The organism is Streptomyces sp. NPDC043952 (assembly GCF_056435325.1).
Window position 1 is genome coordinate 113,860 of the sequence record NZ_JBWKES010000017.1, and the last position, 44,792, is coordinate 158,651.

35 protein-coding genes, 1 tRNA gene and 4 pseudogenes (1 of these 40 running past the window's edge) are annotated in these 44,792 nt (G+C 72.5%); 19 read left to right on the top strand and 21 right to left on the bottom strand.

Translation table 11 applies throughout. The features are described from left to right. Window positions 1–479: the 3' portion of an MFS transporter gene (locus AC069R_RS20775; protein ID WP_478768297.1), read on the top strand. Its footprint begins 736 nt before the window's first position; the window shows 479 of its 1,215 coding nt (coding positions 737–1,215); the start codon falls outside the window, past its left edge; it ends in the stop codon at window positions 477–479. On the opposite strand, the gene AC069R_RS20780 is transcribed toward AC069R_RS20775, so the two are convergent. After that, complete coding sequence (locus tag AC069R_RS20780) at window positions 433–2,976, bottom strand: amino acid permease (RefSeq protein WP_478768298.1); 2,544 nt, start codon at window positions 2,974–2,976, stop codon at window positions 433–435. The two genes, AC069R_RS20775 and AC069R_RS20780, sit on opposite strands and share 47 nt — an antisense overlap. A gap of 686 nt (window positions 2,977–3,662) precedes the next feature. Here AC069R_RS20780 and AC069R_RS20785 point away from each other — a divergent pair. Together AC069R_RS20785 and AC069R_RS20790 are read left to right on the top strand one after the other, a co-directional pair. After that, a complete protein-coding gene (locus tag AC069R_RS20785; protein ID WP_478768299.1) occupies window positions 3,663–4,244 on the top strand; it encodes a hypothetical protein in 582 nt (193 codons plus the stop codon). Window positions 4,245–4,275: 31 nt separating this feature from the next. Further along, window positions 4,276–4,848: a GNAT family N-acetyltransferase gene (locus AC069R_RS20790; protein ID WP_478768300.1), complete on the top strand. Its 573-nt coding sequence runs from the start codon at window positions 4,276–4,278 to the stop codon at window positions 4,846–4,848. A 41-nt stretch (window positions 4,849–4,889) separates the two neighbouring features. Here AC069R_RS20790 and AC069R_RS20795 read toward each other — a convergent pair whose 3' ends face one another. Then, window positions 4,890–5,153 (bottom strand): hypothetical protein, encoded by a 264-nt coding sequence (locus AC069R_RS20795; protein ID WP_478768301.1) that lies wholly within the window; start codon window positions 5,151–5,153, stop codon window positions 4,890–4,892. Between the two features lie 159 nt (window positions 5,154–5,312). Here AC069R_RS20795 and AC069R_RS20800 point away from each other — a divergent pair. Further along, window positions 5,313–5,866, top strand: a pseudogene (locus AC069R_RS20800) (flavoprotein). Window positions 5,867–6,030: 164 nt separating this feature from the next. Here the strand turns inward: AC069R_RS20800 and AC069R_RS20805 are convergent. Continuing rightward, a tRNA-Arg gene (locus AC069R_RS20805) sits at window positions 6,031–6,103 on the bottom strand. A gap of 163 nt (window positions 6,104–6,266) precedes the next feature. After that, entirely contained in the window at window positions 6,267–6,896 is a 630-nt protein-coding gene (locus AC069R_RS20810; RefSeq protein ID WP_478768302.1) for a TetR/AcrR family transcriptional regulator, read from the bottom strand. A 42-nt stretch (window positions 6,897–6,938) separates the two neighbouring features. Here AC069R_RS20810 and AC069R_RS20815 point away from each other — a divergent pair, with 42 nt between their 5' ends. The 6 genes from AC069R_RS20815 (at window position 6,939) to AC069R_RS20840 (ending at window position 16,562) form a co-directional block, all read left to right on the top strand. Next, on the top strand, window positions 6,939–8,114 hold the full coding sequence (locus AC069R_RS20815) for a LysR family transcriptional regulator (protein ID WP_478768303.1): 1,176 nt from the start codon (window positions 6,939–6,941) through the stop codon (window positions 8,112–8,114). Between the two features lie 47 nt (window positions 8,115–8,161). Further along, window positions 8,162–9,070, top strand: a complete 909-nt coding sequence (locus tag AC069R_RS20820; RefSeq protein ID WP_478768304.1) for an EamA family transporter — start codon at window positions 8,162–8,164, stop codon at window positions 9,068–9,070. Between the two features lie 205 nt (window positions 9,071–9,275). After that, a complete protein-coding gene (locus tag AC069R_RS20825; RefSeq protein WP_478768305.1) occupies window positions 9,276–9,737 on the top strand; it encodes a cobalamin B12-binding domain-containing protein in 462 nt (153 codons plus the stop codon). Next, window positions 9,734–13,072 carry an FAD/NAD(P)-binding protein gene (locus AC069R_RS20830; RefSeq protein WP_478768306.1) on the top strand — a complete coding sequence of 1,113 codons (3,339 nt, stop codon included), beginning with the start codon at window positions 9,734–9,736 and terminating at the stop codon, window positions 13,070–13,072. Before AC069R_RS20825 ends, AC069R_RS20830 begins: the two co-directional genes overlap by 4 nt. Continuing rightward, on the top strand, window positions 13,069–15,237 hold the full coding sequence (locus AC069R_RS20835; protein ID WP_478768307.1) for an AMP-binding protein: 2,169 nt from the start codon (window positions 13,069–13,071) through the stop codon (window positions 15,235–15,237). Before AC069R_RS20830 ends, AC069R_RS20835 begins: the two co-directional genes overlap by 4 nt. Window positions 15,238–15,299: 62 nt before the next feature. Beyond that, the gene (locus tag AC069R_RS20840) at window positions 15,300–16,562 is read left to right on the top strand and encodes an MFS transporter (RefSeq protein ID WP_478768308.1); all 1,263 of its coding nucleotides are present in this window, start codon (window positions 15,300–15,302) and stop codon (window positions 16,560–16,562) included. Window positions 16,563–16,640: 78 nt separating this feature from the next. On the opposite strand, the gene AC069R_RS20845 is transcribed toward AC069R_RS20840, so the two are convergent. Both AC069R_RS20845 and AC069R_RS20850 read right to left on the bottom strand, forming a co-directional pair. Further along, entirely contained in the window at window positions 16,641–17,801 is a 1,161-nt protein-coding gene (locus AC069R_RS20845; protein WP_478768309.1) for an alpha-hydroxy-acid oxidizing protein, read from the bottom strand. A 378-nt stretch (window positions 17,802–18,179) separates the two neighbouring features. Then, window positions 18,180–19,514: a M6 family metalloprotease domain-containing protein gene (locus tag AC069R_RS20850; RefSeq protein ID WP_478768310.1), complete on the bottom strand. Its 1,335-nt coding sequence runs from the start codon at window positions 19,512–19,514 to the stop codon at window positions 18,180–18,182. A 326-nt stretch (window positions 19,515–19,840) separates the two neighbouring features. Between AC069R_RS20850 and AC069R_RS20855 the strand changes: the two genes are divergently transcribed. Beyond that, window positions 19,841–20,500: a TetR/AcrR family transcriptional regulator gene (locus AC069R_RS20855; RefSeq protein WP_478768311.1), complete on the top strand. Its 660-nt coding sequence runs from the start codon at window positions 19,841–19,843 to the stop codon at window positions 20,498–20,500. Window positions 20,501–20,683: 183 nt separating this feature from the next. After that, entirely contained in the window at window positions 20,684–22,219 is a 1,536-nt protein-coding gene (locus AC069R_RS20860) for an MFS transporter (RefSeq protein ID WP_397985485.1), read from the top strand. Between the two features lie 19 nt (window positions 22,220–22,238). Here AC069R_RS20860 and AC069R_RS20865 read toward each other — a convergent pair whose 3' ends face one another. After that, entirely contained in the window at window positions 22,239–22,748 is a 510-nt protein-coding gene (locus AC069R_RS20865; RefSeq protein ID WP_478768312.1) for a MarR family winged helix-turn-helix transcriptional regulator, read from the bottom strand. A gap of 121 nt (window positions 22,749–22,869) precedes the next feature. On the opposite strand from AC069R_RS20865, the gene AC069R_RS20870 reads away from it, so the two are divergent. Beyond that, window positions 22,870–23,670, top strand: a complete 801-nt coding sequence (locus tag AC069R_RS20870) for a dioxygenase family protein (protein ID WP_478768313.1) — start codon at window positions 22,870–22,872, stop codon at window positions 23,668–23,670. Window positions 23,671–23,772: 102 nt separating this feature from the next. Here the strand turns inward: AC069R_RS20870 and AC069R_RS20875 are convergent. Beyond that, a pseudogene (locus tag AC069R_RS20875) lies at window positions 23,773–24,078 on the bottom strand (N-acetyltransferase family protein); the annotation flags it as partial. Window positions 24,079–24,272: 194 nt separating this feature from the next. Here AC069R_RS20875 and AC069R_RS20880 point away from each other — a divergent pair. After that, a complete protein-coding gene (locus tag AC069R_RS20880) occupies window positions 24,273–25,271 on the top strand; it encodes a sigma-70 family RNA polymerase sigma factor (protein ID WP_478768314.1) in 999 nt (332 codons plus the stop codon). A gap of 453 nt (window positions 25,272–25,724) precedes the next feature. Here the strand turns inward: AC069R_RS20880 and AC069R_RS20885 are convergent. Further along, window positions 25,725–26,359: pseudogene (locus AC069R_RS20885) on the bottom strand (GNAT family N-acetyltransferase). Between the two features lie 266 nt (window positions 26,360–26,625). Here AC069R_RS20885 and AC069R_RS20890 point away from each other — a divergent pair. Beyond that, window positions 26,626–27,024 (top strand): annotated as a pseudogene (locus AC069R_RS20890) (TetR/AcrR family transcriptional regulator); the annotation flags it as partial. A gap of 959 nt (window positions 27,025–27,983) precedes the next feature. On the opposite strand, the gene AC069R_RS20895 reads toward AC069R_RS20890, so the two are convergent. Then, window positions 27,984–28,982, bottom strand: a complete 999-nt coding sequence (locus AC069R_RS20895) for a helix-turn-helix transcriptional regulator (protein WP_478768315.1) — start codon at window positions 28,980–28,982, stop codon at window positions 27,984–27,986. A 186-nt stretch (window positions 28,983–29,168) separates the two neighbouring features. Between AC069R_RS20895 and AC069R_RS20900 the strand changes: the two genes are divergently transcribed. Next, on the top strand, window positions 29,169–29,417 hold the full coding sequence (locus AC069R_RS20900; protein WP_478768316.1) for a hypothetical protein: 249 nt from the start codon (window positions 29,169–29,171) through the stop codon (window positions 29,415–29,417). Between the two features lie 41 nt (window positions 29,418–29,458). Here AC069R_RS20900 and AC069R_RS20905 read toward each other — a convergent pair whose 3' ends face one another. The 4 genes from AC069R_RS20905 to AC069R_RS20920 all read right to left on the bottom strand — a co-directional run bounded on the left by AC069R_RS20905 (window position 29,459) and on the right by AC069R_RS20920 (window position 34,175). After that, window positions 29,459–30,205, bottom strand: coding sequence for a DUF6227 family protein (locus AC069R_RS20905; protein ID WP_478768317.1), 747 nt, complete (start codon window positions 30,203–30,205; stop codon window positions 29,459–29,461). A 157-nt stretch (window positions 30,206–30,362) separates the two neighbouring features. Continuing rightward, a complete protein-coding gene (locus tag AC069R_RS20910) occupies window positions 30,363–31,577 on the bottom strand; it encodes a L,D-transpeptidase (protein WP_478768318.1) in 1,215 nt (404 codons plus the stop codon). Between the two features lie 150 nt (window positions 31,578–31,727). Then, on the bottom strand, window positions 31,728–32,753 hold the full coding sequence (locus tag AC069R_RS20915) for a P1 family peptidase (RefSeq protein WP_478768319.1): 1,026 nt from the start codon (window positions 32,751–32,753) through the stop codon (window positions 31,728–31,730). A gap of 183 nt (window positions 32,754–32,936) precedes the next feature. Next, window positions 32,937–34,175 (bottom strand): low temperature requirement protein A, encoded by a 1,239-nt coding sequence (locus AC069R_RS20920; protein WP_478768320.1) that lies wholly within the window; start codon window positions 34,173–34,175, stop codon window positions 32,937–32,939. Window positions 34,176–34,269: 94 nt separating this feature from the next. Between AC069R_RS20920 and AC069R_RS20925 the strand changes: the two genes are divergently transcribed. Continuing rightward, window positions 34,270–34,446, top strand: a complete 177-nt coding sequence (locus AC069R_RS20925; protein WP_478768321.1) for a hypothetical protein — start codon at window positions 34,270–34,272, stop codon at window positions 34,444–34,446. Between the two features lie 4 nt (window positions 34,447–34,450). Here AC069R_RS20925 and mscL read toward each other — a convergent pair whose 3' ends face one another. The 6 genes from mscL to AC069R_RS20955 all read right to left on the bottom strand — a co-directional run bounded on the left by mscL (window position 34,451) and on the right by AC069R_RS20955 (window position 40,669). Continuing rightward, window positions 34,451–34,909, bottom strand: a complete 459-nt coding sequence (gene mscL, locus AC069R_RS20930; protein ID WP_397985497.1) for a large conductance mechanosensitive channel protein MscL — start codon at window positions 34,907–34,909, stop codon at window positions 34,451–34,453. A gap of 138 nt (window positions 34,910–35,047) precedes the next feature. Beyond that, window positions 35,048–35,686, bottom strand: coding sequence for a hypothetical protein (locus AC069R_RS20935; RefSeq protein ID WP_478768322.1), 639 nt, complete (start codon window positions 35,684–35,686; stop codon window positions 35,048–35,050). Between the two features lie 385 nt (window positions 35,687–36,071). Beyond that, window positions 36,072–36,905, bottom strand: coding sequence for an S-methyl-5'-thioadenosine phosphorylase (locus AC069R_RS20940; protein WP_478768323.1), 834 nt, complete (start codon window positions 36,903–36,905; stop codon window positions 36,072–36,074). A 114-nt stretch (window positions 36,906–37,019) separates the two neighbouring features. Next, window positions 37,020–37,325: an FmdB family zinc ribbon protein gene (locus AC069R_RS20945; protein ID WP_478768324.1), complete on the bottom strand. Its 306-nt coding sequence runs from the start codon at window positions 37,323–37,325 to the stop codon at window positions 37,020–37,022. A 67-nt stretch (window positions 37,326–37,392) separates the two neighbouring features. Then, complete coding sequence (locus AC069R_RS20950) at window positions 37,393–38,688, bottom strand: MFS transporter (RefSeq protein WP_478768325.1); 1,296 nt, start codon at window positions 38,686–38,688, stop codon at window positions 37,393–37,395. A gap of 337 nt (window positions 38,689–39,025) precedes the next feature. Beyond that, window positions 39,026–40,669 carry a potassium/proton antiporter gene (locus AC069R_RS20955; protein ID WP_478768331.1) on the bottom strand — a complete coding sequence of 548 codons (1,644 nt, stop codon included), beginning with the start codon at window positions 40,667–40,669 and terminating at the stop codon, window positions 39,026–39,028. 266 nt (window positions 40,670–40,935) lie between these two features. Between AC069R_RS20955 and AC069R_RS20960 the strand changes: the two genes are divergently transcribed. Further along, entirely contained in the window at window positions 40,936–43,815 is a 2,880-nt protein-coding gene (locus tag AC069R_RS20960; RefSeq protein ID WP_478768326.1) for a penicillin acylase family protein, read from the top strand. An 83-nt stretch (window positions 43,816–43,898) separates the two neighbouring features. On the opposite strand, the gene AC069R_RS20965 is transcribed toward AC069R_RS20960, so the two are convergent. Beyond that, the gene (locus tag AC069R_RS20965) at window positions 43,899–44,495 is read right to left on the bottom strand and encodes a 5-formyltetrahydrofolate cyclo-ligase (RefSeq protein ID WP_478768327.1); all 597 of its coding nucleotides are present in this window, start codon (window positions 44,493–44,495) and stop codon (window positions 43,899–43,901) included. A gap of 139 nt (window positions 44,496–44,634) precedes the next feature. Between AC069R_RS20965 and AC069R_RS20970 the strand changes: the two genes are divergently transcribed. Then, window positions 44,635–44,792: sugar phosphate nucleotidyltransferase (locus tag AC069R_RS20970; protein WP_478768332.1), on the top strand; the 158-nt coding region annotated here is incomplete at its 3' end.

Here is a 44,792-nt window from a genome sequence, read left to right on the forward strand (position 1 = left end):
GCACCCTCTTCGCCTGCGGGGCGCTCGGCATGTTCGCCGGGGACGTCACGGTGGGCCGGCTGCTGCCGCCCACCGTGCGCCGGAAACTGGCGACCCCCCTGCTGCTCCTGCTCGCCACGCCCTACCTGGTGTTCGCCGCGCACCCGCCGCTGCCGCTCGCCGCGCTCTGCGTCACGCTCGCCTCCACCGGCTTCGGCGCGAGCCTCGTCCAGCAGGAGCGGCTGATGGACCTCACCCCCGGCGAACTCGCGGGCCAGGCCCTCGGGTTGCACTCGTCCGGCATGCTGACCATGCAGGGCGTGAGCGCGGCGGCCGCGGGCGCGGTGGCCCAACTGACCACCCCGGCGGCCGGGATGGCCCTGATGGCGGCGGGCTCCGTCGCCGTGACCCTCCTCCTGGCCGCCGCCGGCCGCCGTACCACCCACCCGCCGGTCACCCCGGAACCGGTGGCGGCGGAAGGAGCTGCTCGGCCCAGATGACCTTGCCGGTGGCGGTGTAGCGGGTGCCCCAGCGGTGGGTCATCTGGGCGATGATGTACAGCCCCCGGCCGCCCTCGTCGTCGCTCGCCGCGTGCCGCAGATTCGGGGTGGTGTGCCCGGTGTCGGAGACCTCGCAGGTCAGGGTGCGGTCGCGGATCAGGCGCACCTGGATGGGGCCGCCGACGTACCGGATCGCGTTGGTGACGAGCTCGCTGACGATGACCTCGGTGGTGAAGGCCAGCTCGTCCAGCCCCCAGTCGTCGAGCTGCTTGCTGACGCCGCTGCGCAGGGCGGCGACCGCGGCCGGGTCGGCGGCTGGCTCCCACTGCGCGAGCCGGGTCCGGTCGAGCAGCCGGGTGCGGGCCAGCAGCAGCGTCGCGTCCTCGTCCACCGCCCCGGACAGCATCGCGGTCACCGTCTGCTCGCACTGCTCGCTCAGGGAGCCGCCCCGGTGCCCGGTGAGGGAGTCGGCGAGCCGGCGCAGCCCCGCGTCCGGCCGCTCGGCCGCCTGGAGCAGACCGGCGGTGAACAGGGCGAGGACGCTGCCCGGCGCGAGCCGCAGCTCGGTGCTCTGATACGGCAGGCCGCCGACTCCCAGGGGCGGCCCCGGCGGCACGTCGAGGCTCCGGGCGACACCCGTGTCCCCGGCCACCAGCACCGGCGGCGGACCGCCCGCGCGCGCCATGCTGCACCATCCGGTGACGGGGTCGTACACCGCGTACAGACAGGTCACCATCGCCTCGTCGGCGGGGGGCGGCGCGCAGCCCGGTGCGGGGGCGCGCTCCTGGGCGGTCTGCTCGGCGAGGTCGTCGAGCCGGGTGAGGACCTCGTCCGGGGCGAGGTCGAGCCGGGCGAGGACCCGCAGCCCGGTGCGCAGCCGGCCCATGGTCGCGGCGGCGGGCAGCCCGTGCCCCAGCACGTCCCCGACGACCAGGCCCACCCGTGCGCCGGACAGCGGGATCACGTCGTACCAGTCGCCGCCCACCCCGGACCCGTTGTCGGCCGGCAGATAGCGGCACGCCGTCTCGCACGCGGTCTGCGGGGGCAGCCGGCCCGGCAGCAGGCTGCGCTGGAGCTTGAGCGCCGTGCTGTGCCCGCGGGTGACGACCGGCAGCAGCAGGAAGCCGATCGCGAGCGTGCCGAGCCCCAGCACGGTCACCCCGCCGACCCGCCCCACCACCGGGAGGTCGACGATGCTGGCGCCGTACCCCGGTTCGGCGTAGACGACGAAGGCGGCGTACCCGAACAGCAGCGCCATCAGCAGCCCGCCGAGCCCCGGCATCACCCCCTTGCAGATCAGGTCGCGGGGGCTGCGGGTGAGGACCTTGCGGTGGTACCAGAGGCAGGCGAAGCCGGTCAGGCCGTACTGGAAGGCGATCGCGAGGCCGACGGAGTCGACCGAGTCGGCCAGCACGTTGCGGCTGAACGACGTCAGCAGGACCAGCAGCGCGACGGAGGCCACGCCCATGCCGAGCGTGGCCCAGGTCGGGGTGAGGAACCTGCGGTGCACCCGTGCGAACCGGGCGGGCACCGCCTTGTGCACCGCCATCGAGAAGACGGTCCTGGCCAGCGGCAGGATGGTGGTCTGGGCGGAGGCCAGCGCCGAGGTCAGCACCATCAGGATCAGCAGCCGGGACAGGAACAGCCCGGTGCCGCCGCTGCCGAACACCGCTTCCCCGAGGCCGGAGAACACGTCGTCGTGGTGCGCGGTGTTGCCGAGCCCGATGCCGCTGGTGCCGACGCCCGCGAAGGACTGCGCCGCGGTGGCGACCAGCCCGTACATGACCAGCAGCAGCACGGGGGAGAGCACGGCGGCCCGGCCGGGGGTGCGGGTGCTGTCCACCGTCTCCTCGTTGACGGACACGGCGGTGTCCCAGCCCCAGTAGATGAAAACGCCCGCGAGCAGGCCCGAGGTCAGGGCCCGTACGGAGGACACCTCGAAGGGGTTGAACCAGGACGTGGAGACGTGGATCGCGGTAGGCGGCGGGTCGGTGTAGACGCGGACCAGCGCGGCGACGGCGAACAGCAGCAGGACGGTGACCTCCAGGCACAGCAGCCAGCGCTGTACGGCCGCGGACACCGTGATGCCGACGTAGCAGATCGCGGTGAGCAGCCCGATCCAGACGATCCCGGCGACGGTCACCCAGAACCGGCTCTCGCCGAGCCCGTCCAGACCCACCAGCCGGAACCCGTAGGCGCCGGCGATGGTGGCGAGGTTCGCCATGACGATGATGTTGGCGACGATCAGCCCCCAGCCGCCCATCCAGCCGGTCCGCGGCCCGAACGCCCGCGTCGCCCAGGTGAAGGTCGTCCCGCAGTCCGCGTCGCTCGCGTTCAGCTCCCGGAAGGCGTAGGCGATCAGCAGCATCGGCACGAACGCCAGCATGGTCACGATCGGCGACTGGAGCCCGACGCCCGCCACGATGATCCCCAGCGTGGCGGCCAGGCTGTACGCCGGACCGGTCGACGCCAGCGCCATGACGACCGAGGAGAACATCCCCAGCGCGTCCCCGCGAAGCCCCTTCCGCCCCACCCCCGACCCCGGAGCGGGCCGCCCCGCGGACACACCCCTGCTCCCGAAAAGCGTCACATTCGATTCCAACGCGGGGCTGGCCGCCGTGCAAATACAACGCGGACGTCCGGGGCTCGCCGCGGGCTCGCGCTGCATATGCCGCGCTGGCGTCCGGGGCTGCTCGCGGTTTTGCCGTGCGTATGCCGGGCTGGTGTCCGACGTGGATATACAGCGCCGGTGTCCGAGTTCCGTCCACTGGTCTGGCGTGCGGCCGAGACGCCGACCTCAGGGCCTCGGCCACGGGCCGCCGGGCATATGCGGTGCCGGTACCCGAGTCCGGCCCGCTGGGCCGGTGCGGGGTGTCGGCCTGTGGGGCGCGTCTCCTGGTCTGGGGGTGTGACGTGGGGCAACGGGTCCCGCCCCTTCCCTCCCCTTTCGTGCCGACCCTTTCCTCTGCTCGCCTCCGCCCTCCTCCTGCCCTCCGCCCCCCTTCCCGCCGTCCCCCGCTCCCCACGCCCCGGTCGCGGGCGCGTCCCCCGTGGGGCAGCATGAGGCCGTAACCGGGCGATCACGGATCAACCGGACATCGACGGGTCGGCCGGAAGGGAACGGATGCCATGGGTAGCGGCGTGTCGAGGGGCGGACGACGGCTGCGGTACCGGAGCGCGAGCGTGGCCGCGGTAGTGATCACCACCGGCACCCTGACCCTCGCGGCCTGCGGCGGCGGCAACAACAACGGCGGCGGTACGACCGTCAGCCCCCGCCCCACACCCCCCGCCACGGAGTCCTTCACGGGCACCCCGCCCTCCCCCCTCTCCTCGGCCGCCTCCTCCGCCATCGCCTCGGCCCGTGCCTCCGCCTCCGCCGCGTCCGCCTCCGCATCGGCACGGGCCGACGAGTTCGAGGCCTCGGTCGCGGCGTCGGCCGAACAGGCGAACCAGGAAGCCCACAAACGGCTGGCGAACGTGAAGGGCCGGGGCAACGCCGCCTCCGACGTCTCCCTCAGCGGCATCCCCCGCGCCCAGGTGAACGACCTCCAGGCCGCCCACGTCAACATCCACAACTCATCGGACAAGACGGCCGACTTCGCGGTCCAGGTCGACTTCCGCGACCCGAACGGCAAGGTCGTAGAGACCCGCTACGTCGGCGCGGAGAACGTCCGCCCCGGCCAGACGGTCCACCCCTACGCCATCAGCCATCAGCCCCCGCAGCCGATCCTGAAGCCGGAGGTGGCGAAGGCGGAGCGGTACTGAGAAGCGTCACCGCGGGGGCAGGATCACCACCATGGACTACCGACGTGCCGGCGCGGCCGACGCCCCTGCCATGGCCGAACTCTTCGCGGCCAACCACTACGACGCGCTCACGGAGCGGCAACGCGCGGAACAGGGCTTCGTACAGGGCGCCCTCGATACCGACGCGCTGCGCTCGATGGCCGAGGACGGAAGCCTGCTCGTCGCGTACGACGACGGCCACCTGGCCGGCCTGCTCGGCCTGGCCTCCCCGGCCGACATCCCCAGCCCGCCCCCACCGGTCCGGGCCCTGCTCGCCGCCCAGGACTCCCTCTCCTGGCAGGGCCGCCCCCTCCGCACCGTCCCCTTCCTCCTCTACGGCCCCGTGGTGGTCGCCCCCGCCTACCGCGGAAGAGGAGTGGCCCGCGCCCTGTTCACGACCGCCCTACAAGTGGGCGCACCACAAGCCGAACTGCTGCTCGCCTTCATCGAACTGTCCAACCAGGCCTCCTGGCGCGTCCACGTGCACGCCTTCGGCATGACCCCCTTGGGCAACTTCACCCTCGCCAACCGCACGTACGGCGTCGTCGCCACCCCCACCCACCCGACCCCGAGCCCCGGCACCTGAGCCGACCGGTCACCCGGCACGGGTACGAGCACCGAGACCGATCACATGCGCCCCGCGCCTCCGCGGGCCACCAGTTCGGCAGCAGCCCCCGCGAGCAGGGCGAGGCTCAGACCGAGTACGACCATGTCGATGAACGACGCCCCCTGCACCCAGGCCCCCGCACAACCGCTCACAAAGCCCCCAACCACGGCCCCCCGCCCGGCCGCCACCAGCAAAGCCCGACCGGCCATGCGCCGCCGGTACTTCACCATGAGAACCACCGCGGCGACCAACAGCAGACTGCCCGGTCCGGCAAAGGTGTCCATGGCCTATGTATAGCCTTTCCGCCTCTCCGCGAGTGCGGCGGACCTCATGTGAGGCAGCTCCCAGGACACCCGCCACCTGGTCGCCGACATGGCCGCCCGCGACCGCCGACGTACCCTGCCGGAACTTCACCACTTCAGCCGCCAACTGGGAGTCCCCGCGTGACCGAACCGACCGCCCCGGACAAGAAGCCCTTCCTGTACGTCGTCGTTTGCGCGGCAGGCGTTGCCCGCGACGTCGGCAAGCTGATCACGGCCGCCCAGGAGGCGAACTGGGACGTCGGCGTCATCGCCACGCCGCAGGGCCTCGGCTTCATCGACACCACGGCGATCGAGGCACAGACCGGCTACCCGATCTGCTCCGCCTGGCGTTCACCGGAGACCCGCGCCCACTGCCCCCGGCGGACGCGATCGCCGTGGCTCCCGCCACCTTCAACACGATCAACAAGTAGGCCGCCGGGATCTCCGACACCCTCGCCCTGGGCATCCTGTGCGAGGCGTACGGCATGGGCATCCCGACCGTGACCCTGCCCTACCTGAACTCCGCCCAGGCTGCCCACCCCGCTTACCAGCAGAGCCTGGACCGGCTGCGGGGGATGGGTGTCCTGATCGGTTCCTGCGCACCGCACCGACCGAGGGCCGGCGGCGCGGCGGACAGCTTCCGCTGGGAGGAAGCACTGGATCTGCTGAAGCCTCTGGTCGGCCCGGAGCGGTGACTCGGTCCGTGACTTGATAAGAGGGGCGTGTGTCCCTACGGCTGGCGGCCTCAAGGCATAGCTCCCAACCTTTGCCCGCAGCCCGTGTGTGCCATATGTGTGCTGCGCGCGCGAAGGCCCTTCCGCCCATCGGACGGAAGGGCCTCTGACCAGGTGTTGCTCTGTGCCCCCGGCAGGATTCGAACCTGCGACACCCGCTTTAGGAGAGCGGTGCTCTATCCCCTGAGCTACGAAGGCGGGGCTCGACCCACAGGGTACCGGATCGATGGTCGGACGGATGCCGGGATTGGCCGGTCGGGAAGAGGGTCGCGGGGGAACCGTACCGCCGCGGCGCATCTGGTGGCCCAGGAGTGCACCGGTCGTGATCGCATCACCCGGTCTCGCAGGCCCCCCCGTCCCCTCAAGAGCGCGTCACGATTCCGTTCAGCAGGAGTTCGGAGGCCTGGGTCAGTTCTTGTTGCAGGCGGCCGTCCGGCTCGTTCTCCGCCTCGCGGAACCAGCGGTACAGGGTGCCCAGGTAGATGTCCCGCAGGACGTTGCCCACCTGCTGGGGGATGACGTCCTCGCGGAGTTCGCCGGTCTTGCGGCCGTCCTCGACGATCTCGGCGAAGAGTTCGGCGACGTAGGGCTCCTCGCGGAGGGGGCGGCCGGCCTTGACCCAGGCGACCAGCATCGCGGCCGTACGGTCGTGTTCCTCCTCGTTGATGCGGCCCAGGACGGCCATGCAGCGGCGCAGCCGGTCCGCGGCGCCGGTCTGGTCGGGGAAGGCGTCCTGCATGACGCCGACCAGGCGTTCCCGGCGGCGTTCGCCCCAGGTGCCGATGAGGTCTTCCTTGCGCGGGAAGTGGTTGAAGAACGTGCCGCGGGCGACGTCGGCGCGTTCGGCGATCTCGTCGACGGACGTCTGGTCGTAGCCCTGCTCGGCGAAGAGTTCCAGCGCCGCCGTGTACAGGCGCTCTTTTATCTTGATCTTGTTCCGCCCGCGACGCCCCAGGGGCTGGGCCTCGCTCTCGGGTGGGGACGTGTTCATCTCTTCCTCCCGTACGCGCGCTGTCGGTAACAGGACAGAGACATGCGCCGCAGCCGAGTGCGACGCCCGCTCGGGCGCCCCGCCCCCACCCATTCTTATACCACAGTACATGGTTGGTTCACAGTCGATGCATGGCGGGCCGGCCGAAGGGGCGGATCGGCAAAGGGAGTTGGGGAATCGGTTGTAGATGGACCACGGAGCAGAGATGTATCGTGGTCCAAAGTTGACTCAAGGTCGTCCTCGTGCCGAGTCGGATGGCAGGCAGCACGCCCTGCGAAAGCCGGGCCGGAAGGAGACTGCAAGGTGGATGTTCAAAGGCTCGAGACATTCGTGGCCGTAGCGCAGAGCAACACCCTCGCCGAGGCCGCGGAGCGGCTCGGTTACGCGCGTTCGACGGTCACCAGCCACCTCCAGGCGCTCGAACGCGCCCTGGGGGCCTCCCTGTTGGAGCGCGGGGCGTCGGTGAACCGGCTCACCAGGGCCGGTACCCGCTTCCTCGAATACGCGACGGATATCCTCGACAAACTGGCCCAGGCGCAGGCCGCGGTGGCCGCCGCCGCGGAGGACCGGCCGGGCACCCTGAGCATCGGCGCGACGGCCTCCCTGTGCACGTACCGGCTGCCGGGCTTCCTGCGCACGCTGCGCCGGCTCATGCCGAACCTGGAGACCCAGATCTTCGTCGGCTCGGTCGCCCAGCTGCGCGACCAGGTCGGCCGGGGCGAGCTGGCCGCCGCGCTCGTCAACTCTTCCACCGTCTCCGCGGCGGCGGTCCGGCAGGCCGGGGGCGACGACCGCCGGCACCTGTGGACCGACCGGGCCGTGCTGGTGGGCGCGCCCGAGTCGGCGGCGCGCCCCCAGCGGCTGCTGGTCACCGCGCCGGGCTGCGTCTACCGGGACATCGCCGAGCGGGAGGTGCTGCCCCGCCTCGGGCAGGTCCCGGTCCAACAGGTGGGCAGCGTGGACGGCGTGAAGTCCTCCGTGCTGGGCGGCATGGGCGTGGGCGTGGTGCCGGCCATCGCGGTCGGACCCCAGCTGGAATCGGGGCAGTTGGTGGAGATGCAGCCCTCGGGGCTGTCCCCGGTGATGTCCGAACTCATCTGGAACGCCGGGGTCACCCCCGCCCATGTCGTCCCGCACTTCCAGCTCCTGCGCCCGCCGGGCAACCCCCAGCCCGCCCGGTCCGGCGCCTCGTGTGTCACGAGCGGCATAGCGAGTTGAGCCCGCCACCGGAGAGGCGAGGCGGCGCGGGTGCGTCCGGCTGTCTCATGGTCGTCGGCGCCTGCGCGCTGTTCGGGCTGAGCGGTACGGCCTCGCGCGTGCTCATCGATCACGGGACCAGTGCACTGACGGTCACTCAGTTCCGGATGGGCGCGGGGTTCTTGAGCCTGTTCGGGGTCCTGGTCCTCACCCGGCGGCAGCTGCTGCGGCTGCCGTGGCGGTGGCTGCCGCGGGTGGTCCTCTTCGGGCTGGCGCTGGCCGCGCTCATCTACTGCTACTCGATGGCGATAGCCCGGCTGCCGCTGGCCGTCGCGCTGGTGCTCCAGTACAGCGCCGCCGCCTGGCTGACCGCCGCCGATGCCGTGCGGCGGCGCCGGCGCCCGGCTGCGAGCGTCCTGGTGGCGCTGCCGCTCACGCTCGGCGGTGTCGTCCTGATGGTCGGCATCGGCGGTGCTCGGCTGAGCCGTCTCGACCCCCTCGGGCTCGTCTTCGGGCTGGCCACCGCCGCCGCGTACATCCTGTACCTCGTGTGCGGCCGGGGCATCGGGGGTGCCGTGCACAGTGCCACCTCCACCATGTACGGATCGCTGGTCGCGGCCGTCGCGTGGACCTGTGTGCAGCCGCCGTGGCGCATCGAGAGCGGCGCGTGGGAGCCTCGCGCGCTCGTGCCGCTCGTGCTGATCGGGGTCCTCGGGATGGCCGCTCCGTTCGCGCTCGTGCTCACCGCCGTACGGTCCCTCGGACCGACGCGGGTGAGCATGCTGGGCACCTTCGAGATCGTCGCCACCAGTGTCATCGCCTACGTCTGGCTCGGTCAGGCGCTGACCCTCCTCCAGTGCTTCGGCGGGCTGCTGGTGGTCGCCGGGGTGGTCGTCTGCGGACGTCGAGTCCCGGAGGAGGAACGGCAGTCCGGGGACCGGGCTCCGGACGAAGCGCCGGTCGCCGGAGCCGGCTGAACGTATCGCCGGGCCCAACTGAACGCATTGCCGGTCTCAACTGAACGTACTCACACAGTAGTTGCCCCTCACGTCAGAGCTTCGAGCCGTGCGGCATCCGTGAACAGCGGTTCAGGACCTCCGAATCGGTCTGGGCCGGGGACCCGGAAACCGGGATCTTCGATGTGTCGCGGCAGCCGCGGCACATCGACAGGAGGTCTCTCCCGTGTCACCCATCCAGTCCAGAGCCACCCGCGTACTGCTCTCGACGGTCTCCTCCGACTCCCACACCTGGAACCTGGTCTTCCTCCAGCTGCTGCTCGAAGAACGGGGTTACGAGGTGCAAAACCTCGGCCCGTGCGTGCCCGACGCCGAGATCATCGAGGAGGTCCGCGCACAGCGTCCCGACGCCGTGGTCATCTCCTCGGTGAACGGCCACGGCCACATCGACGGCCGCCGGCTGATCAGGAAGCTGCGCGAAGACGGTGACGCGGCCCTGTCCGCCGTCCCCGTCATGATCGGCGGCAAGCTCGGCATCCAGGGAGCCGACCAGCCGCACCTCGCCGACGAGTTGGTCGCCGAGGGCTTCGACGCGGTGTTCACGGACGGCGCGGACCCGGCCGAGTTCGGCAGCGCGCTCCAGCGGATGACGGGGCACCGCCCCGAGATCGCGGGGGCGGCCGGATGAGCCGGATCCGCCGTCAGGGCAGCCCCGACATGCAGAGCTACGTGGAACACGCTGCGCGCGCCGGGCAGTTGGTCGTACAGCCCCGGATGGGCATGTCGGACCCCAAGGCCATGGCCGAGGGTCTGGCGGCCGTCACCGCGGCCCGCGCCCGGACCCTCGCCACGCTCACCATCGACTCCTACACCCGCGTCGAGGACATGGCCGGCGCGCAGGCGGCCCTCGACGCCGGCCGCGCGCTGAACGGCTTCCCCCTCGTCAACCACGGACCGCGGGTCACCGCGCAAGTCGCCCGTGCCGCCGACGGCATCCCCGTCCAGGTCCGGCACGGCTCGGCACGGCCCGCCCATATCTTCGAGGCGATGATCGGGGCGGGGCTCTCCGCCTCCGAGGGCGGACCGGTCTCCTACTGCCTGCCCTACTCCCGGCTCCCGCTGGCCGAGGCGGTGCCCGCCTGGACCGACGCGACCCAGCAACTCGCCGAGCAGGCGGACGAGCGGGGGCTGCGGGCCCACCTGGAGACCTTCGGCGGCTGCATGCTCGGGCAGATGTGCCCGCCGTCGCTGCTCGTGGCGATCAGCGTCCTGGAGGCGATGTTCTTCGCCCGCAACGGGGTGACCTCGGTGTCGCTGTCGTACGCCCAGCAGACCAACGCGGTGCAGGACATCGAGGCGCTGGCGGCCCTGCACCACCTCGCGGAACTCTTCCTGCCCGCCAGCGTCGCGCGGCACGTGGTGCTCTACACCTACATGGGCGTCTACCCCGCCACCGAGGCCGGCGCCGAGCTGCTGCTGGACTCGTCGGCGCAGATCGCCGTACGCGGCGGCGCCCAGCGGCTGATCGTCAAGACCGTCGCCGAGGCGCACCGGATCCCCACCGTGCCCGAGAACATCGCGGCCCTGGAACGGGCGGCCCGCGTGTCCCGGCAGGCCCTCCAGGACGACTGCCCGCTGCCGTGGGCCCGCCAGGTGGACTACGAGACGGTCTACACCGAGGCGCTACGGCTGATCACCGCGGTCCTCGACCACGGCACCGACATCGGCGCGGGCCTGCGCGCCGCCTTCGCGGCCGGCGTCCTCGACGTGCCGTTCTGCCTGCACCGGGACAACGCGGGTGTGGCCCGCGGGGCGATCGGCGACGACGGCCGGCTCGTCTGGGCCGGTACGGGCGCCATGCCGCTGCCGGTCACCGGCGGCACCCGGCACGCCGTCACGTCGAGCCGGCTCCTGGGCATGCTGCGCTACACCGCGGACGCCCACGACCGGGCGGCGGCCGCCCTGACCCGCAAGCGCGCGGAGGCCGTCACCGCACGCCGCGAGGAGTCCATCGCCGCCCCCCGCAAGGAAGACGGAGCCGGCCGCCGCGAGGAAGCCGGGGCAGGCCGGCGCGCGGAAGCCGGAGCAGTCCGCCGCGCGGAGGCCACCGAGGCGGCCGCCGTCCACCGCATCGCGGTCGTCGGCTCCGGTCCGCGCGGACTCGCCGTCGTCGAACGCCTCGTGGCCCGGCTGCGCGAACAGCCGCCGCAGCGGGCCGTCGAGATCACGCTGATCGACAAGGACCAGGTCGGCGCGGGCCGCATCTGGCGCACCGACCAGAACCCGGCCTTCCTGATGAACACCGCCTGCGGCGAGGTGACCATGTTCTCCGGCCCCCCGGACGGCGGCCCCGCCCGAGCGGGCGCCGGACCCTCGCTCGGCCAGTGGTGGGCCGGCGCGGAAGACCTCGTCTACCCCGGCCCCAACGCCTACGCGCCGCGCGCGCTGTACGGCCGGTACCTGCGGTTCTTCCTCCAGGCGGTGGAGGACTCCCTGCCGGCCCGCGCGACCCTGCGCCGCCACACCGGGCACGTCGTCGCGCTGCAACGGGTGGGCGGTGCCTGGCGGTTGCGCTGCGCGGACGGCGAACTGCTCTACGCCGACCGGGTCGTCCTGGCCACCGGGCACCCCCTGACCGAACTCTCCGCCGAACAGGGCCGCTTCGCGGACTTCGCCGCCGCCCGCCCGGAACTGACGTACATCCGCGGCGACAGCGCGGCCGACATGCCGCTGGAGCACATCGCGCCGGGGGCCCGTGTCGCGGTCCTCGGGATGGGGCTGACGTTCTACGACATCGTCGCGGCGCTGACCACCAGCCGCGGCGGGCAGTTCAGCGAGGGCCCGGACCGGGTGCTGCGGTATCTGCCCTCCGGCCTGGAACCGGTCCTGGTGGCGGGCTCGCGGTCCGGGGTGCCGCTGCCGGCCCGCGGGCTCAACCAGAAGGGCCCGCTGTGGCGGTACACCGCCCGGCTGTTCACCCCAGAGCGGATCGCCGCCCTGCGCGCCGGCGGCGCCCCCCTCGACTTCCGGCTCCAGGTCTGGCCCTGGCTGCACGCGGAGATGCAGCTCGTCTACTACGCCACCGCGGTACGCGCCAGACTCGGGGACGGCCGGGAACGCGAGTTCCTGATACGCACGGCCGCCCTTGTCGAGGAGGCGGGAGCCGACGGAGCGGAGAAGATCATCCGCACCGCCGCCGCCGAACTCGGCATCGACGGCCTGGCACCCCTGGACATCGACGCCCTGGCGCGTCCCTTCGCCGGCCGGACCTTCGAGAGCCCCGCCGAATTCGGCGCCGCGCTCACGGAGTTGATCGACGAGGACCTCGCGCACGCCGGACAGGGCAACCTCGAAGGCCCCCGCAAGGCCGCCCTGGACGTCCTGCGCGACGTACGCGGCACCATCCGTAGCGCGGTCGACTTCGACGGTCTGACCGCCGCCTCGCACCGCGACGACTTCCTGGGCCGGCTCGCCCCGCTCAGCTCCTTCCTGGCCGCGGGCCCCCCGGCGCAGCGGCTGCGGCAGACCAGGGCGCTGCTCCAGGCGGGCGTCCTGCGGGTGGCGGGCCCCGCGGTCGAGTTCGCCGCGGACGAGGCGAGCGGGTGCTTCACCGTCCGCTCCCCGCAGGTCGGGGGGTCGCTGGAGCGCTGCCAGGTGCTCGTGGACGCCCGTATCCCGGCCCCGGACCTCGGCCGCGACACCGCACCGCTCACCCGGCAGCTGCTCGACAGCGGCCTGTGGACGCCCTGGGCCAACGAGCGGGGCGACGGCGGCCGGGTCGCCGGGGGAGTGGCGACGACGGCCAGCCCGTACCGGCCCGTGACCGCGACCGGAGCGGCGGCGGAGGGCGTGTACGTCCTCGGCATCCCCTCCGAGGGACAGCGCTGGTTCATGCAGGTCGGCTGCGCACGGCCCGGTCCCTGGACCGACTTCACGCGGGACGCCGACGCCATCGCACAGGACGCGCTCGCGGCGCTGACGCGGCCGGCCGCCCACCGCACGCTGGAAGGAACCCGAGGATGACCGCCCGAGACGACCGCGCCGCGGCCCAGGACCACTCCGCGCTGCGCCACACCCCCGCCCACGCCGCGTTCAAGCACGCCCGCGATCTGCTCCTGGAGCTGCGCGCCGACCACGAGGCCGCCCACCGGGCCTTCCGCTGGCCCCGGCTCACCCACTTCAACTGGGCGCTGGAGTGGTTCGACGTCATCGCCCGCGACAACCGGCGCACCGCCCTCGAACTGATCGGCCCCGACGGCCGGGACCAGAAGATCTCCTACCAGGACCTCGCCACCCGCTCCGACCAGCTCGCCAACTGGCTCACCCACACCGGGGTCCGGCGCGGCGACCGGGTGCTCATCGTCCTCGGCACGCAGGTGGAGCTGTGGGAGACGCTGCTCGCCTGCCTGAAGACCGGGGCGGTGGCCATCCCCACCTACACCTCCCTGACCCGCAAGGAGGCCGCCGACCGGGTCCGCCGCGGCCGGGTCCGCCATGTGATCTGCCGCAGCGAACTCGCTCCGCTGTTCGAGGGGTTGGACCCGGAGCCGGGCGCCGCCATGACACGCATCGCGGTCGGCGCCCCGGTCCGCGGCTGGCAGCCGTACGACGACTCGTACCAGGCCGCCACCCGCTATCTGCCGGCCGGCCCGACCCCGGCCTCGGACACCGCCTTCGCCTACTTCACCTCCGGCACCACCTCGGCGCCGAAGCTCGTCGTCCACACCCACGCCTCCTACCCGGTGGGACATCTGTCCTCCCTGTACTTCAACGGCCTGCTGCCCGGCGACCGGCACGTCAACATCTCCGAGCCCGGCTGGGCCAAGCACTCCTGGTCCAGCTTCTTCGTCCCCTTCACCGCCGAGGCGACCCTCGTCGTCCCGCCCGTCGAGAACGTCGAGTCCGGGCAGCTGCCGCGGCTGCTGGAGGAGCGCGGCATCACCAGCCTGTGCGCCCCGCCCGCCCAGTGGACCCGGCTCGCCGCCCACGCCTGGACCGCCCGGCCGCGGCTGCGCGAGGCCACCACCGCGGGCGAGCCGCTCGCCCTGCACGTGGCGGAGGCCATCGAGGCCGAATGGGGCGTGACCATCCGGGAGGGCTACGGCCAGACCGAGACGACCGCCCTGGTCGGCACCACGCCCGGACTGCCCCGCAAACCCGGCTGGCTGGGCAAGCCGCTGCCCGGCTGGCAGCTGACCGTCCGCGACGAGCAGCTGTACGTGGAACTCGCCGACGCCCCGGTGGGCATGATGACCGGCTACGACGGCGACCCCGAGCGCACCGGGCAGGTCCTCACCGCCGAGCGGTACGCGACCGGCGACTCCGCGGTCCTCGCCACCGACGGGTACGTACGGTTGCTGGGCCGCCGCGACGACGTCTTCAAGTCGGGCGGGCACCGCGTCTCCCCGTACGAACTGGAGGCGATCCTGCGCACCCACCCCGCCGTCCGCGCGGCGGCCGTGGTGCCGGTGCCCCACCCGACGCTGACGCTCGCCGCGCACGCGGTGATCGAGCTCGAAGCCGGCACCCTCGCCACCGAGACCGAACTCCTCGCCCACGTGGACCTGCACGTCACCCGCGCCCTGCGCGTCCACAGCGCCTCCTTCACCGACGCGCTGCCCCGTACGACGTCCGGCAAGATCCGCCGCTCCGAGGTGGCCGCCCGACTGCGGGCCACCGCCACCACCGCCACCGACCCCGCGCACGGCCCCGCCGACCCGAAAGGCGACCCCATGTCCGTCACCAGCCACGCGCCGCGGCGCCGCGACGTCCTCGTCATACGCGAACTCCTCGATGCCGCGCGCCTCGACCGGCTGACCTGGCAGGCCTACGTCCAGCCCGGACGCGAGGCGGTCGACGTGCACTGGCTCTACACCGCCGAGGAGACCGGGCCCGACGGCGCGGAGGCCTACCTCGCCCGCTTCGGGGCCGGCGCGCACGGAGACCTCCACCGCCACCTCGGCTTCGAGCTGATCGTGGTCGTGGACGGCGAGCTGCACAACGACAACGGCGACGTCTACGGCCCCGGCTGCCTGGTGCTGGAGAAGCCCGGCAGCGTGCACCGGGTCAGCAGCCCCGGCGGCTGCACCCTCCTGGTGATCCGGGAGAAGCGCACCGAGGCCTTGCTGCCCGGCGAACTCCCGGACACCGGCCTCGCCCTGGACGGCGCACCGGTCCCCGCCACCTGACCGCCCCGCTCCCCGAACCCGCGGCCATAGCCACCCCCCGAGCAGAAAGCCCACACAAGACCATGTCTCAGCAGCTCACCGCCTCACCCGCCGCCCCCGCGGCGACCCCCCTCCCGGTCGGCAGGTCGGGCAGGACCCACTCGCCCCGCTACAAGTGGGGAATCCTCGGCATCGGCATCCTCGCGCAGGCGGCCTTCAGCGCGGCCTTCCAGGGCATCCCCATGGCCAGCGCGGTCCTGCAGAGCGACTACCACTACTCCACCGGCCAACTCGGCCTCGTCCTCGCCGCGTTGACCTGCGGCGCGGCCGTCACCGAGATCCTGTGGGGGCTGCTCACCGACCGGTTCGGCGAGCGGATGGTGCTGATCACCGGGCTGGCCGGCACCACCGCGTGCCTCGCGGCGGCCACCGCCTTCCTCGTGCCCCACGGCGGCTACACCCCGCCCTCCTGGCTGCTCTCCGCCGTCCTGCTGCTCGCCGGCGCGCTCGGCGGCTGCGTCAACAGCGCCTCGGGCCGGGCGGTGCTGGGCTGGTTCCCGCCCGGCAACCACGGCTTCGCCATCAGTCTGCGGGTGGCGGCCGTCCCCCTCGGCGGTGCCATCGGCGCGCTCGCGCTGCCCGCGCTCGCCATGAGCGTCGGCTTCCGGGGCGTCTACGGCTTCCTGACCGCCTTCGCGCTCGTCGCCACCGTCGTCATCGTCTGCTGGCTGGACGAGCCGCCGCTGCCCGCCGCCGGGCACAAGAGCACCGCCGTCAGCCCGCTGCGCCGCTGGAAGATCTGGCGGATCTCGCTCAGCGCCTTCCTGCTGGACTTCCCGCAGTTCACGGTCCTGTCGTTCGCCGCGATCTACCTGCACAAGGTGCACGGGGTCGGCATCACCGCCATCTCCGGTCTGCTGTTCGCCGTCCAGGCCCTCGGCGCGGTCTCCCGTGTGTGGAGCGGGCGCTGGACGGACAGCAGGGGCGGCCGGCACCGCCGCAGCCTCGTGATCGCCTACAGCTGGATCATCGCCGCCTGCTTCGTCGGGCTCGCGCTGTGCCAGTCCGGGCCCGCCTGGATCGCCGCCGCGCTGATGGTGGTGGCCGGTCTGCTGTCCTGCGGGTGGCACGGTGTGCACTACGCCGAGATCGCCATCATGGCGGGCAAGGAGCGCTCCGGAACCGCCCTCGGGCTGGAGAACACCATGGTGTTCGCGGGCGCCTTCCTCACCCCGCTCGTCATCCCCGGCATCCTCGCGGCCACGAACTGGCCCGTGGTCATGCTGCTGATCGGGGCCGTGCCCGCCGTGCTCTCCGCGGTGGTCATGCCCCGCGAAGGGAAGTAGCGAGCCGCCCGGTTCACCGCGCCACCGCCCCGCCGCGCACACCGTGCGGCGGGGCGGTGGCGCGCGCGGATCGCGGGTTCAGCGCAGCCGGCGCAGGGCGTCGGGGGTGAGGTCGGCCAGGGTCGGGTAGCCGTCGACGGCCATGAGGAGGTCGGCCTCGGCGAGCAGGGCGCGCAGCACGTGCACGATGCCGTCGGTGCCGTCCAGGGCGAGGCCGTAGGCGTAGGGACGGCCGACGCCGACGGCCCGCGCGCCCAGGGCGAGGGCCTTGACGATGTCGGAGCCGGAGCGGACGCCGGAGTCGAAGAGGACGGGCAGGTCACCGGCGGCCTCGACCACACCGGGCAGGCAGTGCAGCGCGGGCAGGCCCCCGTTGGCCTGACGGCCGCCGTGGTTGGAGCAGTAGATGCCGTCCACCCCCGCGTCCCTGGCGCGGCGGGCGTCGTCCGGGTGGCAGATGCCCTTGAGGATCAGCGGCAGATCGGTGAGCGACCGCAGCCACGGCAGGTCGGCCCAGGTGAGGGGGTTGCCGAAGGTCAGCGCCCAGTGCAGGACCGCGGCCGAGGGGTCCTCCTCGGGGGGCTTGGCGAGGCGGGAGCGGAACACCGGGTCGCCGGTGTAGTTGGCCAGGCAATGGCCGCGCAGCTGGGGGAAGTTGCTCGCGGCCAGGTCGCGGGGGCGCCAGCCGGTGATCCAGGTGTCCAGGGTGACCACGATGCCCTGGAACCCGGCCGCCTCGGCGCGGTGCACCAGGCTCTCCGCCAGCTCCCGGTCGGTGGGGGTGTAGAGCTGGAAGAAGCCGGGGGTGTCGCCGAACTCCGCGGCCACCTCCTCCATCGGGTCCACGGACAGGGTGGAGGCGACCATCGGCACGCCGGTACGGGCGGCGGCGCGGGCGGTGGCCAGATCGCCGTGCCCGTCCTGGGCGCACAGGCCGATCACCCCGACCGGGGCCATGAACAGCGGGGAGGGCAGGCGCATGCCGAACAGCTCGACGGACAGATCGCGGTCCTTCGCCCCCACCAGCATGCGCGGGATCAGGCCCCACTCCTCGAACGCGGCGACGTTGGCCCGCTGAGTGTGCTCGTCCCCGGCGCCGCCCGCGACGTACGAGCGCACCGAGGGCGGCAGCGCGGCCAGGGCCGGCGGCTCCAGTTCGGCGAAGGTCATCGGCAGCCGCGGTATCACTCCGCGCAGGCCGTCGAAGTAGATCTCGTTCTGGTAGTCGGCGAACGCCATGGGTCCTCCTGCTCCGGCCCGCCGCGTGCGAGCCGCAGGACCCTACAGCGCGGGCCCGACTCCGGGAAACCACGCGTCCGTTCTCGGTGCACGGGTGGGGTCCGTGTTTCTCGCGTCCGGTCCCGGCGCATGGGCGAGGTCCGCGCTTCCGGTGTACGGGTCCGTTCCGTGCTTCCCGTGTCCGTTCTCGGTGTACGGGTCCGTTCCGTGCTTCCCGTGTCCGTTCTCGGTGTACGGGTCCGTTCCGTGCTTCCCGTGTCCGGTCCCGGTGTACGGCTCCGGTCCGGGCCTCCCGCGTCCGGCCCCGGCACCCGACTGAGGCCCGCGCCTCCCCGCCCACCCCCGCCGCACAGGTCACGCCCGCACCCCCCGACAGGGTCAGGCCCGTGTCACCCGTACCCGGTACGTCCCGTCGTCCTCGTCCGTCACCCGCACCACGATCCCGTGCCGGGGGTCCTTGAAGGTCTGGCCCGGAGTGAAGGGGGCGTCGGAGAGTTCGGCCTGGACGTTGGGGCTGCGGGTGCAGCCGCCGCTGCCGCGGTGGGCGTCGTAGACGGTGATGGGGCCCCGGCCGGTGTCCACGCCGGCGTCCACCTTGTAGATGAGGACGCCGGGACAGCAGACCGCCTCGTCGTTGCCGCCCTGCGCCCGGACCTCCAGGGCGTAGGCCGTGTGGCCGTCGACCGGGATGATCACCAGTTTGCCGCCGCCGGTCTTGTACAGCGGCGTCAGCGAGTACTCCACGCTGCCCGGCCTCGCCGCGCAGCCCACCTGGGAGCCGTCCAGCCAGCCCAGTTTCCACTTGTCCCAGGCGAGCATGTCGTTGTTGGCGCCCCAGTCCTCGCTCATGATGTCCCAGTGCCCGACCGCGCCCCCGCCGTCCTGGGTGTACAGGTCGGGCAGGCCGAAGGTGTGGCCGTTCTCGTGCGGCAGGACCCGGTAGCCGGTGCGCGGGAAGGACCCGGAGCCGTCGTCCTGGCGGGAGTAGATGAACGAGGCGTTGGCCACCGGCACCCCGTCGGCCACCGGCGCGTCCGCGTTCCCCGCGAAGGTCACCGACAGCACCGTGTCCAGCGCGGACGGGCCGGCGTTCGGGGTGACCAGGATGTTCAGCAGGTCGTACGCGCGGAAGTCGACCTTCGGATCGGCCGCGGCCACGATGTCCTGGACCAGTTGCCGGTAGCCGGGGTCGAAGGGCGCGCCGCGTTCGACGCCGTACGCCTTGAACGGCTTGGGCATCCGCAGCCAGTCGGTCACCGGTGTCTCGGGCCGGTAGTCCAGGCGGCCGTACGAGGAGGTGCGGAACCAGTCCTGGGTGCGCGGGAAGAACTCGTGGAAGCGGTCCATCGCGCTGCCCTGTCCGGGCGCGTCGGAGAAGTCGACCATCAGGGTCAGGGCGTGCACGGTGCCGGTGGAGCGGGCGTAGCCGTGCGGGGTGGGCACGCCCTCGGTCATCTGGACGTCGGGGCCACCGTGGATCATGCAGGGGGAGAGGGCCCCGGAGCGGGCCAGTCCGGCCGGCCCGGCGGTGGAGGGCGCCGTGAGGCGGGTGGTCCCGGCGGAGGTGCTGATCGCGAGGGTCAGCGCGGTCACCGCGGCGAGAGCGGCCAGCCGGCGCGAGGGTATGCGGCGGCCGGGTATGCGGCGGCCGGATATACCGCTGGGGTCCTGGTCGGGGGATATGCGGCGGGGCGACTGCGGCTGCGGCTGCATGCACGGACCCTTCGCTCCACGGCAGCCACCCGGTCTCCGGCTGCGCCCTTGCGATCACCCTGTGCCGGGGCCCCGGCGGGCGCGCGCTGGGCGAGACCGATCGTGGGAAGGGCGGGACCGATCGTGGGAAGTGCGGGCGCGGGAGGATGAATTCGGCTCCGCGGCGGATGTGACTCAGCTCACAGGCGCTCTTTCCCCGCGCGGGAAATAAGTGGGGACCCTCTCCCCGTTTGGAGGAGTGTTCGCCCGAAACGGGGACCGGCTCCCCGGATCGTCAGAGCCCATCCGCAGAGCCCGCCCGCACCGCACCGACCGAGGAGCACACCGTGACGACCGCGACCCACCCCGCGCCGCGCAAGGCGACCCGGCCCCGCGCCGACGCCCTGCGCAACCGGGAGCGGATCGTCACCGCCGCCCGCGAGATGTTCACCGAGCACGGACCGGACGTGCCGCTGGACGAGATCGCCCGCCGGGCCGGCGTCGGCAATGCCACGCTGTACCGCAACTTCCCCGACCGCGACGCCCTCGTCCGCGAGGTCGTCTGCTCCGTGATGGACCGGACGGCCGAGGCGGCCGAAGGGGCCCTCGCAAAGACCGGGGACGCCTTCGCCGCGCTGGAGCACTTCGTGCACGCCTGCGCCGACGAGCGGATCAGCGCGCTGTGCCCGATGGTCACCAGCACCTTCGACCGCCACCACCCCGACCTGGAGGCCGCCCGCGAGCGCGTCGAGAGCCTCGTGGCCGAGGTCATGGGCCGGGCCGTGACGGCGGGTCAGCTGCGCGCGGACGTCGGGGTCGGCGATCTGATGGTCGCCGTGGCCCAGCTGAGCCGGCCCCCGGCCGGCACCGGCTGCCCGCAGGGCGACCGGTTCGTCCACCGCCACCTCCAGCTTCTCCTCGACGGCCTGCGGGCCCCCGCGCGCTCCGTGCTGCCGGGCACCGCCGTCACCGTCGGGGAACTCCGTCAGTGCGGTACGGCCGCATAGTCCGCACCGCTCCCGCCCGCCCCACCCGCTGTATCCGCCGTTCTCGTTCTCGCCGTTCTCGCCGTTCTTGTCGTCCGATTTCCTGACGCGTTCCGTTCACTGTCGTTTTCTGGTCATTTTTCCGTCACCTGGTCACGAAGCTCCGCACTCGTGAACTCCCGAAGTCCCGAAGTGGGTACCTCCATGTCCGAAGCCCTCAAGGCTCCCCGCGTCGCCGCTCCATCCGGCGACGCCAACCGCTGGAAAGCGCTCGTCTTCATCGCGCTCGCCCAGCTGATGGTCGTCCTCGACTCGACCATCGTGAACATCGCCCTGCCCTCGGCCCAGAAGGACCTCGGCATATCCGACGGCAACCGGCAGTGGGTCGTCACGGCCTACGCCCTCGCCTTCGGCGGTCTGCTGCTGTTCGGCGGCCGGATCGCCGACAAGTGGGGCCGCCGGCGCGCCTTCCTCACCGGTCTGACCGGCTTCGCGCTGGCCTCCGCGCTCGGCGGTCTCGCCGTCTCGGGCCCGATGATGTTCGGCGCCCGCGCCCTCCAGGGCGTCTTCGGCGCGCTGCTCGCGCCGGCCGCGCTGTCCCTGCTGGCCGTGATGTTCACGGACGCCAGGGAGCGCGCCAAGGCGTTCGGCATCTACGGCGCCATCGCGGGCGGCGGCGGCGCGGTCGGCCTGATCCTCGGCGGCTTCCTCACCGAGTACCTGGACTGGCGCTGGACGTTCTTCGTGAACGTGCCGTTCGCCATCGTCGCCGCGCTCGGCGCGACCCTGGTCATCCGCGAGCCGGAGGGCGGCCGCAACCGCGCCCCGCTCGACATCCCCGGCGTCCTGCTCTCCACCCTCGGCCTGGTCGCGCTGGTCTACGGCTTCACGCGCGCCGAGTCCGACGGCTGGGGTGACGCCGTGACCGTGTCGATGTTCGTGGCCTCCGCGGTGCTGCTGCTGGCGTTCGTGCTGGTCGAGTCGCGGGTCAAGGCCCCGCTGCTGCCGCTGCGCGTGGTCCGCGACCGCAACCGGGGCGGCATCTACCTCTCCCTCGGCCTCGCCATCATCGGCATGTTCGGCCTGTTCCTGTTCCTGACCTACTACCTCCAGATCGTGCAGGGGTACTCCCCGGTCAAGACCGGTTTCGCGTTCCTGCCGATGGTCGCCGGCATGATCACCGGCTCCACCCAGATCGGCGCCCGGCTGATGACGCGGGTCCGCGCCCGCCTGCTGATGGGCCCCGGCTTCCTGGTCGCGGGTCTGGGCATGCTGCTGCTGACCCGGCTGGAGATCGGTTCGTCGTACACCACCCTGCTGCTGCCCGCGATGCTGCTGCTGGGCCTCGGCATGGGTACGGCGTTCATGCCGGCCATGTCCCTGGCCACCCAGGGTGTCGAGCCGCGGGACGCCGGTGTCGCCTCCGCGATGGTCAACACCTCCCAGCAGGTGGGCGGCGCGATCGGCACGGCGCTGCTGAACACCATCGCCGCGTCCGCGAAGACGTCGTACCTCAAGGACCACATCGCCGGTGCCACCACCAGGCCGCAGCAGCAGCTGGTGGCGCTCCAGAGCATGGTGCACGGCTACAGCACGGCGATCGCCTTCGCCGTCGGCATCCTGGGCGTCGCCGCGCTGATCGCCTTCACCTTCGTCAACGCCGGCCGTCCGGGCTCCGTCCCGGTGGCCTCCGGCGCGGGCGCCGAGGAAGAGGTGCCGGTGCCGGTGGTGGCCCACTGAATCGCGTGGACCCGGTGAGTTAGCGGAGCCAGGGGAGGTCCGCGCCCTCCTCGTCCGGCTGCAGGCCCTCGGCGACGATCTGCATGATCTCGCCGAGGGCCTTCTGCTGTTCCGGGCTGAGCCGGTCGAACAGGGCCTGGCGTACGGCGGTCACATGGCCCGGCGCGGTACGGCCGAGCACGGCCGCGCCCTCCTCGGTGAGCACCGCGAACTGGCCGCGCTTGTCCGAGGGGCAGTTCTCGCGGCGTACCCAGCCGTTCTTCTCCAGCCGGGCGATGGCGTGCGAGAGGCGGGAGCGGGTGATCTTCGCCTTCATCGCCAGCTCGGTCATCCGCAGCCGGCGCTTCGGGGCCTCGGCGAGCGTGACGAGCAGCCCGTAGTAGATGTGCGGCATGCCCGCGTCGCGTTGCAGCTGCCGGTCGAGGTGGTCCTCCAGCAGGGTGGTGGCGTGCAGGTAGGCGCGCCAGACGCGCTGTTCCTCGGGGGTGAGCCAGCGGGGCGGTGCGGCGGAGTCCGGTGCCGTGTTCATGTACCCACTTTACGAAAGGTCTTTTTGAAACTTGAACTAATGGGACGTACGGTGTTTCCATAAAGCTTGAGAGTTAAAGCATCTGGTCTCGGTCTCGCCGGGACGAAAGGGAGCCGCCGTCATGTCCGTCGCCGCCGCGGAGCACGCCTCTGGGGAGCGCATGCCCGCCCTCTACCTCAGCCACGGCGCCCCGCCGCTCGCCGACGACCCGGTCTGGCCCGGCCAGCTCGCCGCCTGGGCCGCGGCGCTGCCCCGCCCGAAGGCCGTCCTCATGGTCTCCGCCCACTGGGAGGAGGCCCCGCTCGCCCTCGGCGTGACCGGGACCGTCCCGCTGGTCCACGACTTCTGGGGCTTCCCCGAGCGCTACTACCGGGTCCGGTACGACGCCCCCGGCGCGCCGGAGCTGGCCGCCTCGGTCCGCAAACTGCTGCGCGCCCCCGGCACCCCCGTCCAGGACATCCCGGACCGGGGCCTCGACCACGGCGCCTACGTTCCGCTCGTCGAGATGTACCCGGACGCCGACGTCCCCGTCCTCCAGGTCTCCATGCCCACCCTCGACCCGGTGCGGCTCATGGAAATCGGCCGCAGGCTCGCCCCGCTGCGCGACGAGGGCGTGCTGATCATCGGCTCCGGGTTCTTCACCCACAACCTCGCCGCCCTGCGGCACACCGGCGTGCCGAGCTGGTCCGCCGAGTTCGACGACTGGGGCCGGCGCGCCCTGGCGGACCGCGACTGGGACGCCCTCCTCGACTTCCGGGACAAGGCCCCGGCTGGCCGCTACGCCCACCCGCGCACCGAGCACTTCGCCCCGCTGTTCGTCACCATGGGCGCGGCGGAGGCGGGCGGCGGACTGGACGAGCGGAGATCGGTGATCGACGGGTTCTGGATGGGGCTGGCGAAGCGGTCGGTGCAGTTCGGGTAGCGGCGGGGGTTCCGGGGGTTCCGGGGGCTCCGGGGGTTCCGAGGCTTCGGTGGCTGGTGGCTGGTGGCTGGTGGCTCCGGGGCTTTCGCCTGGAGACGGCTAGGCGGGGTACACCGAGGTCTCCACGGAGGTCGCGTACGCGGGCCGCGCCCGGTGCGGGCCCGAGGTGGCGTACCCGAGGATCCGCTCGGCGCCGGTGTCCGGGACGGTCCCGGTGGCAACCATCAGGCGGTGCGGACCGTCTTGTGGGTGGGAGCGCAGCCAGGGGCGGCGCTCACACGGGGTGAGCGGGACGGTGTCGAAGGTGATGGCCGTCTCGCGCACAGAGTGGTCGTAGACCTCCGTGCGGGCATCGAGATCCCCCTCGACTCCCGGCCTGACCTGCACTCCTGCGGGCTTGGACGCCATCTCGCCTCCCATGTGGCGAGACAGGGTACTGCATGATCAGAAAAATTGAGGGGCGGGTTGGGAATTCTGTCCTGATTCCAGTCGTTGTTTCCATCGGATGCAGGGCACTCAGAGGAGGGTCCCCAGGACCACCCTCCGGAGTACCGAGCGTTCAGCAGGACCACCCGCCAGCCCACCATCGCAAGGGAGCACGCATGGCAACCCGTGCCGTCGCCCGTCGTAAGTCCGCCTCCGGGGAGTCGGACGGCTCGGCGACCAGTGTTCGCGCACATGGCGGCGAGATCGCGGACCGCGACCTGGTCGGCATGTACCTCGACGAGATAGCGCGCACGCCGCTGCTCGACGCCGCCAAGGAGGTCGAGCTGTCCCAGACCATCGAGGCGGGTGTGTTCGCGCGACAGGTTCTCGACGGATTCGAGGAGACCGCCTCGGACGCCACCCGTGAGGAACTGGAGGCCCTGGTCGCCGCGGGCGAGCGGGCCAAGGACGTCTTCATCCGCTCCAACCTCCGCCTGGTCGTCGCGGTCGCCCGGCGCTACCCGCGCAGCGGCCTGCCCCTGCTCGACCTGATCCAGGAGGGCAACGCGGGCCTGGTGCGCGCCGTCGAGAAGTTCGACTACCGCAAGGGCTTCAAGTTCTCCACGTACGCCACCTGGTGGATCCGCCAGGCCATCACCCGCTCCATCGCCGACCAGTCGCGCACCATCCGGCTCCCCGTCCACCTGGTGGAGGAGCTGGGCCGCATCCGCCGGGTGCAGCGCGAGTTCAACCGGGAGCACGGCCGCGAGCCGGAGCCCGCGGAGATCGCGGCGGAGCTGGGCTCCACGCCGGAGCGCGTCACGGACGTCCTCGACTGGGCCCGCGACCCGGTCTCGCTGAACATGTCGGTGGACGACCAGGGCGAGACCCAGTTCGGCGACCTGCTGGAGGACACCTCCGCGGTCAGCCCCGAGCAGTCCGTGATGACATTGCTGCGCAGCGAGGAACTGGACGACCTGATCGGCCGCCTGGACCAGCGCACGGCCTCCATCATCAAGATGCGCTACGGCATCGAGGACGGCCGCGAGCGCACCCTGACCGAGGTCGGCAAGGAGCACGGTCTGACCCGCGAGCGCATCCGGCAGATCGAGAAGCACGCCCTGCTGGAGCTGAAGAAGCTGGCGCGGGACACCGGGTTCGACGCGGCGGCGTAAGCCTCGCGCGAAGCCGGGAGCGGACGGGGGCGTGCAAGGGCTCGGCGCCGGCGGAACAAGGGGGCGGGGGCCGCGTACGCCGGGTGGCGAAAGACGGCGCAAACATGGCGCCCCACGGCCGCTTCAACCGCCGGGCCCGAGGGAACAACCTCTCCGGGCCCGCCGGCGGGGCCCTACGAACGCCGCACTCCCCATCCCGAGCCACCCGCAGGACCAGCCGAACCACCTCGTCACACCGGACACACCGACCCGCACCCGGCCGACCCCACGCACCCGCGGCCGATCCACGCGAGCCAGGTCCCTGCGCACATCCCCCCCGGCGCCGGGACTTCCCAGAGCCGGGCTTCGGCGCCCACCCCCCCCGGGCGCCGGAGCCCGGCTTCTTTTCCGTCACGGCCGGGCGGGCGGCCGGACCGCCGCCCCTGCCATCCGCTGTGCGCGGCCCCGACGGTGTCAGCTCCCGCCGCGGCGCTCGCGCGCGTGCAGATGGCCGTCGAGAGGAAACTCCGGCGGCGCCGCGGGTACCTCGCCCACCGGGTCGAAACGGCATTTCCGCGCCACCCGGCAGGAGGCGGGTTGTCCGACTGGTGCAGGAGTTCCAGCCGTTGGAGCCCCGCCCCGGCGAAGGCGGTGAACGCCCAGCCGGCCAGCGCCTCCAGCGCGCGGGACGCGACCCCGCGGCCACGGGCGTGCGCGGCGGTCCAGTAGCCGACCTCGGCCCGCCCGGAACTCCCCGTCGCTCCCAGGCCCTTGAGGACGACATGGCCCACCACCCGGTCACCGGCAGGCAGTTGGCGGCCGGACGAGGACGCGCCGGGTTTCTCCACCACGGCGAAGGCACACCGTTCGCCCGTCTCCCAGCCGTGCCGCTGCGCCTCGATCCACCGGCGTGCGCCCGCCTCGTCGTCCACGGCCCCGCTCGTCCAGCGCCGCAGGGCCGCGTCCCGGTACACGGCGACCAGACCGGCGGCGTCCTCGGGCCGCCAGGGGCGCAGCAGGAGGGCGGGGGCGGGGCTGGAAGAAGGGGCTGGGCGGGGTACGCGGATGACGTGCGGGCCGCCGTCACCGTCGTCCGGTACGGGGCCCATGTGCGGTCTCCTTCCGCGGGAGCGCCCCGGCGGTGCGACGCTGGAAGCGGCACGGGGGAGGCGAAGAAGGCGAGAGACGGCCCACCCCGTACCTGAACCACGGGGTGAGCCGCCGGATGGCAGATTCTGTCACACCGGCATAGCCTGCCGAAATGAGCACCACCCCCAGTCCTGCCCCCCGCTCCACCCCCGGCGCCACCCCGCAGTCACCGTCCGGCGCCGCGCCGGTGCCCTCCCTCACCGAGCGCCGGAAGGCCGAGACGCGGATGGAGATCGCCCGCGCCGCGGCCGCCCTGTTCGTCCGCCAGGGCCTGCGGGCCACCCGCGCCGAGGACATCGCCCAGCGGGCGGGCATCGCGCCGCGCACCTTCTACCGCTACTTCGCCACCAAGGAGGAGGCGGTCGCGCCCCTCTACGCCGCCGGTGCCCAGCGCTGGGCGGAGGCCGTGCGCACCGCCCCGGCCCGGCTCACGGTCCCGCAGGCCCTCGAACACGCCGTCGAGCACACCCTCACCCCCGGCGCCGGGGTCTCGGCGGCCTCCTGGGAATGGGTCCGCACCCTGATCCGGCTGACCGACACCAGCCCCGCCCTGCGCAAGGTCTGGGCCGAGGTGGGCCAGACCTCGGAGGAGGCGCTGGCGGAGATCCTGGCGAGACGGCTGGCAACGCCGGGGTGGGGAGTGGCGTGCGCGGAGGGGACGGACGGGGCTCCGGAGGGGGCGGGGCAGGTTCCGGAGGGGGCGAGTGGGGTTCCGGAGGGGGCGGGGCAGGCTCTGGAGGGGGCGAGTGGGGTTCCGGAGGGGGCGGGGCAGGCTCTGGAGGGGGCGAGTGGGGTCCCGGAGGGGGCGGCCGGGGCGCTTCCGGGTGAGCCGTCCGCGGGGGAGCCGGGAGCCGCCGACGCCGACGCCGACGTGGCGACTCCGGCCGGAACACCGCGGCCCGCCGCCCCGGAGACCGCTCGCGCCGCACGTGCCGGGGAGCCGGGGGTCACGCTCGCCGGGATGCGGGAAGCCGCCCGCGCCGAGGGTGCCGGGGGGCCGGGGGGCACCCGTGCCTCGGATGCCGGGGTATCCGGAGCCGTCGGCGATCCGCTCGCCGGGATGCGGGAAGCCGCCCGCGCCGATGGTGCCGGGGGGCCGGGGGTCACCCGCGCCTCGGCCACCGGGGTATCCGGAGCCGTCGGCGATCGGTTCGCCGGGATGCCGGGGGCCGACCGCGCCGGGGAATCCGGAGCCGCCCGCGATCCCCTCGCCGGGGGAGCCGTCGCCGACCCGCTCTCCCCGCCCGCCCCCGCGGCACCGGCCCCCGGCGCGGAGACGGCCGAGCCCGCGCTCGGGGTCCCCGTGATCACCCCCGACCTGCGCTTCGCCGCCGCCGTCGCCGGCAGTGCCGTACGCGTCGCCGTACAGTCCTGGGCCGCCACCACCTCCCCGCCCGCCGGCCCGGACGGCCCCGCGGCCCTCGCCCTGCGCAACCTCAGGGCCCTGGGCGGCTTCGACTGGACGGCGCGTACCGAGACCCCTCACCGGGGCTGAGCCCCTTCACCGGGGTTGAGCCCCCTTCACCGGGGTTGAGCCCCCTTCACCGGGGTTGAGCTGAGCCCCCTCACCGGGGCTGAGCCCCTTCACCGAGGCTTAGCCTCCTCCCGTCGAGCGGGCTCCGTGCCCCCGGCCCGGCTCAGCCGGCCCCCCAACTCCCGGACGCACGCCATCAGTTCATCCGGCGCCCGCACGGTGAACTCGTACCCCGTCAGCGCCAGCCGGACCGTCAGCCACTCCACGGGATCGCCGGTGCTGCCCGCCAGGACGCAGCCGCCCTCGCCGTCGTCCGCGAGCGCCCCGAGCGCCGCCGGGAGCCGCTCGGCGACCTCAGCCGCCGGCGCGGCGAACCGCACCTCGAACGCGTACGCCTCCTGCCACTGCCGGATCGACTGCCGCAGATACTCCGCCGCGCCGCCCGCCGGCAACTCCCGCTGCTCGAACCGGACTCCGGTGGCGAACGGCTCGCCCACCCGGTCCACCCGGAACGTGCGCCAGTCCGCGCGGTCGAGGTCGTACGCGACCAGGTACCAGCGCCGCCCCGTCGACACCAGCCGGTGCGGCTCGGTCAGCCGGCGGGAGGCGCCGCCCTCCTTGTCCCGGTAGGCGAACCGCAGCCGCTCCCGCCCCGCCACCGCGCCGGCCAGCAGGGTCAGCGTCTGTGCCGGGATGCTGGCGCCGTCCCCGACGGGCAGCGGGCTGGTCGCGGCCTGGAGGGTGGACACCCGGTGCCGCAGCCGGGCCGGCAGGACCTGCTCCAGCTTGGCGAGGGCCCGTACCGACGCCTCGTCCACCCCCGCCACCGCGTGCCCCGCGCCGGCCCGCAGCCCGACCGCGATGGCGACGGCCTCCTCGTCGTCCAGCACCAGCGGCGGCATCGCCTTGCCCGCGACCAGCCGGTACCCGCCGTCCGCGCCCCGCGTCGCCTCCACCGGATACCCCAGCTCACGCAGCCGGTCGATGTCCCGCCGCACGGTACGACGCGAGACCCCGAGCCGCTCGGCCAGCTCACCGCCGGGCCACTCACGGGGCGTCTGGAGGAGAGAGAGCAACTGGAGCAGCCGTGCCGGGGTGGCGGTCGTCATACGTACGAGGATGCCGCAGCACCAGGTCAGTACCTGACCTACTCGGGGCGGGCGTTCACCGCGCCGCCGGCGTTCGTCCCATTGGTCCGGTCGGTCCGGTTGGTTCGGTGTGTGTTGTTCACGGCACCTGCGAGATACGTCACGGTCCGGACCCGAAGCGCCCCGCCGTGGTGTGTACTGGTGGGTATGCCCGAGCATCTGTCGACTCTCCAGCTGGTCGCCGCGGTCTTCCTCACCCTGGCCGGCGTGGTCTGGGCGATCGGTGTGCTGCGACTGCTGCGCCGGTTCCGCGCACAGGCGCTCCGCGAACTCGCGGCCACCCGCCTGCCGTTCCTCCCGGCCCAGCGGACCGGCCCGCCGCGGGAGTCGGTGGAGCTGACCCCGGCCGAACAGGACGCCTTCGCCGGGCTGATACGACAGCTCGGCCACCGCTGACCGACCCGGCACGGCGCGCCCGCCCGGCGGCGGTCCCGCCGTCAGCCCTGCCGTGTCGCGCGCCGCTCCATCGCGGAACGGGCCGCGTCCTCCGACAGGTACACCTCGCACATATGGCGGCCGTCCGGCGTCGCCGTGTGCTCGACCTCCCACAGGGAGACCTCGCTGTCGTCCGGCAGCAGGAACGCGTGCTCGTACAGCACATAACTCAGCCCCGAGCGGCCCGCCCGGCCCGGACGGCCGAAGGCCTGGGTGATCTCGTGCGCCGTCGCCGTGGCCAGCAGTGCGGCCGTACGGCCGTCGGGACGGTCCGCGTTCTCCGCGCGGCGCAGCAGCCGGCGGGCGTGGTCGGCGGAGTCGCCGCAGGCGAACACATGCCGGGGGGTGGGCACCGCCCACAGCCAGGCCGGCGGGGTCAGCTCCAGCTCGGGCGCGTCCGGGGGTAAGCCGAGCCGGGAGGTGGCCGTCCGCAGCTCCTCCTCGTCCGTGTACACCTCGTGTTCCGGGGCGCCGTCCACAGTGGCGTTGTGCGCCAGCTCCCACAGCGTGACCGCCGAGCCGTCGTCCAGCAGCCAGGTGTGCCGGTACGTCTCCCGGTGCAGCCCGGCGCTGTGGTGCGCGGAGTGCAGCGAACTGTCGTACGCCAGCGCGCAGTCGAGCCGCCGGATCACCTCGTCGGGCAGCTCGAAGGAGTTCAGGGCGCGGCCGAGGAGTCGCGCGAGGTGGTCCTCGGGCGACTCGGGCGACTCGGCTGGTTCGGGCGCTGCCGTCTCGTACGGAACGCTCAAGGCATCTCCCGGCGTTGCTGCATGTCACCTTGTGGGTGCATACCGTAGCCCCTCGATCGGACGTCGTGTCCGGGAATGGGGAAAACGAACACCGGAAAAACGCGCGGGCCGCGCGAGATGTTCCCGCGCGGCCACAAAACCCGTCAAAACCCGTCGCTCAGACGGCGCTTCCGGCGGTCCAGGCGCTCCAGGACATGTTCCAGCCATTGAGGCCGTTGTCCGGGGCCACGGTGGAGTCCGGGGAGTTCTTCACGATCACCACGTCGCCGACGAGCGAGTTGTCGAAGAACCACTTCGCCGGGGTGTCGCCCTGCGCGCCCTGCACATCGGCGAGACCCACGCAGCCGTGGCTGGTGCCCTGCCGGCCGAAGGGCGGATTGCCGCGGTTGTACCAGTAGTTGCCGTGGATGAAGGTGCCCGAGGAGGTCAGGCGCATCGCGTGCGGCACGTCCGGGATGTCGTACTCCCCGCCGAAGCCGACCGTCGAGCCGTTCATCCGGGTCTGGGTGAACTTCTCGGAGATCACCATCTGCCCGTTGTACGTGGTGTGCTGCGCGCTGCCCGCGGAGATCGGCACCGTCTTGAGCGTCTGGCCGTCGCGCACCACGGTCATCGTCTGCGCCCCGGCGTCGACCGTGGAGACCTGCGAGCGGCCGACGGTGAAGGAGACGGTCTTCTTCTGCACCCCGTACAGGCCCTGGGCGCCCTGCACGTGGTCCAGGTCGATCTTCATCGTGACCTTGGAGCCGGCCTTCCAGTAGTCCTTCGGCCGGAAGTCCAGGCGGCGGTCGCCGAACCAGTGCCCGACCACCTGCTGGCCGCTGCTGGTGCCGACCGTGATGTGCGACTGCACGGCCTTCTTGTCGCTGATCGACTTGTTGAAGGTGAACGACACCGGCATGCCCACACCGACCGTGCTGCCGTTGTCCGGGGTGTAGGTGCCGATGAAGCTGTTCGCCGAACCGACCGTGCTGAAAATGGCGTTGGCCGCCGCCGGGCGCCCCTCCGAGTCCTTCGCCCGCGCGGCTATCTGGTACTTGGTGCCGAGCTCAAGGCGCTGCTTCGGCTGCCAGCTGTGACCGTCCGCGGATATCGCGCCCGGCACGGACTGCCCCGAACCCGACACGGTCATCTTCACGTCGGTCAGCGTGCCGTCGCTGACCTTCACCCCGGTCGCGTTGACGGACGCGTCCGTCGCGCCGTCCTTCGCCGAGATCGCTATCTTCGCCGTCGAGGTCTTCGGGGTGTCCTTGCCGCCGCCCTTGTTCGAGGCGTTGGCGTCGCCGCCGCAGGCGGTCAGGGTGAGGGCGCCGACCATCAGGGCGGCACAGGCCACCAGTGTGCGCCGCGCTGCAATGTCCGGCCTTGTCACGGGCTGCTCCAGGTTCGTGTGGTGTGCGTGGTCCGTTCCGCTGCGCCGAGAAAGAGTGCGCAAACAGTCCCTCAGGTTCCTCCCAAGTCCTGGTAAGGCCATGACGTGACACAACCGCGACAATCGGCACCCGGCGCGGACCCGGCTTCCCTACTGCTGCCCGTACAACTCCCCGTACGACGGCCACACTCCGCCCGGTCCGTCGACCGGCTCGGCCGCGCGTACCGCCCGGACGATCGCCCGCGTCACCAGGTCCGCGCCCGCCGCGAGCAGCTCGTTGAGGGCGAGCGGGTGGGCGGCGAGCGGACGGGCGCCGGTGGCCAGCGCGAACACCGTGTCGCCGTCGTGCAGCAGATGGACCGGGCGGACGGCACGGGCGATGCCGTCGTGCGCGGTGCCGGCCAGCTTCTGCGCCTGGGCCTTGGTCAGGTCGGCGTCGGTGGCGACGACCGCGAGCGTCGTGTTCAGCGGCGGCGGTGTACGACCCGCGCCGGTCTCCTCCAGGCGGCGCAGCGCGGCCTCGTGCACCCGCTCGTCCGGGTGGTCCACCCGCCCGTCGTACAACTCCCCGTACAGCACCCCCGTCCGCTCATCCAGCACCGATCCCGCCGCGTTCGCGACCACCAGGGCGGCGACCGTGATCCCCGACGCGAGGACCGTGCTCGCACTGCCCACGCCGCCCTTGAGCCGGCCGGTCGCCGCGCCGGTGCCGGCGCCCACGCAGCCCTGCGGCACCGGGGCGCCCTCGGCGGTCGCGGCGGCCGCCTCCACCGCGGTGCGGCCCGTCGCGGCGTCCGGGCGGGCCCGGAAGTCACCGCCGCGCCCCAGATCGAAGACGCACGCCGCGGGGACCACCGGCACGACATGCGCCGGGTCGGGCCCCACCCGCACGCCCCGCCCCCGCTCCTCCAGCCAGGCCATCACCCCGGACGCCGCGTCGAGCCCGTAGGCGCTGCCCCCGGTGAGCACGATCGCGTCGACCCGCTGGACCACATTGCGGGGATCGAGCGCGTCGGTCTCCTTGGTGCCGGGCCCGCCCCCGCGCACGTCCACGGCGGCCACGGCCCCGCCCTCGGGTGCCAGCACGACGGTGGTCCCGGTGAGCCGGCCCTCCCCGGTCCGGGTGGCGTGTCCGACCCGGATCCCGGCGACATCTGTCAGCGCGTCAACTGTCATGGCCGCCAGTCTGCCGGAGCCCCTTCCACGGACAGAGGGTTCAGCCGGGCGCCAGGGGGTTCAGCCGGGCCTGCCGGAGGGTTCAGCCGACCGCCGGGGGGTCAGTCGGCCTGCCCGGAGGGTTCGACCGGCCCGCCGGGGTTCAGCCTGCGTGCCGGAGGGTTCGACCGACTCACCGGAGGTTCAGCCGGCCGGTGCCGCGGCGCTCGCCGTGCGCTCCCTTCGGACCATGCGGGCCGTCAGGGTCACCCCGGTCGCCACCGCCGCCGCGCACACCAGGCCCGCCGCGAGCACCGACCAGCCGCCCAGGAAGGTGCAGCACAGCACCAGCAGGGCGGCGACCGGCAGCACCAGCTGCTGGGCGATGCCGACCTTGAAGTGCCGTGCGTGCAGGGCCCAGACGGTCAGCAGAAACAGCGCCGTCGGCAGGGTCACCGCCGCCGAGGCGGCCGCCGTGGAGATGTGCGCCGAGCCGACCGCCTCCTCCACGGCCACCTCCAGGCCCGCGCCGATCGCCGCGGCCGAGGAGAAGATCAGATAGTGGCCGTATCCCCACTGGAAGGCCTGCCCGTTGGAGCGCAGATGGCCGTGGATGGGCACCACGAAGTAGATCCACCAGGCGGAGAAGACGATCAGGAGCCCGCCCGCCGCGATCGGCAGCAGCTCGCCCAGCGCGGAGTGCTCGTCCACGGCCGACTTCACGGCGACCGTGGCCGAGGCGATCGTCTCGCCGAGCACGATGATCGTGAACAGTCCGTACCGCTCGGCGATGTGGTGCGGATGCCACGAGGTCTCGTAGTCCCGCTCGGCGAACAGCGGCACGCACATCTCCGCGATCGCCATCACCAGGAACAGCCAGGGCCGTGCCGCCTGCGGCAGCACCACCAGCCCGGCCCAGCCGACCTGGCACAGCAGCACCCCGCCCGCGTAGCGCAGCGCGGCTCTGCGTTCCGTGCCCTCGGCGGTGCGCGCGGCTCTCAGCCACTGGGAGGCCATGGCTACGCGCATGATCACATAGCCGAGCCAGACCAGCGTGAAGTCGTGCCGCTCGAAGGCGCGGGAGACACCGGCGGCCAGCACCAGGACGCCGGCGATCTGCACCAGGGTGACGACCCGGTAGAGCACGTCGTCGTTGTCGTACGCCGAGGCGAACCAGGAGAAGTTCATCCAGGCCCACCAGATGGCGAAGAACACCATCGCGTAGTTGAGGACTCCGGTGCCGGGGTGGCCCGCGGAGACGGCGTGCACCAGTTGCACGCCCGCCTGGGAGACCGCCACGACGAAACACAGGTCGAAGAGGAGCTCCAGCGGGGAGGAGACCCGGTGGGCCTCGTCGCGCCCGCGCGCGGTGAGGCGTCGCACGGGGCCGGAGGGGTGCGATGCGCCCGGAGCAGCGGGCGCCGGGACGGAACTGGGCGTCATGCCTCTCAGCACAGCAGAAAACCGGGCGGGAGGCTTGCGCGGGCGCTCACCGGCGGCCGGGGTTCCACCAGGACGGGGGCCGTACCCTGGACACATGAGCGACGCCCCCGCACCCGAGCCGCGTGCCCCGAAGCCCGCACTGGTCTTCGACGATCCGCTGGACCAGCAGTCCTCGGACGACACCGACCGCGGCTGGGGCGAGCGGCCGGACGGCGACAGCGCCGCCGACCTGAAGCGCTTCCTCGACGAGAAGCCGCCCCACCACCTCTGACGCGCTAGTGGTCGTCGTGCCCGGTGCCGCGCTGGGCGACCAGGGCGTCGCGGATCTCCTTGAGCACCTCCAGCTCGGACACCTCGACGACCTCCTTCGTGCCCTCCCGCGCCGCCTTGCGGGCCGCCTGCCGGGCCAGGTACTTCGACATCGGCAGGACCATCAGGAAGTACACCACCGTGGCGGTGATCAGGAAGGACAGCGCGGCGCCGAGGACCGAACCCCACATCAGCTGGATGCCGTGCGTCCCGTGGCACGAGGGACTCAGACAGGTGCTGTAGTTGTCGAGGTTCTGCGTACCGATCGCGCCGACCAGCGGGTTGATGATCCCCTTCACCAGCGCGTTGACGATGTTCGTGAAGGCGGCGCCGATGACGACCGCCACTGCCAGGTCGATGACATTGCCGCGCATCAGGAAGGCCTTGAAGCCTTGCAGGACGCTCGGTTCCTTCTTCGCGCTCACCTCGGGGACGCTCCTCGCATGCACAAGTCGTGGAACAAAACGCTCCGCAACCTACGGCACCGTTCCGCCATACTGTCCAATCCGGTCCCCCGAAGGAGGGACTTGACAGCGCGCCGCCGGTAAAAAGTCCGACACGGTTCAGCACAGCGTCACCGCCAGCCGAGTTGTGGCACTCGCGCCGACGAGTCCCGGTGCCAGAGCACGCGGCACCGCCAGCACGACCAGCGCACCGCTCTCGGCCCCGCCGTCGGCCGGCTCCGGCACCCGTGTCACCCGCACTCCGCGCGCGAGCACCCGGACACCGCCCCCGGCCGACGGATCCTGCGCGGCGATCACGTCGACCCGGTCGCCGGGGCGCAGCAGCCGGACCGTGGCCGCGTCGGCGATCCGCACCGGCGCCGCGACCGGGCCCGCCGGACGGGGTGGGCGCGGGGGAGTCGCGGGCGGGTGTCCCCGTGCGGACCGGGCGGGGCGCGGTGCCGCCTCGGGGCGGTGTGCTTGCGCCGAGGGTCCCGGACCTGCCGCGACCAGCGCGGCCGCGGTCACCGCGAGGCCGGCCGCCACCGCCCGGCCCCGGTGCCGTACGAGCCGCTGCATCCGGTACCGCCCGCCGCGCACCCGCACCGGAGGGAACGGCGGCACCTCGCAGGTCGCGGGCGCGTCCGTGCCCAGGGGGAGGGGCAGGCGCAGGGGAGGGGGGAACGCGGCGCGGGGGACGGGCGCGGAGGGCGAAGAGGGGGAGGAGAGGGAGGGGAGGGAGGGGAAGGGGAGAGGCATCGGGGTCACCGCCTGTGACGAGGGCCATCGGCTTGCGCTGCCCACGATGACGCCTCGCGCCGGATCCCGCCGGAGCCGGTGGACCACCACCCGGTTGTGGATAACTCGCCCACCCGAACGGGTAATTCCGCTCCGCTCGCGGCGACTTGTCCACAGCCTCCCGCCGCCCCGTCAGCCTTGACCGCCCCCCGGGGCCCGTCAGCCTCCGCCGCTCCATCAGCCTCCGCTGGGCCCGTGGGCCCGTGGGACTGTCGGCTCCCCGCCGCTCCGTCAGCCTGCGCCGCCCCCGCTCGCCGTCGGCCTCCGCCGTCCCGTGGACCCGTCGGCCCCCCGCCCCGTCAGCGTTTGCGCCGCCCCGTCGGCCTCCCGCCTCCCCGCCCTCTCGCTACGGCAGCTCGAAGCCCGGATCCATTCCGCCGAGCGCGTTCACGCACAGGCAGTCCCGCTCCGCGGTGACCGGCAGCGCGGCCACCGCGTCGAAGAGGACCCCGCGCAGCCGTGCCACATTGGCCGCGAACACCTGGAGGACCTCCTCATGGGAGACGCCCTCGCCGGTCTCGGCGCCCGCGTCGAGGTCGGTGACCAGGGTCAGGGAGGTGTAGCACAGCTCCAGTTCGCGGGCGAGCGCCGCCTCGGGGTGGCCGGTCATGCCCACGACCGACCAGCCCTGCGCCTGGTGCCACAGCGACTCGGCGCGCGTGGAGAAGCGCGGCCCCTCGACCACGACCAGCGTGCCGCCGTCCACCGGCTCCCAGTCCCGGCCGCGGGCTGCCTTCAGCGCGACGGCCCGTCCGGTGGGGCAGTAGGGGTCGGCCAGGGACACGTGCACGACGTTCGGCACGGTGCCGTCGGGCAGCGGCAGCCCGTCGAAGTAGGACTGGGCGCGGGACTTCGTACGGTCCACGAACTGGTCCGGCACCAGCAGCGTGCCGGGGCCGTACTCGGCGCGCAGGCCGCCCACCGCGCAGGGGCCGAGGACCTGCCGGACGCCGACGGAACGCAGCGCCCACAGATTGGCGCGGTAGTTGATGCGGTGCGGCGGCAGATGGTGGCCGCGGCCGTGCCGGGGCAGGAAGGCGACCCGCCGGCCGGCGATCTCGCCGAGGAACAGGGAGTCGCTGGGCGGCCCGTAGGGGGTGTCCACTTGCACCTCGGTCACATCGTCGAGGAACGAGTAGAAGCCCGAGCCGCCGATTACGCCGATCTCTGCGTTCGCCATGGCCAAGACATTAGCTGGCCGTGATGCCGCGCAGGAGACCCTGCCGGAGAACGCCGAAGGCCCCGCCGTCACAGGACGGCGGGGCGGGCGTCACAGGGGGTGGGGCGTACGGCCTCAGGCGGCGGACGTGCCGGCCGAGCTCGACGTGGACGCCGAGGACGGCTTCGAGTCGGACGAGGCCGAGGACGAGCCGGACGCCGACGAGCCGGACGACTTCGTCGCCGGGCTGCTGCTCGACGTGGAGCCGCGGGAATCGTTGCGGTAGAAGCCGGAGCCCTTGAAGACAATGCCGACCGCGGAGAACACCTTCTTCAGGCGCCCGTTGCAGCTGGGGCACTCGGTCAGGGCATCGTCGGTGAACTTCTGCACCGCCTCGAGGCCCTCGCCGCACTCGGTGCACTGGTACTGGTAGGTCGGCACTGTCTTCCTCCTGGCACTCTCACTCATTGAGTGCTAACGACGATCCATAGTGACGTATTCCGGGGAATCAGTCCACCGTCACCGGCTCGCGGTGACCGACGCCACGTGCCACCGTCTGCGTCTCCCGGCGCGCGACCAGCGCGGATCGCAGCGCCACCAGGGTCAGCAGGGCGAGCACCGTGCCGCCCATCGGCACCAGGAATCCGGAGCCGTCCCACAGCCGGTCCTCCAGCTGCCCCGCGATGGTGACCGCGGCCGCCTGGCCGAGCGCGACCGCGCCGGTCAGCCAGGTGAACGCCTCGGTGCGGGCACGGGCCGGGACCAGGGCCTCGACCAGCGTGTAGCCGGTGATCAGCGAGGGCGCGATGCACATGCCGACCAGCAGGCCGAGCGCGGCGAGCAGCAGCACCGAGTGCGCCGTCCACAGCGCGGAGGCGGCCAGCGCGAGCGCCGTGTAGCCGACGAGCAGGCGCCGCTGGGGCGCCGTCTTCCAGACGATCGCGCCGCAGACGATCCCGGACAGCATGTTACCGGCGGCGAAAACGCCGTACAGGACGCCGTTCAGGCCGGGTTCGCCGATGGACTCGGTGAACGCGGCCAGGGAGACCTGCATGCCGCCGAAGACCGAGCCGATGCCGAGGAAGGTCACGATCAGCACCCGCACACCGGGGACCCGGAGCGCGGAGCCGTGCTCCACGCGCGCGGGCCCGCCCTTGGCCGTCACCGGCGGCTGCGTGCTCTTCTGCGCGGCGAACAGCAAACCACCCACGAGGGTGAGCCCCGCCTCGGTGAGCAGACCGGCCGCCGGGGTGACGGCGGTGCACAGGGCGGTCGCGAGCAGCGGGCCGAAGACGAAGGTCAGCTCGTCCGTGACCGACTCGAACGCGGCCGCGGTGCCCATCAGGGGCGAGCCCTGGAGCTTGACGCCCCAGCGTGCCCGCACCATGGGACCGACCTGCGGCACCGAGGCGCCGGTCGGCACGGCCGCCAGGAACAGCACCCACAGCGGGGCGTGCGCCAGCGCGAGCGCGGTCAGGGACAGACCGGACAGGGTGTGCACCAGGACGCCGGGCAGCAGCACGGCGCGCTGGCCGTAGCGGTCGGCCAGCCGCCCGCTGTAGGGCGCGAACAGCGCCATGGAGACGCCGGTTACGGCCGCGGCGGCGCCGGCGGCGCCGTACGAGCCGGTGGTGTGCTGCACCAGCAGCACGATGGACAGGGTGAGCATCGCGAACGGCTGCCGTGCCGCGAAGCCGGGGAGCAGGAACGTCCAGGCGCCGCGGGTGCGCAGCAGCGGTCCGTATCCCGGGCGGGAGGACGCCGTCGAGGTCTTCGCCGATTCGTCGCTGACCGTGGATCCCACGGCCCGTGCCTTTCTGCCGCCTGGTAGCGCGCGTCCCCTGTGGGGTCCGGGCGCCGAGAGCTGTCCTCTTGCGCGGACTGCGGTAGATACCGGCGCCCACGGCAAGGTGGGGGGCGTCACGGCCGCCATACGGTCGCGCCAGCTCTGCGTCAGGCAGAGTTGGTTCGATCAGGGTGCCCCTTCATCGTACAGGGGCCACCCCCGCGCGGGCTGTGAAAACGAGCACCACCGGGCCGGTCGCCTGGGATTCAGCGGCGCGTGCGCCAGGTGTGAACCGCGTGAAACCCGCTCTTAACGCGAGCCCCCTTAACGCCCGGCTCCTTGACGCCGACCCTCCCTAACGCGAGCTCCCGGACCGCGCGCCACCGCCGGACCGCGCGCCACCGGACTTCGCGCCCTCGGATTTCGCACCCCCGGACTTCGCGCCCCCCGGCCCCGGCCGGGAACCCCCCGCCCGAGCGCCTCCCGGCCGCGCGCCCCCGTCGCCCTCCGCCCCGTCCGTGCCCAGCCAGCTCGCCAGCTTGCCGCCGTGGGCGACCGCGCGCAGCCGCGCCTCCGCCGCGTCGCGGACCGGGTCGGTGGCGACCACCAGGAGTTCGTCGCCGCGCCGCAGCACCGTGCTGGGCATCGGCACGAACGACTTGCCCTCGCGCACGACGAGCGTCACGGCGGACCCGGACGGCAGCCGCAGCTCGGCGATCTCGACGCCGTGCATCCGCGACTCCTCCGGGATGGTCAGGGACAGCAGATGCCCGCGCAGCCGCTCCAGGGGCGCCGATTCGATGCCGAGGTCGGCCGCCTCGCCCTGCTCGCCCAGGCGCAGCGTGCGCGCCAGCCAGGGCAGCGTCGGCCCCTGGACGAGGGTGTAGACGACGACCAGGACGAAGACGATGTTGAAGATCCGCCGGCTGCCGTCGACGCCGTTCACCATGGGGATCGTCGCCAGGATGATGGGGACGGCGCCGCGCAGCCCCGCCCAGGACATCAGGGTCTGCTCCTGCCAGGGCACCCGGAACGGCGTCAGGCTGCACACCACGCTGAGCGGACGGGCCACCATGGTCAGCACCAGGCCGATGACCAGGGCGGGCACGATGTCGTCGCCCAGTTCGTGCGGGGTGACCAGGAGGCCGAGCAGGACGAACATGCCGATCTGGGCGATCCAGCCGAGCCCCTCGGCGAAGCCGCGGGTGGCCGGCCAGTGCGGGAGCCTCGCGTTGCCGAGCACCATGGAGGCCAGATAGACGGCGAGGAAACCGCTGCCGTGGCCCAGGGCGCCGGCCGCGTACGCCGAGATGGCGATGGCGAGGACGGCGATCGGGTAGAGGCCGGAGGCGGGCAGCGCGACGTGCTTGAGTCCCCAGGAGCCGACGAGGCCCACCGCGAGGCCCACGGCCGCGCCGATCGCCAGCTCCAGGGCTATCTCGCCGAGCAATATGTACCAGTGCTCGACCGGTCCTGCCGTGGAGAAGGCGACGACCAGGATGACGACCGGGGCGTCGTTGAACCCCGATTCCGCCTCCAGGGTGCCCGTCACGCGTGCGGGCAAGGGGATCCTGCGCAGCACGGAGAAGACCGCCGCCGCGTCCGTCGAGGACACCACCGCGCCGATGATGAGCGCCTGCCGCCACTCCAGCCCGACCAGATAGTGCGCGCCCGCCGCGGTGACCCCGACGCTGACCGCGACGCCCGCGGTGGCGAGGACGGCGGCGGAGGACAGGACCGGCCGGACCTCTTTCCACTTGGTGCCGAGTCCGCCCTCGGCGAGGATCACGACCAGGGCCGCGTAGCCCATGACCTGCGTCACGGCGACACTGTCGAAGTGGATGTGGCCCAGGCCGTCCTGGCCCATGACGACGCCGATCCCCAGGTAGACGAGCAGGCTGGGGAGCCCGCTGCGCGAGGAGATCCGCACGGCCGCCACGGCGACCAGCAGGACGAGGGAGCAGACGAGCAGAAGCTGGTTGAGGTGGTGAACAGTCAGCGGCGGTTCCCTTCCTTGGTCCGGGCGCGGGGCGCGCGGACGCGCGAACACAAGATCCGAGGCTGCGGCGCACCGCATCCAGTACTTCGTTACCTTACCTAACTCTTGACGCTTTCTTGACGTTAGAGGGAAAAGATCGAACGCTCGTGCGTGCCGGTTCCCGACTCCGCGTCAAGGCGCACAGGGTCCTGCGCCTATGGTTGCTCCAGCGCTCATTCAAAGTCATGGCCCGACCTGCCGCTCGCGTTAGGACAGCAAGGACAGCGATGCCCCCGAACACCACCGCCACAACGGGTGACACCGCCACCACCGGTGCCGCGCCCGCCAAGTCAGGCAGGAAGAAGGGGCGCAAAGCCCGACTGCTCGTGCTGCTGCTGGTCCTGGCCGTCATCGCGGGCATCGCCTACGGCGGGTACTGGTCGGTCAGCGCCGTGCGCGCCTCCCTCCCGCAGACCACGGGGTCGATCACGCTCGACGGGCTGTCGGGCCCGGTCGACGTCAAGCGGGACGGCAACGGCATCCCGCAGATCTACGCGTCCTCCGACGAGGACCTGTTCATGGCGCAGGGCTACGTCCAGGCGCAGGACCGGTTCTACGAGATGGACGTGCGCCGGCACATGACGGCGGGGCGCCTGTCCGAGATGTTCGGCAAGAGCCAGGTCAAGAACGACGAGTTCCTGCGCACCCTCGGCTGGGACCGGGTCGCCAAGCAGGAGTACGACACCAAGCTGTCGGCCTCCGCCAAGCGCTACCTGGACGCCTACTCCAAGGGCGTCAACGCCTACCTGAAGGGCAAGAGCGGCAAGGACATCTCCCTGGAGTACGCCGCCCTCAACCTGACCAACGACTACAAGCCCGAGCAGTGGACCCCGGTCGACTCGATCTCCTGGCTGAAGGCGATGGCCTGGGACCTGCGCGGCAACATGCAGGACGAGATCGACCGCGCCCTGATGACGAGCCGGCTCGGCCCGCAGCAGATCAAGGACCTGTACCCGGAGTACCCGTACAGCCGTAACAAGCCGATCGTGCAGGAGGGTCAGTACGACGCGCTGACCAAGAGCTTCGAGCAGAGCGCCGCCGCGGGCACGCCCGTGGGGACGGGCTCGACCGGCACGGGCACGGGCACCGGCGCCGGCACGACGGGGGCCACGGGCACGACGGGCGCCACAGGCGGCGCCACGGGCTCGTCTGCGGGCGGGACGGACGCCACCGGCTCCGGAACCTCGGGCGCCTCCGGTTCGGGCCTCACGAGCCAACTGGGCGGCCTCTACAGCTCCCTGGACGACCTCCCGACCGCCGTCGGCGTGAACGGCCAGGGCATCGGCTCCAACTCCTGGGTCGTCGGCGGCCAGCACACCATCACCGGCAAGCCGCTGCTCGCCAACGACCCGCACCTGGAGGCGTCCCTACCGGGCGTCTGGTACCAGATGGGCCTGCACTGCCGGACCATCTCGGCCAAGTGCCAGTACGACGTCACCGGTTACACGTTTGCCGGGATGCCCGGTGTGATCATCGGCCACAACGCCGACATCGCCTGGGGCATGACCAACTCCGGGGTCGACGTCAGCGACCTCTACCTGGAGAAGGTCACCGCCGGCGGCTACCTGTACGACGGCAAGGTGCGGCCTTTCAAGACCCGCCAGGAGACCATCAAGGTCGCCGGCGGCGCCTCGAAGACGATCGTCGTGCGCGAGACCCAGGACGGGATGCCGCTCCTGTCCGACCGCGACGACGAACTGGTCGAGGTCGGCAAGAAGGCCACGGTCAACGCCGCCGCCCCGGACCGCGGTGACGGCTACGGCATCGCCCTCAAGTGGACCGCGCTCGACCCGGGCACCTCCATGGACGCCGTCTTCGCGCTCGACAAGGCGGCCGACTGGAAGGACTTCCGCGCCGCGGCCGCCAAGTTCGACGTGCCCTCGCAGAACCTGGTCTACGCCGACACCCGCGACAACATCGGCTACACCCTGCCGGGCAAGATCCCGACGCGCTCCGCCGCGGACGACGGCTCCATCCCGGCGCCCGGCTGGGACCCCAAGTACCGCTGGACCGGCTACATCCAGCAGGACGAGCTGCCGTACGAGTACAACCCCAAGCGCGGCTACATCGTCACCGCCAACCAGGCCGTGGTCGACAAGGACAAGTACCCGTACACCCTGACCACCGACTGGGGCTACGGCACCCGCAGTCAGCGGATCACCGACCTGATCGAGTCCAAGATCAAGGGCGGCGGCAAGATCTCCACCGACGACATGCGGCAGATGCAGCTGGACGACAGCAGCGAGATCGCCAAGCTCATGGTGCCGAAGCTGCTGAAGATCAACCTGTCCGACAAGAACGTGCGCGACGCGCAGAAGCTGCTGGAGGGCTGGGACTACACCCAGGACTCCGACTCCGCGGCCGCCGCGTACTTCAACGCCGTCTGGCGCAACGTCCTCAAGCTCGCCTTCGGCAACAAGCTCCCCAAGGAGCTGCGTGTCAAGGGCCAGTGCCTGTGGGTCGACAAGATCGACAGCACCGGCCCGGTGGACGACGACAACACCAAGGTGCGCGAGTGCGGCATGCGCGCCGCCGACCAGGCGCAGCCGGACGGCGGCGACCGCTGGTTCGAGGTCGTGCGCAACCTGATGAACAAGCCGGACAGCGACTGGTGGAAGACGCCCAAGCAGGGCACCCGCCCGGCGGCGAACAACATGGACCAGCTGTTCGCGCGCGCCATGATCGACGCCCGCTGGGAGCTGACCGCCAAGCTCGGCAAGGACATCGACACCTGGAGCTGGGGCCGGCTGCACCGCCTGTTCCTGAAGAACCAGACGCTCGGCACCGACGGCCCCAAGGCGCTCCAGTACCTGCTCAACCGCGGCCCCTGGAAGCTCAACGGCGGTGAGGCAGCCGTGGACGCGACCGGCTGGAACGCCGCGGGCGGCTACAACGTGGTCTGGGTGCCGTCGATGCGGATGGTCGTCAACCTCGCCGACCTCGACAAGTCCAAGTGGATCAACCTGACCGGCGCCTCCGGGCATGCGTTCAGCGCGCACTACACGGACCAGACGGACAAGTGGGCCAAGGGCGAGCTGCTGCCCTGGGCGTACTCGTCCAAGGCGGTCGACAAGAGCACGAGCGACACACTCGTCCTCAAGCCGTAGCCGCCGCACCCCCGGACGGAACGGCCCGACACGCGCGCGTGTCGGGCCGTTCCGCGTATGCCGTTCCGCGTACCGGGGCCGCCTCAGACGAAGCGGCGCACCCCGGACGGCGTCACCACCGCGTGCACCGGCCGGTCGTGCTCCTCCACGGGGACCCGCGCGACGACCTCCGTGTCGTAGAGCAGCACCACCAGGCGGGGCCGTACGCCCGCGCGCTCCAGGCGGGCCAGCACACGGTCGTACGAGCCGCCGCCGCGCCCCAGCCGCATCCCGCGCGCGTCCACCGCGAGACCGGGCAGCAGGACCACGTCCGCGCCCGTCACGGCGTCCGGGCCGAGCCGGGCGCCCGAGGGTTCGAGGAGGGCCATCCTGGAGCCGTGCCGTACCTCCCTCAGGGAGCCGGGCCCGGTGTACTCGCCCCAGTCCAGGTCGTTGTCGGGCAGCAGCGCGGGGAGCAGGACGCGGGTGCCCCGCGCGCGCAGGGCGTCCAGGAGCGCGCCGGTGCCGGGTTCGGTGCCGACGGAGACGTACGCCGCGACCGTGCGCGCCGCCGCCAGCTCGGGCAGCTCCAGGGCGCGCGCGGCGAGCGCCCGGCCCGCCGCCCGTACGTCATCGTCCGGCAGCCCGTTCCTCACCGCGAGGAGGCCTCGCCGCAACGTCCTCTTGTCAGGCTCGTCCACGCGTCCGTCCTGTTCCACGGGTCGTACCGCACCCTTTCCGTCTGCCGTTCACGGCGCCGATGCCGTCCGGGTCGTCGTCAAAGGGCCGGCCAAGCGCAGCCCCAGGTCATACCAAGGGACGCCGGTTAAGGTGTCGGGCATGACTCAGGCGCACCCCAGGATCAGCAAGGCTGTCATTCCGGCGGCGGGTCTTGGTACCCGGTTCCTGCCGGCGACCAAGGCGACTCCCAAGGAGATGCTTCCGGTCGTCGACAAGCCCGCGATCCAGTACGTGGTCGAGGAGGCCGTGTCCGCGGG

Excerpts from the sequence above, each read along its gene's own strand:
- AC069R_RS20780 (WP_478768298.1), bottom strand. The coding sequence starts at position 2,976 with ATGTTCTCCTCGGTCGTCATGGCGCTGGCGTCGACCGGTCCGGCGTAC.
- AC069R_RS20790 (WP_478768300.1), top strand. The coding sequence starts at position 4,276 with ATGGACTACCGACGTGCCGGCGCGGCCGACGCCCCTGCCATGGCCGAA.
- AC069R_RS20795 (WP_478768301.1), bottom strand. The coding sequence starts at position 5,153 with ATGGACACCTTTGCCGGACCGGGCAGTCTGCTGTTGGTCGCCGCGGTG.
- AC069R_RS20810 (WP_478768302.1), bottom strand. The coding sequence starts at position 6,896 with ATGAACACGTCCCCACCCGAGAGCGAGGCCCAGCCCCTGGGGCGTCGC.
- AC069R_RS20815 (WP_478768303.1), top strand. The coding sequence starts at position 6,939 with ATGCGCCGCAGCCGAGTGCGACGCCCGCTCGGGCGCCCCGCCCCCACC.
- AC069R_RS20820 (WP_478768304.1), top strand. The coding sequence starts at position 8,162 with ATGGTCGTCGGCGCCTGCGCGCTGTTCGGGCTGAGCGGTACGGCCTCG.
- AC069R_RS20830 (WP_478768306.1), top strand. The coding sequence starts at position 9,734 with ATGAGCCGGATCCGCCGTCAGGGCAGCCCCGACATGCAGAGCTACGTG.
- AC069R_RS20835 (WP_478768307.1), top strand. The coding sequence starts at position 13,069 with ATGACCGCCCGAGACGACCGCGCCGCGGCCCAGGACCACTCCGCGCTG.
- AC069R_RS20840 (WP_478768308.1), top strand. The coding sequence starts at position 15,300 with ATGTCTCAGCAGCTCACCGCCTCACCCGCCGCCCCCGCGGCGACCCCC.
- AC069R_RS20845 (WP_478768309.1), bottom strand. The coding sequence starts at position 17,801 with ATGGCGTTCGCCGACTACCAGAACGAGATCTACTTCGACGGCCTGCGC.
- AC069R_RS20850 (WP_478768310.1), bottom strand. The coding sequence starts at position 19,514 with ATGCAGCCGCAGCCGCAGTCGCCCCGCCGCATATCCCCCGACCAGGAC.
- AC069R_RS20860 (WP_397985485.1), top strand. The coding sequence starts at position 20,684 with ATGTCCGAAGCCCTCAAGGCTCCCCGCGTCGCCGCTCCATCCGGCGAC.
- AC069R_RS20865 (WP_478768312.1), bottom strand. The coding sequence starts at position 22,748 with ATGAACACGGCACCGGACTCCGCCGCACCGCCCCGCTGGCTCACCCCC.
- AC069R_RS20870 (WP_478768313.1), top strand. The coding sequence starts at position 22,870 with ATGTCCGTCGCCGCCGCGGAGCACGCCTCTGGGGAGCGCATGCCCGCC.
- AC069R_RS20880 (WP_478768314.1), top strand. The coding sequence starts at position 24,273 with ATGGCAACCCGTGCCGTCGCCCGTCGTAAGTCCGCCTCCGGGGAGTCG.
- AC069R_RS20895 (WP_478768315.1), bottom strand. The coding sequence starts at position 28,982 with ATGACGACCGCCACCCCGGCACGGCTGCTCCAGTTGCTCTCTCTCCTC.
- AC069R_RS20900 (WP_478768316.1), top strand. The coding sequence starts at position 29,169 with ATGCCCGAGCATCTGTCGACTCTCCAGCTGGTCGCCGCGGTCTTCCTC.
- AC069R_RS20915 (WP_478768319.1), bottom strand. The coding sequence starts at position 32,753 with ATGACAGTTGACGCGCTGACAGATGTCGCCGGGATCCGGGTCGGACAC.
- AC069R_RS20920 (WP_478768320.1), bottom strand. The coding sequence starts at position 34,175 with ATGACGCCCAGTTCCGTCCCGGCGCCCGCTGCTCCGGGCGCATCGCAC.
- AC069R_RS20925 (WP_478768321.1), top strand. The coding sequence starts at position 34,270 with ATGAGCGACGCCCCCGCACCCGAGCCGCGTGCCCCGAAGCCCGCACTG.
- AC069R_RS20935 (WP_478768322.1), bottom strand. The coding sequence starts at position 35,686 with ATGCCTCTCCCCTTCCCCTCCCTCCCCTCCCTCTCCTCCCCCTCTTCG.
- AC069R_RS20940 (WP_478768323.1), bottom strand. The coding sequence starts at position 36,905 with ATGGCGAACGCAGAGATCGGCGTAATCGGCGGCTCGGGCTTCTACTCG.
- AC069R_RS20960 (WP_478768326.1), top strand. The coding sequence starts at position 40,936 with ATGCCCCCGAACACCACCGCCACAACGGGTGACACCGCCACCACCGGT.